A 57,671-nucleotide genomic window follows, 5' to 3' on the forward strand; every position below is an offset into this window, starting at 1 on the left:
CGGTGCCCACGCATCAGAGCTTGTCTTTCAAGCCCTTTGCGGCCGTGAACGACACCTTCTTTGAGGCCGCGATCGTGATCGCCTCTCCGGTCGCCGGATTGCGGCCCTCCCGCTCCGGGCGATCCTTGACGGCAAACTTGCCAAATCCTGGAATGGCGACCTCTTCACCTCTCGCCGCAGCATCCGCGATCTGGTCGAACACCGCAACGACTGCCTTCTTGGCGTCGGTCTCACTCGTGCCCGTCGTGGCAGCTACGCTCTTCGCCAACTCACCGATGTTCATTCATTCTTACTCCCTGGATGAGCCCTTTCCGTAGTCTCTCGCGAGCACCGGGCAACTCCGGAACGACGTTGATATCGCGTCAGGATGTGGTGGGTAGAGAAAGGGCGTTCACGGTCGATCAGGGGAGATGGCCCGGCCATCTGGATACGCGACGCCCCTATGTCGCGGTTGACCTTCTGGCGACCAGCTCCCGTGCAAAGGGGCTTGGATCGACCGTGGACATCCCTGCACAATCCGGCTCTCTCGTATCTGCCAGGCCCTTCCAGCATCGTCAGGCTTCCTGCGAGAGCGCAAGGAAGGGTAGGCCTTCGCAGAAGCCGTCCATCCAATTCGTTCGAGGCTGCAAATCAGGGTGGTCCGGGCGATCCCGAAGTTCCGGCATACAGCTGCCTTGCTTGCGCCGGCCGCACCGCCCGAAAGCGGCCGGACCGCTCACCACCAACTTCAGACCCCCCGGCAATTCGCATCTGGCGCCATAGCGGACGTTACCGGGCGTACTCGCCCAGCCCGCGCGCTACCAACTCCTCATTGGACAGGCGAGGGCCGCTCTCGAGGCGGCTGTTGCCCATCGTGCGGCGATCCAGCTTTGGCCCGGGGGGCAGGCAAGTTCGCCTTGCAGATGAAGCGCCCCGGGTTTCGCGAAGGCATGTTCGTTTGAGTCATGCTGCCATAGAGGACTGCTCCTGTGCGGCATAGTATGCGGCTTCGGCCTCGGTGGGGGTAACGTAGCCGATGGGACCGAAGAGGCGATGGTTGTTGAACCAGTCGACCCGGCGCAGCGTGGCGATCTCAACCGCGGCGAGGTTCGGCCAAGCCGCTGGCGCCAGATGACGTCGGCCTTGAACAGCCCGTTGATCGTCTCGGCAAGGGCATTGTCGTAGCTGTCTCCGACGCTGCCGACCGAAGGTACCAGTTGTGCCTCGGCGAGGCGCTGGGTGTAGCTCATCGCGAGATATTGCGAGCCCCTATCGCCGAACCAGATCTCAGACCTTGGATTAGACGCAGGATCATCAATCCTTGGATACAGAGCTGCAGCATCATCAGGCATTTGTAATGCCTCCGAAATAGCTGAAGCGCCCTAGAAGGACGACCAATCGTCTTGCACGGCCACCGCAGCAGAGCGCGCCGCCTTGCTGGCAATCGCACGGCCAGCCTGCGCGGCGCGTGCCTGCAAAGCGTGCACGACGATCGGTGCGGCACGCTTCGTCTCGGTCCCAAGATTGAAGCGCGCAACCTCCCGCGACATGTTCTCGGTTTCGTCGGCGAGGCTTCGTGCGGCGGCTGTGGCCTCTTCCACCATCGCTGCGTTCTGTTGCGTAACGCCGTCCATCTCCGATACTGCCGTGTTCACCTGCTGCAAGCCGATTGCCTGCTGGTCCGCTGCAGCAGCGATGTCGGCAACCAGCGTGCTGATCTCGCCAATCTTGCCGGTGATGCGCGTCAGCGCTGCTCCTGCCTCACTGACCAACTCGACGCCGTTTTCAACCTGCTGCGTCGAAGCAGTAATTTTGGTCTTTACGTCCTTGGCTGCATCGGCGGAGCGCTGGGCGAGGGCACGCACCTCGGAGGCGACCACCGCAAAGCCTTTGCCGGCGTCACCAGCACGCGCGGCCTCAACGCCTGCGTTCAACGCCAAAAGGTTAGTTTGAAAAGCGATACCGTCGATAACTGCGATGATATCGCTAATTTCGTTAGATGACCGCTCGATGCCGGTCATCGCCTCGACCGCACGCCTCACGACCTGCTCAGACCCCTCCGCATCTCGGCGCGCATCAATCACGACCTGGTTGGCACGTGTGGCGTTGGCCGCCGTTTCCTTCACGGTGGTGGTGATCTCGTGCATTGCCGCGGCAGTCTCTTCAAGGGATGCAGCCTGCTGTTCGGTACGCTGCGACAGATCGTCGGACGCCTGCCGGATATCGCTTGCACCGTTGGTGATGCCCGCCGCGCTCTGGTTCACCGCACTCAGCGTCGTAGCCACGGATGTCATGGCATTGTTGAAGTCGTCCTTGAGCTTGGCGAACGGTCCACCGAGATCGGCTTCGATTCGAGCCGTTAGATCGCCCTTTGCAAGTGCTGCGAGCCCACTGCCGACATTGTCGACGATGAGCGCCGTTTGTTCCTCCTTCGCGCGGGCTCCGGCAGCAAGCTGATCACGGAACCGGACCAGGGCGACAGCAAGCGCACCAACCTCATCACGCCGTGGGTCAACCGCCACCTCCGCCGACAAGTCACCTTCTGCAAGCTTGCCCATGGTGCCTGTCATCAAGCCCAGCGGCTTCGCAATTCCACGGATCAAGACGACAAGCAGAACGATGGCGAGACCGATGACCAGCATCGCGACGACGATTGAGACATTACGCGACAAGGCATAGGTCGCCTCGGCTTCTGCCATATCCTCATCCATCAGGGCAATTTGCACCTTCTTGAGGTTTGCGGCAGCCTTGTTGGCGCGGCCGAAGGCAGCGTCGCCTTGGCGGTAGTTGGCAAGCGCCTGATCGTTTAGATTCTGACGCGCGAGCGCTAGCGTTTCCTTCGACAAGCTGACGTACGTCGTCCAGTCACGACAAAGGTTCTTAAACTCCTCGCGTGCTCGTGGATTTTGCAACGCACCATCCAGATAGGCAATGTTCTTGTCGATATTTCCGGCATGATCACTCACTAACGCCTCTGCCGCTCTGATAGCTTCAGGATCAGTAGATAGGATGCTTGATGCCTCCGCATTACGATAATCAGAGGTCGCGGTATCAATTGCCGACACGGCGACCAACTTGTCCCGTCGATCTTTGCCAAGCAATTGCGCAGTAGCATTCAACCGCTGTTGGCTCACGATCGACACCACAGCCATGACCAGCAACGCACCTACAAGGATGCCGAATGCAACCGTAAGCTTACCGCTGATCTTAAGGTTCTTCATGTGCTTATCGCCTCTGCGATGAGTAATTCAAGGGACGCGTTCTGAGATGTGCAATCGTCTTGAATGTATCACAGCCACGAAGCATGGGCGTGGCGTAGCACGCTTGTAGGGCGCACATGTCCAAGCCAGGCCTTTGGCACACGACCAAACATCAGGCGCCATTGCTGACGCATGTCAATTATGATCTCAAATTGTTGATCTGTGGTAAATAAACAGGTCTGAGTATGGAAAAGGAGCGCACGCCTCCTACGGCTCTAGCAATGCCTCAAACACACGATGCCGACGAGCTCCGTCGTCCTGGCGAGCAAAACAGCTGATCGCGGCTGAATTTCCGTCGTTGCATCTCCATCCTCCGGTTCCATAAACACCTTATCTCGGTGTCCACGAAACCGGCAGCAGCTCAGTCAAAGGTCGACCTGCATCGTTTGGAAAGCGGTTCGCATTAGCGAGTTGCTCGATGATGAAAGCCAGCGCCTGATCCCTGCGAAGCAGAGCTGGTGAACCCCCGGTCATATGCAGGGAACATAATGGAATTCGCGACGAGATGATAGGTCAGCACGACAGGCTGATAGCGAACAAAGTATACTTCGTGGAGCTCTTGGGGTCTGTCCAAGCTTGAACGAGCGAACTTCGAAGGACACACGAGGCGATGGTGCGGACGGAGCTCGTACAGCGGTTGATGGAGGGCAATCCCACCTTGAGCCAGCGCGATGTGGAAAATCTCGTCTCTACCTTCTTCGAGACGATCGTCGCGCATTTGGTGGCCAACGGGCGGGTCGATCTACGCGGCTTCGGTGCTTTTTACACGGGCACGCGTGTAGCTCACGCCGGATACAATCCACGCACAGGCGATCCGACGGAGGTGCCAGCCAAACGTGAACCGCGCTTCAGAGCCAGCCGCGTGCTTCGCTTGCAACCCATCATCGGCGGATGAGGCGGAGAAGTCCTCCGCCCCGGTCGCCATTTCACCTCGGCATGGAGGCTCGGCGACGCCGATTGTACCCGGCGGATACCCGCACGGCGACGGCCGCTAGCCCCCATTAGCGGCGATCGGCATGCAACGGCATGATCTTGGGCCAAAGCTCGGTGGCTAGCCTCTGATCGCCGCCGCGTCGGCCCCCGACGTGACGATCGTAAATAGTTTGGTTCGGTTCTCGTCGGTAACTTCCAGACGGATACCTTCGCCGGCCCACAACAGGCCCGGCATGTCGCGGATGATCTCGGCGATGTGGCGAGCAGCTGCAACGCGCACTTCTTCAATCGTATCAGCTTCGAGCCCGAGGTTGTCCAAATCGGAGACGGCACCGGCAAGATCAAAAAAGCATCTCATTATCTTACCTCTCGTCTACGAAACGCAGGACCGGATGGTCGGCTCCGGTTGATCTGGATCACCGCTCCATGTGCGCGACGTGGGACCGTGTTCCACGCTTGCCGGCGCTTCAAGAAGATGGGGAACCGCTCGGCTGCTACGTTGCTTCGGTGGGCGCCAGATCTCTGGATGGCCAGTTTTCTCATATGGCGCCCGCTGCGCGAACTGGTTGGAAGGGGCTACTGAAGTACCGCCCCAAACAACGCATCTATTGGGACATCAAACCGTGGCGCCACCTGATCAAGGTGCAGGTAAAGCGGGTTGAAGTCGCCCTCGCGGCAAACGCCCTTCCAGTCGCGAATGGCGATCGTCCGACCGCTGTGCTCAATCAGCCCGTCAGCAGCGAGAGATTTGACCATTCGGTTGACATGTACTCCGGTCAACCGGTGGCATCGCCGAGTTGTTCCTGGGTCATCGGCAGCCGAAAGCTTGGTGAGTTGAGTATACCGGCGGCACGCATCCGGACGGCAATCTCGCACAGGATGTGAGCGATTCTCGCCCGTCCGTTGCGACGACCCACGTTCAGAACCCACTCGCGCGATATAGATGCATCGATCAGACCATCCACCCAAAGGGCGCGACCAACGGCCGGTCGAGTAAGCGCTATCTCCTGAAGCGCGTCGCGATCGATGTCGGCGACCACGAGTTCGGTGAGCGCTTGCACGCTGTGGTCTGCGACAGCGAGAAACAGGTGCTGCAAGTCGAGCAAGTCGCCAGTCAACTGAATCGACACAATCTGACGCCTCCCGTCGGCGGCGAGCTTATGGCGAAAAGCCAAACCAGAGAGCACAAGGCCACAGCACGGCCGCGGCATTTCACCCTCGCGAACATGATAGGCGTGCGGGTTGAGGACGCGGCGGACGTGGGGGAGCGCGATGATCGGGGCCTTATCCTCGTCCGTAAGCATGGCGCGCTGGGAAAGCCGCTTGGCAAAAATTTCGAGGCTGCTTTTAGACAAACGGATCTCCCTCGACGGGAGAGCAAGTATCTCTCAGTCGCTAATCCGCTTGGTAAGTAGGCCAGCGATGCCACTCCATAACATCCGGGCAGACATTTGTTTAGCAACGGCACGAAGCACAAATACCTGCTTGATAGGCATCAAGCTTCTCCGCCTCGCGAGCGGTTCGCGGATGAGGCTCGTTTCCGAAAGGCGGACAAGAAGCCCTCGACCTTGCGGCCGAAGACTTCATGCTTATTCCGCCGAAACGGGCTAAACCGCGTACGAGATCCGGGTGGTGACCTTCTGCCGCCGGCGCATCGCGAAGCCGATCAAGCCCATGCCGAGGATCATCATGGCCCACGTGGCTGGCTCAGGTACAGCGGCTGCTACTGGCGAGATGGTCAGCTGTCCGTTGCCGAAGAACGGGTTGATCACGGTAAAGCTGCCCGTGAGGAAAGTCGGCGAGGCAGGCGGTCCAGTGAACAGCGTGGGAGCGTTGAACTGTGTGAAGCCAAGATTGGCAGCATTGATGCTCAGGCTGGAAAATACGCCGTTACCAAAGCTTATGGTCGACGCTGTTCCAGCTACGCCACCGAAAGTGCCAGCGACGTTATCAAACGAGAACTGTTCCGATCCAATAAAGGTCTGTGAGAAGTCCGGTGTGGGATTTGAATCCAGCTGGAAGACCGCCGTGCCGGAAGGGCCGGAGAAGTCGAACAGCAGCGGTGCGGCGAATGCCGGTGAAGCAACCACGATCATCGCGATCGCCGTACCAAATGCGAGCTTTTTCATACTTTCTCCCTGCCTCTCCGGGCCGAACATGACGGCAGAGATAGCGGATGGAGGTACGTTGGCGGGGAGCATAAAGATTGCAGCCAGATTTAACGAAACCCTTAGGCAGTCGCCTTTTGTCCACGGCAAGGACCTGTCGGCATAGCTGAGTGCCCGAAGCTCTCCGTCTGCCTCCCCCTCCTATGCGACAGCCAGCGGACCGAGGCGGAGATACCCTCCGCCTTGGTGCCATTTTAGCTCCGCGTGGAGGCGCGGCGACGCCTATTGCACCCATCGGATACCCGCACGGCGACGGCCGCTATCGCCCACTTGCCGCCTAAACGCGTTGCACGACGCGGGCTGAGCAGATCAGCTTCGAGACGAGAGAGCCTGCTGCAGCTTCGAGGTAAGCGCTACTCCCCTACTTGACGCAGCGAACGAGATCGGTCGAACGATCGGACCCCAGCATTCGCCGTCCGTCTGCAGAAAGGCGCAGGAGCCCCTTGGAAGGCTCCTCGCCGTCCGTAGAGATGTACTTGCTCGTGTAAGCGAGGCTGCTGGGCCCAGTCATCCGAACCTGCTTCACCTCTTCATGGTCTTCGTAGTAGACAATGGTCTTGGCGGTGACGGTAAAGCCGGCGCTGTTTTCGCCTCCACGCAGGTTGCAGTCTAAGAGCGTTAGAGCCCACTCACCCCGGAACTTGGCTGGAATCACGGAGCCTGCTTGTTCCGCTGGACCGCTTGCAAGGGCGGCGGCTGTTACGAGGATAAGTGGCAGGCTGTGCATTGTTTTCCCCAAACCGGATCGTGGCGCTCGCTATACCCGCCTGTTCCGGCATAGCCAGACCTAACGAATGCTGCTCGTTGGCAACTGTGCGCCGATTGCGGCGAACCCGTAACCGTTCAATGGCGGCCATCGGCTCCGTCAAACCAAATGCACCGTCTGGTAATCGGGTGAGGGTGGGTTAGGGCGAGATCATGCCCCGCCCGCGCAAGCCAGCCAGCCCGTTTCGCTACTTCAACTCGTCGCCGGAGGTGATCCGGCTAGTGGTACTGATGTACGTGCGTTTTCCGCTGTCGCTGCGGAACGTGGAGGATTTGCTGTTCGAGCGCGGGATCGACATCTGTCACGAGACGGTCAGGCTATGGTGGAACAGGTTCGGCCCGCTGTTCGCCGGCGACATCCGCCGGCAGCGGGTAAGCCGGATGCGCGGCTTTCGTCACTGGCGCTGGCACCTGGACGAGATGTACGTGAAGCTGAACGGCGGGCACCGTCAAACCAAATGCACCTGCTGTTAATCGGGTGAGGGTGGGGTAGGGCGGGAGCATGCCCCGCCCTCGCAAGCCAGCCAGCCCGTTTCGCTACTTCAACTCGTCGCCTGAGGTGATCCGGCTGGTGGTGCTGATGTACGTTCGGTTTCCGCTGTCGCTGCGGAACGTGGAAGACCTGCTGTTCGAGCGCGGTATCGACATCTGCCACGAGACGGTGCGGTTGTGGTGGAACAGGTTCGGTCCGCTGTTTGCGGGCGACATCCGCCGGCAGCGGGTAAGCCGGATGCGCGGCTTTCGTCACTGGCGCTGGCACCTGGACGAGATGTACGTGAAGCTGAATGGCGAGATGGTCTACCTGTGGCGGGCGGTGGATCACGAGGGTGAGGTGCTGGAAAGCTACGCCACCAGAACCCGTGACAAGGCAGCCGCGCTTGCCTTCATGAAGAAGGCGCTGAAGCGGCATGGTTCACCCGAGGCGATCACCACCGATGGCCTGCGCAGCTACCGCGCAGCGATGAACGAGCTTGGCAACGCCGAGAAGCAGCAGACCGCTCGCTGGGCGAACAACCGGGTGGAAAACAGCCACCTGCCGTTCCGACGACGAGAGCGGGCAATGCAGCGGTTCCGGCAGATGAAGACGCTGCAGAAGTTCGCCTCTGTCCACGCCAACGTCCACAACCACTTCAGCCTGGAGCGCCACCTCATCGATCGACAGACCTACCGGGAACGCCGCTCCGCCGCACTGGCGGAGTGGCAGGCGCTTGTCAGCTGAGTGCAGCCGTCAAAGGTTGGCCTGCATCGTGTGGAGAGCGGTTCGCATTAGACTGACAGCACCTTCGGGAGCGATCGCGTTTGGGATCGTCGTGTGCGTCGTCGCGCTTATCGCGCTTGTTGCAGCCGTTTCGCGTGTGCTGGTCTGCGATCCTTATGTGAACACCGTCGTGCGGATGGAGGAACTGGCTCGTGGCGACTATACAAGCACGATCCGTTACACGCACATGAAGGATTGTGTCGGTCGCATGACCAAGGCGATGGAAGTGTTTCGCGACAACGGCCAGGCCATCGCGGCTTCAGCCGCCGCCCAGCGCATGGTGGTAGAAGCGCTTGGACAAGGGCTTGGGCTGCTCGCTGACAACGACCTTACGCACCGTATCGAGAAGCCGTTCGGCGCCGACTACGAAGCACTTCGGGAAAACTTCAACCGTGCGATGTTGGCCGTATCAGACGCGATCGGCGCAGTGGCCGCCGCAACGAACGGGATTAACAGTGGGGCGGCCGATATCCGGCAAGCCTCCGACGACCTGTCGCAACGCACCGAGCAGCAGGCGGCTTCGCTCGAGGAAACCGCTGCCGCGATGGACGAGATTACCGGCACCGTCCGCAGCACCGCAGCCGACGCACGCCGGGCCAACACTGCTGTCGGTGAGGCACGTGCCGAAGCCGAAAGCTCGGGCGAAGTCGTCAGCCGCGCGGTCGATGCCATGGGCGGGATCGAGCGTTCGTCGTCGGAAATCAGCGAGATCATCAGCGTTATCGACGGCATCGCCTTCCAGACCAACCTGCTCGCGCTCAACGCGGGCGTCGAGGCAGCACGCGCCGGCGAGGCTGGCAGGGGCTTCGCGGTCGTCGCCAGCGAAGTCCGCGCACTGGCGCAACGCTCGGCCGACGCCGCGAAGGACGTGAAGGAAAAAATCAACGCGTCCGCCAAGCAGGTCGACGCAGGTGTCGCGTTGGTCAGCGAAACCGGCAGGGCGCTACAGCGGATTATCGCGCGCATCGGCGAGATCAGCGCGCTCGTCTCGACGATCGCCACCTCTGCGGAGCATCAGGCGACCGGGCTGCAACAGGTCAACACCGCCGTCTCCGAGATGGACGGGGTGACGCAGCAGAACGCCGCGATGGTGGAAGAGGCAACCGCCGCCGCGCGCAGTCTCGCCGAAGAGGCGGATCGCCTATCCGCCGAGGTCAGCCGCTTTCGCCTTGACGTCCGGACACATGCCCCCGCTGCACCCTCTGCTTCGCCTGTACATGACCTGCAGGCGCGCGCCGCTCAGGCGGGCCGCGACGTCGCCCGCAATTCACGCCGTCCGGTCGTTGGCGCCCGCGGCAACGCTCTGGCTGTCTCGACGGACGAATGGTCCGACTTCTAAAAGCCTCAGAGCGGCATCATTTGGTGGGATAGGTTGGCGAGAGTAAGTGCAACGGGGTATTTCGCGGATCCCATGGCGCAACCTTGAAGGGCAACAATGTCTAATGAATCGATCTTCTTGGACCCTTTTGTCGTCGCGTTCGCAGTTGCCGTTGGTGACCGCACTGTTACCGATACCTCGCACACGCTCAATTGATCCAAGCTTCCGTCGGACACCTGACTTTCACCTCTCCTTAGGCGAAGCGCCGCGAGCATTGTCGCGCCCTGTTAACATGTGATAGCTTGGTTGAGATTCCGTTTTAGTGAAGTGTCAGCTTCCAGCATGATCGACAACGCAGAAGGCAGACTGGCCGCTTTGGTGCAACGGCAACGTGCGCGGCTGGCGCGATTCTTCGGCCAACACGCGCCCGACAAGTCGGAAGTGCCGGACCTTGTGCAGGACGTCTTCCTGAAGCTTACCAAAACCGAGATGCCCGAAGCCTTTGAAAACGAGGCAAGCTACGTTATAAGCGTTGCACGGTCGGTGCTGACCGACCATCATCGAAGGCGGCGGGTCCGGTATGCCGGGGAACATGGCGAGATGGTCGACGATATCGTCGACATGGGCCCTCCCATCGATCATGTGCTGGATAATCGGGCGATGGCGCAGCGAGTGCGCGCCGCGCTGCTCGACCTGCCGGAGCGTACCCGCGACGTGTTCGCGTTAAAAACCTTGCAGGGAATGAGAATGGCCGACGTCGCGGACGCGCTGAACGTGTCGCTCAGCACGGCCGAGAAGCATCATGCACGCGCACTGGCGCATTTGGCCGCGCGGCTGACTGATTACCGCCGATGAGCAACGATGATCTCACCGAAGCAGGCATTTGGTTCACGCGTCTCGATACGCCGGTTCGTGACGTCGGCGGAAAGGATCGCAGCGACTTCAGCTCATGGTATCGCTCCAACGCGGAACATCGCCGCGCCTTTGCCGCGGTGGCCGCCACCGGCGTGGTGATCGCTGATCTGGCGGACGACCCCGCACTGGTCGGGATTGCGCAATCCGCCTTGGCCCGCGTGCACGCGCGACGTCGCCGCACGCGGCTCGTTGTCACGGGCGTCGTCGGAGCGCTTGTCATGGTGCCGGTGGCGGCCCTGACCTTCCGCCACTGGCAGGCCCCCGCAACGAGCACGACCGCGCCCGTGCGGGTTGTCGAGACCGGTGTGGGCGAACGACGTGAGGTGGCCTTGGACGGGAGCGTGCGCATCGTGCTGGACACCAATACTCGCGTGACTATTTCCGATGGTGCGGTCACGATTGCCGGTCAGGCTTATGCGGCGGCGGGTACGCGACCAGCGCAAGTGCGCCTGCCCGACGGAATGACCATATCCACGCAGGGGGAAGTCAATATCCGGATCGACGACGAAGGGGCGACTGTGCTGGCGGAGGGAGCGCCGGCAACGGTGCACAGCGCCGCCTCGACGACCGTGCTAGCGCCCGATCACATCCTGAGGATAAAAGCTGGGCGCAGCAGCATCGCGCGCGCGGCAGATCCGGCGGCGATCACCGGCTGGCGTAGCGGCTGGCTTTTCTTCGACGACACGCCGTTGCGCGAGGCCGCGGCGGAGATCAATCGTTACCGGCGCACCCCGATCCGCTTGTTGCACGGGACCGGCGCGTTGCGAATCAGCGGATCGTTCCGGATCGACGATACCGGCGCGTTTTTGCGCGCGGTGGGGCAAACGCTTCCCGCAAAGGTCAACGTCAGTCCGGACGGGGCCACCATCGGGATCGCACGCGGTCACCAAAAAATAAAATAGTCGGAGTATTACGGGTTTTCGGCTGACGTGCGTCTCTACGCATACAGCCGGCTCGATCACAACCAGAGCCTGGCATGGAGCGGAGAGGGTGACACGCCGGATGGGGAGGGTGATCGGCATGACGGGTCTCGCGACCCTCGCGATGCCCGTGGCCGCCCGGCCGCAGGCGCCGCAGCGGGCCGCGATCAGCGTCGAGCGGATCGATCTCGCCCGGGCGCTCAGGCAATTTTCGAAACAGACCGGCCGGCAGGTGGCCGCGCCGGCCCATCTGCTGCGCGCTCGCAAGGCGACGGCGGTTGATGGTCGAACCTCGCCGGAAGCGGCGTTGTCGCGGCTGCTGGAGGGCACTGGCCTGTCTTTCCGTACGGTCGATGGCGGCTTCGTCATCGCCGCGCCGGTTCCGGTCGTTGCGCCGCGCGCAGAGACATTTGACCCGCATGTCGCTCCCGGGCCGATGCCCGACGTCGTCGTCGTCGGCACTCGACTGGACAGTGGCGAGGCCGTCGATATCCGGCGGCGCGCGCTGCAATCCGTCAACATCCTGACTGACGACGACATCCGGCGCTTTCCCGATACGTCGCTTGCCGATGTCGCGCGCCGTGTCCCCGGCGTGCAGTTGTCGGTGCGGTCCGGCGGCGGGATCGTCACCGTTCGTGGTCTCAGCCAGGTCGAGGAGCGGCTGAACGGGCGAAACCTGTCCAGCACGACATTTCGGGGTTTCGACATCGCAGCGCTCCCCGCCGATATCGTCAGCGGAGTGGACGTCTACAAAACGCCGTCGGCCAGCCAGATCGAAGGCGGCATCGGCGGCGTCATCGATTTCCACACGCGCCGCCCGTTTGACGGCCCCGCCCGTACGGGCATGCTGACCGTCAAGTCTGCGCACGGCAATCTCGATGATCGCATTCGCCCCTATGTCTCGGGCCATGTCGGTGCCCGCGCCGATGTCGGGGCGGGGGAAATCGGATTGCTGGTCGGCGGCAGCCATCAGGGTCATGATATCGGCGGCGACATTTTCCGCGTCGAGACCAACGCTGGGCAGGCGACGCCACAGGGTGATGTGGTCGACGCACCCGCCGAGGCTACGAAACGCTATCTGCGCGGCACCAAGACGTTGACCACCGGTTACGCCGCCGCGCAATGGCGGCCGTCCGACGCGGTTGAACTTACCGCCGACCTGCTGGTCAACCGCAGCGATCTGGACTTCGCCAACGTCTCGCTGACCGCCGGGCTGGCAGACGGCGCGATAACTAGGACGTTTGCCGGTGATCGCGACGGCGATCCGGTGCGTCGGGCGACTTGGGCCAACGTTCCGCTCACGTCGGCCACGAACCATGGCATCGGGCATTTCGACGCGCGCCAATACGGGCTTAACGCGCGGGTCATCCAGGGTGCGTTGACAATCCTTGTCGACGCCGCGCTGAGCCGCACCGGCTTTCACTACGGTACGGCCGAACTGTCGCTGCGCACGACCGCATCGCTATTGTCATACGATAAGACGGGCGGGATCCCGTACTTCACGGTGGCGGGCGTCGATCCGGAACGGCCGGCGTCGTGGCGACCGGCCAGCTATGACGACGTGCGCGTCGCCAACGACAATGAAGAGGCAGCGGGCAGGGTCGACGCGATCTACACCGGCACAGGCCCAATCCGGACGGTGAAGGTCGGGCTGCGGCTGACGCAGCGACGCGTGACACAAAGGCTGGCGGTCGCGAGCGCCTATGCAGCGGACGGCGCATCGTTTTCGGTTCCGGTCGGTCCCAGTGGGTCGCGATTGTTTTCCGACCGCTATCCGCAGCCGATATGGAACGCGCCGGCACCGGGTTCGCTGGTTCCGGGCCGCGTCGAACGTACGCGAGCGTCGTTCGACCTCGCTCCAATCGTCACAAGACTGGACTATGACGGTGCCGAGACGATCGCCAATGCCTATGCGGAGGCGGGCTTCGACCTGATGCTCGGTGCGATCCCCGTACAGGGAGACGTCGGCATCCGTTATGCCGAAACCCGCGTTGCGATGCAGCGGCAGGACGGCTCCGGCGCGACGCCGGTCCGTTACGGTCACTGGCTGCCCAGCCTGAACCTGCGCGCGGAACTGGCCTCGGCCACCTACCTCCGGCTCGGCTGGTCGCGCCAGATCACGCGTCCATCCTTCGCGCAACTCGCCCCCACGACCACGATCGATTTCGTCAATGCGGTCGGGGAGGCGGGCAACCCGGTGCTGCGCCCGCTGGCAGCGACGCAATATGACGTGGTGCTGGATTATTATTTCGGTCGCCGGGGCAATGCTTACCTCGCCGGTTTCTACAAGAGTGTCTCCGGCTTCATCCGGATGCAGGCGTTGCCCGAGGAGATCCAGGGCCGCACGCTGCTGATCAACCGGCCGATCAATGCCGACGACGGCTGGATCGGCGGGATCGAGGCTGGCTACGTCTACCGCCTGACGTTCCTGCCGGGTGCATGGGCCGGACTGGGCGTACAGGCAAGCTACACGCGGGTCGCCAGCTTCCGGGTGGACAATGGTGCCGGATATCGTGTGCCGCTGGAGCAACTGTCGCGCGACAACCACGCGCTGTCGGCCACTTACGACCGCGATGGCGTGACCGCCGATCTGACCTGGGTGTGGCGCAGCCGCATTGTGGAGCTGTCGCGTGGCGACGTGGCGGGGCGGCCATTGTATCGCGATCCCTACGGACAGCTCGATGCGAACCTTTCGGTCGCACTGACGCCGCGGTTCAATGCGGTGGCGGGCGTCGTCAACGCGCTGCGACGGCGCAGCGCGGAATATTTCGGGGACGTCCGCCGTCTGCATCAGGTCTTCGTCGAAAGCCGGCGATTTCTGGTCGGGGTGACCTATCGGACGGGGGGGCCATGAACAGCGGGCACGATCCCGCCGGCTGAGCCGCCGACGTTCCGGAAACCGATCACCACACATCAAAAAACGACCCGGCACAATCGCGTGTCCGGGAGGGGGGAAGTATTATGTCGAAAATGAACCGCAACGACTGGCTCTACAGCGGCTTGTTGCTGCCGATCATCGCGGCTTGCGCCAGCACCGGTGCCGCGGCGCAGACGTCGACGACGATCGACGCTGCAGCGAACCCGGCCACCGCCGCCGAAGCGACCAGCTCGACCGCCACCGCTCAGTCCGCTGTCACGCAGGATCCATCCATCGCTGACGTCGTCGTCACCGGCCAGCGTCTCGGCTTCAGCACGACCAGCCAGATCAAGCGTGATGCGCCCCAGTCGGTCAGCGTGCTGACGACCAGCGATCTGCGCAACATCCCGGACACCATCCTGATCGATATCGTCCGGCGCGTGCCGGGGCTTCAGGTGTCGCAGGGCGGCGGCGGCGGCATCGTGTCGATTCGCGGCCTCAGCCAGACCGAGAACCGGCTGAACGGTCGCAACTTCCCGAGCGGCATCGGGCGCAACTTCGACGTCGCCACGTTGCCTGGCGACCTTGTGTCGGGCCTGGCCGTCTACAAGACGCCGACCGCCGACCAGATCGAGGGCGGCATCGGCGGCATCATCGATTTCCGCACCCGTCGCCCGTTCGATTTTGACGGTTTCGCGGGCGCTTTCACGCTGAAGGGCGTTCACACGAACCTGGACGACAAGATCGATCCGATTGCCTCGGGCTATCTCTCCAATCGCTGGGAAACCGGCATCGGTGATGTCGGCATCCTGATCGGCGGCAGTTTCCAGCGTCAGCGCAACGCGCTTGACCTGCTCACCACCAACGGAAATGCATTGCAAACCAACGCCGGCGGGACGAACGTCGACGCGCCGACCTCGGTCTACAAGCGCTACTTCTTCAACGACAAGGAACTGTCGACCGGTTACGGATCGCTGCAGTTCCGCCCGAGCGACGAGCTCGAGATGGCCGTCGACGTACTCTACAACAGCACGAGCAATCTTGGCGGCTTGCACAACCTGAGCGTCAATCTGCAGAACGGCACGCCGACGGGTGCGTTTGCGGTCCATCCGAACAGCAATGCGTTCCGCTCTGGCAACTACCGCGACGTGCCTCTCGAATCAGGGCTGGATGTGTTCGGCGCCAAGCTCGATGCGTTGCAGGCGGCTTACAACGCCACCTACAAGAACGACAACGCAACGATCAGCTTTGACGCGGCCTACACCCGCTCCACCAACAATGCGCCGGGCGGCGGCATTGCAATGCGCACCACGGCACCCACGGTCGCCTACGATGCCGACGTGCTGTACCCATCGTTCAACGTCGGCGGCGTCGACCAGACCAATGCTGCCAATTTCGCGTTCAACAATTTCTACGAGTACATCAATCGCGACAAGAGTGATGACATCGCGCTGCGGCTCGATGCGACGTACAACTTCGGGGGAACGCTGCGCACGGTCCAGTTCGGACTGCGTTACGATCATCGCGACATCGAACATACCGGGGGCTTCCGCGGCCTCCCCGTGCCTGCGAACGTCAGCGGCGTGGTAGCCAGCGGCCTGAGCGTGCAGACCGACAACAACCTGTACGAAGGCACGCCGGTCACCCAACGTCAGTGGGCGACTTTCGACAAGCGGTCGTTGTCGACCTACATCGGTTCGACGCGTCAGGTGTTCGGCATTTCGGGCGGCGTGCCCGACAGTCCGGCATCGGCCTATGACGGGCTGGAAAAGGTGCTTTCGGCGTACGGTATGGCCAGCTTCGCGGTTCCCATCCTGGGCATTCCCGTAGACGGCAACGTCGGCGTCCGCGTCATGCAGACCGACTTCACTTTGAACGGCACCACCACGAGCACGACCACGGTCGGCGGGGTGACCACGAGTGCGCTAACCCCGCAGGTGACCGGCAGCAAGTATGTCGACGTCCTGCCAAGCGCCAACCTGCGCCTGACGCTGGCCGACGAGCTGTTCCTGCGCCTGAGCTATTCGAAGCAGCTCACCCGTCCGGGCTTCGGGCAGCTGGCACCGGTTACTGTACTCAACTTCCAGGACCGCATCGGATCCTCCGGCAACCCGGCGCTTAAACCCCTGCGCGCCGATCAGCTCGATGCCTCGCTGGAATATTATTTCGGCACGGACAACAGCGTCTACGTCGCGGCCTTCTACAAGGACGTTGCCGGCTTCATTCGCAATGAAACGACCGCGGCGGCGGTGTCGGGGTTCCAGATTACCCGGCCGACCAACGCCAGTAACGGTTACGTCGCGGGTGCCGAAATCGGTTACCGGCAGAACTTCGCCTTCCTGCCGGGCGCGCTGTCGGGTCTGGGCGTGCAGGGCAGCTACACCTATGTAGAGGGTAGTCGTTCGGCTAATGCAGCCGGTTATGTCGTACCGTACGAACAGATCACCCGTAACAACTACCAGCTGTCGGGCTTCTACCGGAAGTACGGGATCAGCGCGAACGTCAATTGGGTGTGGCGCAGCCGCTTGCTGGAAGCGACCAGCAACGATCCGCGCGGTCGCCCGGATTACCGCACGCCGTTCGGGCAGCTTGATGCCAACCTGATCTACGCCGTGTCGCCACGCGTGAACCTGATCGTCAGCGGGGTGAACCTCACCCAGTCGCTGATCCGGCGCGCTTTCCAGGATGACCGCTTCTTCGCGCAGAACGCGCTGGAGAACCGCCGCATCCTCGCCGGCTTCCAGATCAAGCTGGGTGGCGGGATCTGACGACCCTTGCCGCCCCGACCACACGGCCGGGGCGGCATCACTGAACCAACATCGGAGTTGAGGATGATCGACGACACGGCTTTTTCCCGCCGAACGCTCCTGATGGGTGCTGCGGCTACATCCCTGGCCGCTGTGCCGGCGGTGGGCGCGCAACGTGCCGCGGCGGCCAATCCCGCCGGATTGCGGCTGCTCACCTCCACCGATGGTATCAACACCCCGCCGCGCGGCGGCGGCGTAATGAAGTTTAGCTTCGCCAACCCCGAACCATCCATCGATTTCGCCGGCCTGGTGTTCGGGTTCGAGATCATCACGTTCGAGAACAACTACGGCATCGATCCCGCGATGGTCAGCGTGGAGCGCGGGGACGCCACGCTGCGGCTCACCGCCACCGGCCTGACCTGGGCCGGGGGACAGCAACGCCGGCCGGGTCGCCTGGTCGCGACGATGACTCGCGGCGGCGACGGCGCGGTCGAATGGACCGTGGCCGCACAGATGGACATCCCCGTCAAAGCGGTGAAGACCCTGGTGCGCGGGCTACCGCGCGGCCGGCTGTCGATGGCTGCCGAGCAGTGGGACGACACCGGCGAGAACGAGCGCGTCTACGAATATCCCATGCTGACGGGTGGCATGGCGACGCCGTTCATGGCGATCGAGGACAAGGCGGGGAAGGTCTGGGGCATCTCCGCCCTCCAGACGGAGGTTCGCCCGGCGCGCTTCGCCTTCCTGCCCGGCCCCGACGCGTTCAAGATCGAACTGCTCTCCGAACAGGCGGGGTGGGATCGCCGGAACGCCGTGGAGACATGCCGCTGGCGGATCGCGGCGGATGCCGACATCACCGCGGCGGCACGACGGCATTTCGCTACCGTCGAGAAGAGCTGGAACATCCCGGATTTCGCCGCGCGGCAGGATGCGCCGGCGTGGATGAAGCAGCTCGCCTGCGTCGTCGCCCTACATGGCGAACATTGGACCGGATACGTCTTCAACGATTTCGCCCGCCAGCTCGAGATCCTGCGCTGGATCGCGCGACAGATCGATCCGGCGACGGTCATGGTGTTCCTGCCCGGTTGGGACGCGCGCTATTACTGGGATTATCCGGCGTTCACGCCCGGTTCGCGTCCCGGTGGGGAAGCCGGGCTGAAGCGGCTGATCCGGGAGGCGCGCAAGCTTGGCTTCCGCATTGCGCTGATGTTCGGCTCCAACGTCGCCAATCCCGCGTCTCCTGCCTTCGCGCAGGTCGCCGACGCGCGCCTGCTCGACGTCTACGGGTCGCAATTCCCGGCTAATTACGTCGACTGGGACGGCGACCGGAAGGGCGACGGGCCGATGGTCTTCATGAACCTGGGGGTCGACAGCTGGCGTCGCCACCTGACCGGTCGCATCGCCGATATGCTCGACCGCACCGGCGCCGACGCCTATTTCCTCGATATCTGCGGCCTGTGGGAAAACAACACCCAGGGCGACATGTTGCTCGGCACGCGAACGCTGGTTTCCGAACTCGCGCAGCGACACCCCGGCGTGGGTGCCGTCGCGGAAATGCAATATGACGCGCAAATGGGGTTCATCCCGATGAACCATGTGGCACGCTACCCGCTTTACCCGCAGGCGAGCGATGGCAAGGTCGCGTCGTTCAACCATCTCAGCTGGCCAGCGCCGGGACCGGGATCGACCGGCGTCCACGAGTACGGGTTCAACACCTATCGCCCTGTCACGATTGACCAGCGGCAGATCCCGACCATCACGTTTGTCGACGATAGCTTCACCGACCAGCGTGCCGCCATCATGCGCGATCTCGCGACCGCGCGGGCGCGCTTCGCGAAGCGGAACGGGCGGACATGATCCATCCGGATGGCGAGCCGTCCGGCGCGCCCGCGCGCGCGCGGGCGCGCGGAAACGAGGCGGACCATCCCGTGGAGCCGGAGGCGCGCGGATCGGGGCGGCGGTTGCGCGGCGCGATTGCATATCGTCTGGGCACCGCAATCCTCTCCGGCGAACATGGGCCGGGCGATGTCCTGCCCAGCGAGACGGAGGGCTCGGACGCTCTGCGAGTATCGCGCACCGCGTATCGCGAGGCGATCCGCACGCTCGCCGCCAAGGGGCTGATCGAGAGCCGGCCGCGCCTCGGAACGACAGTGCTGCCACGGCATCGCTGGAACATGCTCGATCCCGACGTGCTGGTCTGGACCTTCTCCGGCGAGCCCGACATGACGATCGTGCGCAATTTGTTCGAATTGCGCGCGATGGTGGAGCCGCAGGCCGCCGCGATCGCAGCGGAACGTCGCAGTCGCGCCGATATCAAGGCGATCCGCGGTGCGCTGGCTGCGATGGCGCGCCACGGGCTGGACCACGCCGCAGGTCAGGCGGCCGACTGCGCCTTCCATGACGCGATCCTTCGCGCCACCGGTAACGATTACCTGACCGTGCTGTCGAGCAGCATCGGCACCGCCGTGACGATGACCACGCAGTTTAAGCAACGTTCGCGCGCGCTGCCGCGCGATCCCATTCCCGGCCATCGCCGCGTCTTCGACGCGATCGTCGCGCAGGATCCCGTCGCGGCGGCGGCGGCGATGCGCGTGCTGGTCGATCAGGCGCTCGAGGACACGAGGCAAGCGATGGAATGACGATCGGCTGCCCCGCATGGGGAATGCCGATCGCAAGGAACGATCACGATAATGAAAACGGGCCGGACATCCGGCGGGAGAGAATGACATGACCGATGCACGACACGAACCTTGCTGCGACCACGGCGTGACGCATGAGCGAGCGGCGAACTTCAGCGTCGATCGCCGCGGCATGTTGCTGGGCAGTGCGACGCTCGGCGCGGGATTTCTGCTGCCGGGTGGTGCGGTGGCGGAGGCGGGTACCGCGATCGATTTGGCGCCGGCCGCCGTCCCGACCGCATCGACCACCGGTGAGGATCTGCGCCTACTTAAACTGTTCGACACGGCTGCGCCCGCGGCGTCGACCGACACCGCGCGCGGTATGTGGAGCGGCTGGCCCCATCGTGACACGCAATGGATCGACCTCACCTGGACCGCGCCGGTCACGACCGGGCGGATCGAGGTCTATTGGGCGATCGACGGCAGTGAGGTGGCGCTGCCCAAGCGCGCGCAATTGTCGCGCTGGGACGGTGACCGCTACGTCCCCGTGCCGCTGCGCCGCCCGCCGACGTTGGGTAACGACGTGTACGACACCTTCGAGTTCGCACCGCTCAGCACGGATCGGCTGCGGCTGGAGGTGGAGCCGGTCGCCGGCAAGTCCGTCGGCGTGCTGCGCTGGCGGGTGCTGAGCGCGGGCGCGTTGCCGGCGCTGGCGCCCGCCATCGCCGCGGGAGTCGACCGTAGCGTGATCGTCGGCGGGCGTACCTATCTCGCCGCCGATGCGCGCTGGGTCAGGCGCGGCAGCGGCGACGCGCTGCGCTGGAGCAAGGTCAGCGGCCCGGGCGAGGTGAGCTTCGCCAACCCCGCCGCAGCGCAGACGGCGGCGCGCTTCTCGCAGGCGGGCGATTACGTGCTGAAGCTGGCGGGCAACGCCGGCGACCTGACGTCCGCCTCCACCGTGCACGTACGCGCGGTGGCGCCCCCGCCGGCCAAGCGACTGGACGTGGTCTATACGACGCCGTGGTCGGTCGACAATCCGATGTGGAGCGCCCGGATCAAATCGCTGATCGTCGGCTGGATTCCGCATTGTGTGAACTATTGCGAGCGGACTGACTTGGCGACCGGCCAAGGCGGGATCGACAATTTCGTCGAGGCGGCCAAGGCGCTGCGCGGCGAGCCGCACGCCGCACACAAGGGCTTCGTCTTCTCCAACGCCTGGATCCACCAGACCGTGGAATCGATGTGTCTGGCGCTGATGGTGGATGCTGGCGGCGATGCCGAGATGATCGCGGCGCAGACCGCGATGCGTGCCACGCTGGAGCGCTGGATCCCGATCATCCTCGCCGCGCAGGAGCCCGACGGCTATCTCCACACCGCCTACACGCTGGCCGATCGCGCAAAATGGCCGAAGCGCTGGTCGCCCGAACATCGCGGCGATCACGAGGGTTATGTCGCCGGCTATTTCATCGAATCCGCGATCAACCATCACACGTTGACCGGCGGCAAGGATCTGCGCCTGTACAATGCCGCGAAGAAGCTTGCGGATTGCTGGGTCGCGCATATCGGGCCGGGCAAGCAGGCATGGTTTGATGGCCATCAGGAAATGGAACAGGCGCTCGTCCGCTTCGGCCGGTTCGTCAACGACGTCGAAGGCGGCGGTCGCGGTGACGGCTATATCGCCCTCGCCCGCTTTCTGCTCGATTCCCGGGAGGGCGGCTCCGAATACGATCAGAGCCACGTACCGCCGATCCGCCAGTACGAAGCCGTCGGCCATGCCGTCCGCGCCGTTTATTTCTACTCGGGCATGGCGGACATCGCCGCCGAAACCGGCGACGTCGATTACCAGAGCGCGGTCGTGTCGCTGTGGGATAACATGGTCAACCGCAAATATTACGTTACCGGCGGCGTCGGCAGCGGCGACACTGCGGAGGGCTTCGGCGTCGATTATGCGTTGAAACATGACGCCTATTGCGAGTCATGCTCCAGCTGCGGGCTGATCTTCTTCCAGTACAAGATGAACTTGGCCTATCACGACGCTATGTTCGCTGATCTATACGAGGAGACGATGTACAACGCCCTGCTGGGATCGGTGGGCGATGACGGCAAGAGCTTCTGCTACACCAACCCGCTGGACGGCACCGAGCGTGCGAAGTGGCATTCGTGCCCGTGCTGCGTGGGCAACATCCCGCGCACGCTACTGATGGCACCGACCTGGGCCTACGCCAAGGCACCGGGGGCATTGTTCGTGAACCTGTTCATCGGCAGCCGCATCCAGGTCGGCGAAGTTGCGGGCACCTCTGTCGAAATGGTCCAGGAAACGGATTATCCGTGGAAGGACGGAGTCGCGATCACGGTCAATCCGGCCGAAACGCGCGCCTTTGCGGTGCACGTTCGCGTGCCGGATCGCGCGACCAGCGCTCTCTATACCGCGACCCCGGCGGTCGGCGGGCTGGAGCAATTGACGGTCAACGGTCAGCCGGTCGCCGCTTCGATCGAGAATGGCTATGCGGTGATCCGCCGAACGTGGAAGGCGGGCGACCGGGTCGCCTTCGCCGTGCCGCTGACGGTGCAACGCATTCGTGCGAGCGACAAGGTGGTCGCCACCCGCGGACAGCAGGCGTTTCGTTACGGGCCGCTCGTCTACGCGTTCGAGGCCGTCGATCAGGCGAACCTCGACCGCATTACCACGACGATGCCGAAGCCGAAGTGGCAGCCCGACCTGCTCGGTGGGACGATGACGCTGGAAGGTAGCTGGCAAGACGGCAGTCCGATGCGCGCGATCCCGTATTACCAGCGCGGCAACCGCAGCAGCGATCCGATCCGTGAGTTCCCAATTGCCGACGGATCGGTCAGCTACGCGCCCGGCGGCGCACAACTGGTCGCCACCGCCGTGGTTGCCGAAGCGCCGCCGCAAACGGTGCGCGTCTGGGTGGCCGACGAACAACGCGGCTGAACGCTCCGGTCGGCCGATGGCCGATTTCTTTATGATGGCGTCGCCCGAATCGGACGGCGTCATCGCGAGCGGAGCGACATGCGACATCGGGGGCGACGCCGCCATGCCCCTGTTGTTCCGTTCGTCATGACCTTCGCAGCAACGCTGGGTGTGACAGCTCGAAGTCAAGGTCACTACACAAGCTCGTCCTGCAAGCTCGAATGGCCGTCGGATGATACCGTAAACGCGGATATGATACCCGTTACTGGAATAAGCAACTGCCTTGCAGGGACGGTTACACGAGCAAGAGCAAATGCGCAGCGATTTAGGGGTCGGCGAATGTATGGATATCCAGGGCTGCCAATAGAGATCGAGGTTGGTGTCAGTTACGGCAATAGGAAGCCGTACCTCGCACACCCACCGATAATAGCACAGATACTGGCTGAATTTTATACAAAAATGAACATTCGCGGGCTCCGAATATTCAATGGGAATATCAGCAGATTCTTGGTGTTCTGCTTTTTGCTTCGTACCAGCTTGTCGTGCCCCTCAAAGGATAAGTCAATCTCGGTTCATTCAACTGCCCTATCGCTTGGGCGGCCATTTGAAACCACGCGGCGCCATGTCAATGCGTTTGTCGAGTCGGGCATTTGCGAGCGGACGTCGCTAGGCGTCACAATCGCGCCGAAGGTGCGGTCGCACCCGGGAATACGCAAACACCTTTGTTACGCCCATAACTGTTTCGTTGAGCTGGTTGCGAGCGGAGTCTCGAGTGGTATATTCACCATTCCGTCCTTCAGTTTGGTGCGCGGCTTCTCAGTGGAGGATGGGGCGAGCGGCGCGGCTGATATGATGCTCGCAATACTCGACACTAATCGATGGATGTTTCCGGAGGCACTCGACCTTGCAATCTTCTCCGCAGTCCTTCACGTAAACTTGCAGCGTCACAATGCGGACGGTCTGATCCGGGCCGGCTTACAACCAAGGCACGCGGTGCATGTGACGTATATCGCTCGCCTTTTGAAGGTGCCTGAATCTACGATACGTCGCCGGACTGCACCGCTGACTGGACCCGGCTTACCTTTCCTGCGCCTATCAACTGGATTGCTTGTATCTCCTGGAGATATGCCAGTTGCAAACGCCTGCTTGGAGAGAACGCCGCGCGCCGGTTCGATCAGGCTTATTATCCAGCGTGCAGTCGCGGCAGGCCTCGTGTCAGGTGTAGGCGTTTGATCCTACGATTTTGGCGGTGCGATCCTTTCGTCGGGCACCGTCAAACCAAATGCACCTGCTGGTAATCGGGTGAGGGTGGGCTAGGGGGGGGGGAGCATGCCTCGCCCGCGCAAGCCAGCCAGCCCGTTCCGCTACTTCAACTCGTCGCCTGAGGTGATCCGGCTGGTGGTGCTGATGTACGTGCGGTTTCCGCTTAGCCTGCGTAATGTCGAAGACCTGCTGTTCGAGCGCGGGATCGACATTTGCCACGAGACAGTGCGTCTGTGGTGGAACAGGTTCGGCCCGCTTTTCGCGGGCGACATCCGCCGCCAGCGGGTAAGCCGGATGCGCGGGTTCCGACACTGGCGCTGGCACCTGGACGAGATGTACGTGAAGCTGAACGGCGAGATGGTCTACTTGTGGCGAGCGGTGGATCACGAAGGCGAGGTGCTGGAAAGCTATGTCACCAGAACCCGCGACAAGGCGGCCGCACTCGCGTTCATGAAGAAGGCGCTGAAGCGGTCCTGTCAAACCAATGTACCGAAGCCCCTGAAGCCGAGTATGGCTGGCGTTTTCGAGCGACTAAGCTATAAAGACCCCGCTGTCAGTGTCGCGAGTTTCCTTGGTATTTTCCGAGATGGGCCGTCGTTTGCCTGCTGAGAAGCAGCCAAACGGGGTAGAAACTCACCCTCGTTCGGCGATGTGCAGTTGCTTTGACAGCATCGCGAGCGGCCTTGATCTTTCGGAAGGAACCGCGCTTTTAGAAGCGGATGACGTGGAATCGACTCTGGGCTCTGGCGACGATGCTTTTCCTCGCGTCACCTGCCGTCGCCAACCCGGCGCAGGACCGGGCTGCGATTTTAGCCGTGGTGGCGCATATGGAGCAAGCCTGGAACCGCGGAGATTTCCGCGGTTACATGGCGGGGTTCAGCAATCCCGACGTCGTCTTCGTCTCCGGCGGCAAGTTCCAAACCGGCTGGCAGGGAACGCTCGACCATTATGTGCGCGATTATGGCGCCTCGCCTCAGACGCGGGGCAGCCTGCACTTCTACGACATGAAAGTCGAGTTGCTCGCCGAAGATTCTGCCATGCTGGTGGGCCGCTATCATCTAGAACGCCCCGTGCGGGCAGCCGAGGGCGTGAATACGCGGCTGTTCCGAAAGATCGCGGGCCGTTGGGTCATCACGCTCAATCACGTTTCCGCCCACGACGTGCCCAGTCGGTCGGCTGCTCCGGTCAGGGCGCCGTCTGCGTCAGCGCCAGCAGGTCGCCAAGGTCAGCGTTCCGACTGAGGGTCAGGTGTGGATAACTTGTTCATGTTCGTCGGCGGTTTGGGCGAGCAGGCGAAAGCGGGCATTCTCCATCTGGCGAACTGCAGACCCGGGAGAGTCTGCAGTGCAGCGACTAGCAAGCGACCGACGCCTGCTCCAATTTGGTCAGTGAGGAGGCGTTTCGAACCGCCGCTTGGAGCCGACCCGCTTATCCAACGCTCGCCCTGACGTGCGCAGCCGTTCCCTTTACGAGGGCGTCGAACACGATCCGCATACGATGTGCTGACCGGAGGTCTTCGTGCATGAGGATCTAAACAGGCAGATGGGCGGTGAGCGTCGTGCGCAGCACCGGAACGAGCGCCGGATCACAGTGGGCGATCGGATCCTGCACCACGCCGATGCCGAAGCCTGGGCGAAGCGCAGTTATTTGCGCGAGCTGATCGTAAGTGCGCAACGTAAAGGCCGCGCCAAAATGGTGACCGCGGCGGAGGGGTTCTCCGCCCGGTCCGCCGACCGTCGCATCGTGATGGGAGGCTGAGAGTCTGCTATCGACTACGACGACCAAAGAGCCGCCGGGACCCCGTCAAACTATCGTACCGGCGCACTCCGGAGCCGTGTAGGCCCGGCAGTTTCGAGCACCTATGCTATACCGGCTCCGCTGCCAGTGCTGCGAACTTGCTTGATGTTTCCCAAATTCGGTTGCCGTTGGCCTGCTGAGCAGCAGACAAACGGGGCACAAACTCACCGTCAATCGGACGTGTGCAGTTGCTTTGGCAGCACCTCTTGCGCTGTTCCCGAGAGGGCGTGTGCATTAGAGATCATGGATCGCTGTCGAACACCGGGATCGCACAAGTTCAATGGTAACGATACCGTGATTACGGAAACTCGTTTAATTTCAAACTCATCATCACGCCGCCTTAGCGTGGCATTGCAACGGGGCTGCAGTTTGAAGCTCACCGTTGAATTGGTTCTACGGTGGTATGTTGCCGCTTTGCGACGATCAGCTCCCCTTTTGATTAACTGGAGGAAGAGAGACAATCTTCTTGCTATCGCCATCAGTATTATTAATATTGTTAGCGGTAGCATCGCCGAGATGGTGCACCAAGTTGCATGGCCGGTCTCGTCGTTTCGAGATGCGGCAGAGGGGAGAGGTTCATTGATCATCGTTAAAGCGGTACTCGGAAGGCGTCGCTGCGCGCGTGCCGGTATGTCGTTGATGGCGGGGCTCGCCACCAGCATCAGCGTCCAAGCATGGGCGCAGGCCGAAATGCAGAGCATCTCGCCAAACACGTCGCAGGCGTCGGCACCCGCAAACGAGCAGAGCCAGCCTGGGGCGGGCGCGACAGATGATATCGATATTGTAGTCACTGGTCGCCGCGCCGCACTGGAAGCAGCGACCGAGCGGAAGCGCCGCAGCGAGACGATCGTCGACTCCGTCGTCGCCGACGATGCCGGAAAGCTCCCTGACAATTCGATCACGGAGGTCCTGCAGCGCGTTTCGGGCGTTTCGATCGTTCGCTTCGCCGCGCTTGGAGATCCCGATCACTTTTCGGTGCAGGGGTCGGGCGTTCAGGTTCGCGGACTCACCGGTGTCGCGTCACGCCTGAACGGCCGCGAGATCTTCAGTGCAAATAATGGCCGCGCGATTCTCTGGAGCGACGTGACGCCCGAGTTGATGGCGGCCGTCGACGTCTACAAGGCGTCCACCGCGGACTTGATTGAGGGCGGCACCGGTGGCCAGATCGACCTGCGCACGAAGATGCCGTTTGATTTCAACGGCAAGTTCCACGTCGCGGGCACCGGAGAGCTGAGCCTGGGGGATATGGCGAACAAGGCGGATCCGATGGGGTCGGTCCTGGTAACGGACTCCTTCGACACGCCAATCGGCCGTATCGGTCTCCTGGCGGACGTCGCATACAGCCAGTTCAGCTCGTTGTCGCAGTTCATCCGGACCGAGCCCTACTTCAAGACCAACATCGGTGGAACCGATCGATACATCCCGGGCGGCTTCACTTATGGCGACGAAGCGTTCCGGTATCGCCGAAACGGCATCTACGGCGCGGCGCAATGGGCTCCTTCGGACTCGCTGACCTTCACGGCCAGCTTCTTCCAGTCCCGGTATAAGAGTCAGTCGAGCGATTATGGTGCGCAGGTATCGTCGCAGACGCTGGCGGTGGATCCCGCGACCAGCAGCTTCGACGACAACGGCTTGCTACTCAAGACCACGTCGCTGTTCAATCGCGATACCGGCACGTTCCAGCCCGGTGGTCAAGTGACGAGCAGCGGCAACAAGGGTTTCGTGGAGAGCGACACGCGCACACGCGATTACTCGCTATCGTTCGCCTGGGCGCCTGCGGACGGCCCGCTGTCGATCAAAGGCGCAATCCAGCGGGTCGACTCACGCCAGATCTACGATCGTATCGATATCTTTCGCGAGGTTAGCTTCGGCCCGGCCTTCGGTATGGATCTGACCGGTGATCTGCCGCAGATTAGCGTTAATCCCGCCACGCAAGCGTCCTTCGCCGACCCGGCCAATTACTTCTGGTCGGCGTCAATGCCACACAACGAGCGCAACCGCGGGCGCCTCGACACGGCGCAGCTCGACGCAGAATACAAATTCGACGCCAGCTTCTTCCGTTCGGTGAAGGTCGGAGGCCGCTATGCCAAGCGCACGGAACGCGATCTTCAGAACGGCTACAACTGGACGGCGCTGGGCCGTGGCTGGAACGGCGATCCGCAACTGACCTATGCCAATGCCGCGCCGGGCGATGTCGGCCAGCACGTATTCAAGGATTTCTTCCGGGGTGAGGCCACGTTGCCGGGCAATTTGATGTTCGCGAGCCAAAGCCTGGCCGACCGGTTTAATGAGGATCGAACCGGCCTAGTAGCACCGCCCCCCGCCGGCTTCTGCCCGGTTGGTACCGAGTCCAACTGCTCGGCGTCCGGGCCCTTGCCACGTAGCGGCTATGGCGGGCTCTCCGGTATTCGGCAGCCGGGCTTCATCCTCCCCGGCGATCAGGTCGACAATCGAACCGAGAACACCGCTGGCTACGCGCTGGTTCGTTTCGGTGCGGAGGGATCCGAGAAGGGGATATCGGGGAACGTCGGCGTACGCGTCGTGCACATCGCGAACGAGGGCAGCGGGTTCATTCAGCAGAATGGCAACACGTTCATCCTCGATGGTCAAACAGTGACGCTGGGATCGCAGTTCATCGGCCGTGGCGGCAAGGCCGACTTCACGCGCGTGCTGCCGTCGATCAATCTGGTATTCGCGCCATCCGATAGGATCAAGGTGCGGGCGGGTTACAATATCACGCTGGACCTGCCGAGCTTCAACGCACTGCGATCCTCTGGGTCGGTGGGTGTCGCCACCACGGCCAATCCGGTCGCGGGGCAGCCAGGCGTCTTCACGAACTTTACGGCGGAAACGGGCAATCCGTTGCTCCGGCCCACCATCTCTAACAATATTGACCTATCGCTTGAATATTACGGCGAGCGCGGTACGACGTTCCACATCGCGCCATTCTACAAGCGCCTTTCTGATCTCCCGATCTTTTCGCTGACGACCCGGCAGGTGCCGGTGGTGTTCGCGGATGGCCGGACTGACACCGTCAGCGCCGCGGCATCTGATTACATCAATTCTCCAAAGGCCGCGACGATCAAGGGCGTCGAGGTGGGCGGTCGCTTCTTCCTCGACATGTTTCAGGGGCCGATCAGCGGCCTCGGCGTGGAAGCCAATTACACCTTCATCGACAGCAAGAATCCCGGTGACGTGTACCGGGACATCAACGGCGTCATTCGCTCCGACGCGCCGCTGGTCGGCCTGTCGAAACACAATGCCAATGCCGCGCTGTTGTACGAACGCAATCCGTTCTCCCTGCGCATCGCCTATTCGTGGCGTTCGCGGTACCTGCAGTCGACCAACAGCAACGGCACCAACCCGACCTATAACTATTTTGCGGCAGCGGGGACCGCGACGCCGATCCAGATTGCATTGCCCATCTACAGCGCCTCCTATGGCACACTTGACGCGGGGATCCGCTTCAAGGTGACAGAGAATTTCTCGTTCGGCGTCCAGGGTACGAACCTGACCGGGGCGACCGCGCGAACGCTGATGGGGGGCTATCCGGGTGGCGAACTGGTCGGTCGAAGCTGGTTCCAGAGCGACCGGCGCATCAGTACGGGGATCAATCTGTCATTCTGACGAACAAAGGCTATCGCCGCTGCGATCGTGAGTTCGGTCGCGGCGGCAGCGTGCTCACGGGAGCTTGAGGGCGCGAATGAAGAAGCAGATCCTCATTGTGGGCGGTGGCACGGCGGGATGGCTGACCGCCGGCTATCTCGCCAAGCGATTGAGCGCCGACCTGCCCGGCGGGGTAGCGATCACACTGGTGGAATCGCACGACATCGGTGTTCTCGGGGTGGGAGAGGGGACTTTCCCGACGATCCGCCGGACGCTGGCCACGATCGGTATCGACGAAGCCGATCTTGTCCGTCGCTGCGGCGCGACCTTCAAGCAAGGCGCCAAGTTCGTGAACTGGCGTAACGTACCGGGTCAAGGCGTGACCGATCATTACTCGCATCCTTTCCAGGTCGCGGATGCCAGCGGCGGCTTCGAACTTTTGCCTTACTGGTTGCTGGGTGTCGGTGGTGCCGAGAATTGGGACGAAATATCCAATCCGCAGAAGAAAGCCGCCGACGCCTGGCGCGGACCCAAGCTGCCAAGTCACGACGATTACGTCGCTCCACTTAATTACGCCTTCCACTTCGACGCCATCGCGCTCGCCGGGCTGCTGCGCGAACAGGGCATCGCCAACGGCGTCGAACATCTGATCGATACCGTCACGGAGGTCCGCCTTGATGAGGCCGGGGCGATCGCCAGCGTCCTGACAGAGCGGACCGGCGCATTGCACGCGGACCTTTACATCGACTGTACAGGATTCAGGGCCGAACTGATCGGCAAGGCGATGAATATCCCATTTCGATCGTGCCGGGAGGTGCTGTTCTCCGACCGTGCGGTCGCCGCGCAGCTCCCCTATCCGGGAGAGCGGGACCCGATCGCATCTTATACCATTTCCACGGCGCAAAAAGCCGGCTGGACATGGGACATCGGTCTGGATCGCCGACGCGGCATCGGCCATGTTTATTCCTCAGACCACATGGGCGACGAGGAGGCCGAGCGCGTGTTGCGCGACCATCTCGGCCCAGCGGGTGCCGGCGCCGAAGTTCGTCGGTTCAGGTTCGACGCGGGGTACCGCGAAACCAACTGGCACAAGAACTGCGTCGCGGTCGGTTTGTCGAGCGGCTTCTTTGAACCGCTGGAGGCTACCGGCATCGCCTTCGCCGAAGTGTCGGCCGGAATGATCGCCAACCTCTTTCCGTGGGGTGGCGACTACGAGACCTCCGCGCGTCAGTTCAACAGCAATCTGCGCCGTCGCTACGAACGCGCGCTGGATTTCATCAAGCTGCATTATTGCATTTCGGAACGCCGCGACACGGATTTCTGGCGCGACAACGTCGCAGCGTCGTCGATCCCGGACACACTTCACGAAATGCTTGATCGCTGGCGTTATCGTTGGCCCAACGAACTCGACATCGATGCGCAGGTCGACATTTTCACGGAGCCAAGCTGGCAGTACGTGTTGTACGGCATGGGCTGGAAGACGGATCTCAGCGCCAAGGCAGGAGCGCTTCGCTACCACGAGGATGCGCGCCGTGCGTTCGCGGAGGTACGGCGCCAGGCGGATTATGCGATCGCGAACCTGCCATCGAACCGCGATCTGATCGAATATGCACGCACGCATCGGTTTGGACAGAAACGGGGCATGGCATGAGCGCGAGCTTACCTCCGCCGATCCGAGAGGTCGTCATTGTTGGTGGAGGGACCGCGGGGTGGATGGCTGCGGCCGCGCTGTCTCGCCTGATTGCGGCCGGGGTATCGATCACGCTGGTGGAGTCCGAGGACATCGGCACCGTCGGGGTCGGAGAGGCTACCATTCCGTCGCTGCATGACTTCAACCGACTGCTCGGCATCGATGAAGACGAATTCATGCGTGCAACGGGTGCGACGTTCAAGCTTGGCATCGAATTCGTTGACTGGGGGCGGATCGGTGATCGTTACATGCACCCGTTCGGCACGCATGGACGCGATGTCGACGGAGTGAAGTTCCATCAACTATGGCTCCGGCAATCGCGCATGGCCGGGACGACCGCCGGCGTCGGGCGACTGGCCGATTACAGCCTGTCCGCCGTGGCGGCGCATGCCGGCCGCTTTACCCGGCCGACGGGCAATCCGGCTGCAGTGCTCTCGTCGCTTGGCTACGCCTTTCATTTCGATGCCGGACTCTATGGACGATATCTTCGGCAGATCGCAGAAAGAGCGGGTGTCATCCGGATGGAGGGTCGGATCACCAATGTCGACCGCTCGTCCGAAACCGGTCACATCGCCGCGGTGCGATTGAACGACGGGCGTCGGGTCGGCGGCGAGTTGTTCGTAGATTGCAGCGGCTTCCGCTCGCTACTACTCGGAGACGCGTTGGGCGTCGGCTTCGAGAGTTGGCAACATTGGCTGCCGTGCGACCGCGCGCTGGCGATCCCGAGCGCCCATGAGGGTGCTATGATGCCGTACACGCGGGCGACGGCCGATAGTGCGGGCTGGCGGTGGCGCATTCCGCTTCAGCACCGCATCGGCAACGGGCACGTCTACGCGAGCGCGTTCTGCGACGAGGGACGCGCACACGACGAGCTGCTGCGAGGGCTGGACGGCGTGGCGCTTGCCGATGTGCGCGAACTCCGGTTCGTCGCTGGCGTCCGGCAGCGGCTGTGGGATGGCAATTGCGTCGCCCTTGGGCTGGCCGGCGGATTTTTGGAACCCCTGGAATCGACGAGCATCCATCTTGTGCAGTCCGGCATCGCCCGGCTGCTGAGCCTTTTTCCGGACACCAGCTTCGCGAACGCCGAACGCGACGAGTACAATCGGCTGCTGCGTCTCGAGTATGAGCAGATCCGCGACTTCATCATCCTGCATTACAAGGCTACGACGCGGGACGACTCCCCGTTCTGGAATCACTGCCGCGCGATGGTCGTTCCTGCCACTTTGTCCCGAAAGCTCGCGTTGTGGCGGAGCAAGGCTCGAGTAATCCGGGATCAGGGTGGTCTGTTCACCGAGGACAGCTGGATCGCGGTACTCGCCGGACAGGAGGCGCACCCCGTGTCCTACGATCCCCTGGTCGACACCCTGCCGCTCGACGAAAGCATGCGCTTCTTGCAGCATCTTCGCGACATGATTGCCAAGACGGCTGCCGCCATGCCGCGACATGAGGATTTCATAGCGCGGCATTGCCGCGCCGGACAGGCGGAAGCCGCGTGATCAGGCAGCTTGCGTTAGTGGTTGCGAGCGCGCTGGCCTTGATGTCGAGCGGTTCGACCGGAACGTCGAGCTCCAATCCCGCGGTTGCGCCTTATGTGTGGCGTAACGTGACGGTGGGGGGGGGAGGGTACGCTCCCAATATCGTTTTCAGCCAGGCCGAGCGCGGGCTAGCCTATCTCCGCACCGACATGGGCGGGGCGTATAGATGGGATGCGCGGAGCAGGCGGTGGATCCCGTTGCAGGACGATCAGGCGGTCTCCAGCTACATGGGGATCGAGAGTATCGCGCCGGACCCGGTTGATGCGAATATCGTCTATCTCGCGGCGGGAATGAACGCCGACCAGCCGGCGGCAATCCTGCGATCCGCGGATCGGGGGAATACGTGGCGTGTCACGCCGGTGCCGTTCGGCATGGGCGGCAACGAAGCCGGCCGCGGGCTCGGCGAGCGTCTGGCGATCGATCCCAACGACACACGCCGATTGTTCTTCGGCTCTCGCCACGACGGCTTGTGGCGGAGCGACGACGCCGGGGCGACCTGGAGCAAGGTGGCGCGTTTTCCGGTCATCGGGCTGGGTCGACCTGCGCCGCGGACCAGCCACGGCGGCGTGTCCTTCGTGGTGTTCGATCCCAACAGCGGGAAGCCCGGTGCCGGATCGCAGCGGATCTGGGCTGGTGTTGCCGATCCGGGCGCAGCACCGCTGTTTCGCTCTGACGACGGTGGCGCGACGTGGGTCAGGGCGCCAGCTCCGCGCCTGTTCGCAGCCAAGGGTGTGACCGACAGACGTGGCGTATTATGGGTCGGCTTTGCTAGCGGGATCGGGCCATCTGACGCGAACACCGGGGCAGTGTGGCGCTATGGTCCGGATGGCCGAGGCCGGGATGTGACGCCCGCAGCGTGGCGAGAAAGCGCCGAAGGCGGTTTCCTAGGTGTGGCGGCCGCCGCTTCCGCCCCGGGAACAGTCGCGGTGACGACGATCGATCGATACAAGGCGGGTGACACGCTCTGGCTTTCCCGTGACGACGGGACGAATTGGGAAGATGTCGGCACGCGCAGCCAGCGCGACGTATCGGCGACGCCGTTTCTGTTGCATGAGGGCAGGGGCGCCGACTTCGGGCACTGGATTTCCGGGCTCGCAATCGATCCCTTCGATGAGCGGCACCTTGCATACACTACCGGCGCGACGGTCTACGCTACAAACAACATGCGGCCGGCGGGCCGCGTCGATTGGACACCGTGGACGATCGGTATCGAGCAGACCGCCGTCATCACGCTGATCTCGCCAAGCGCTGGTGCGCCCATCGTGTCCGGCTTCGGCGACCTGTCCGGTTTCGTGCACCGCAATCTGGACCGCTCGCCGGCGCCCAGCTTTATCGACCCTTACCTCTCGAACACGAACACGCTCGATTATGCCGGCCGCGTACCGTCTGTCATCGTCCGCAGCGGTAGCCTCTATGCCGATCGCCCACGGACCGCGACATTGGGGCGATCAGACGATGGGGGCCGGACGTGGCGCCCGTTGCGCGTTCCGCCGCTGGGGAATCCTCCGACACGCGACGATCTGACCGGGGCAGCAGCGATCACCGTGTCCGCCGATGGATCCGCAATGATCGTGGCGACGCTTATCCCGCACGTCACGCGCGATGGCGGCCGAACTTGGTATCCGATCCGTGGCTTGCCAGGACGGACGCGAGCGGTGGGGGACAAGGTTGACCCCGCGCTTTTCTATGCGGTCGATATCGAGAGCAACAGGTTGCTGATGTCGCGCGACGCCGGCAGCAGCTTTGCGGCCATACCGGCTAGCGGATTGCCGGAGACGTTGAAGCCCGCCGGTCGGCAGGGGCGGGAAGCACAAAGCGCTCTGACGGCCGCGCCGGATCGTTCCGGCGAATTGTGGCTCCAGGCGGGCCAGCAGCTTTTCCACAGCATTGATGGGGGACTGCACTTCGTCTTGGCGAGTGGCTCGCTGGACGTCGAACTATATGGGTTAGGCAAGGACTCGGTGTTTGCGATCGGAACGCTCGGCGGGCTACGGGCAATTTGGCGATCGTCGGATATGGGCCGATCGTGGAAGCGCATCGACGATGATCAGCATCGCTGGGGAGGGCGATACCGGGTGATCTCCGGCGATCCACGCCGGCCGGGGCGCGTCTATGTCGGGACTGACGGGCGTGGGCTCTTCTATGGCGATCCCGTGCCCGCCACGCGGTGACCTCACCGCACCGCTAACTCGAGCAGCGGCACCGTCAAACCAAACGTACCTGCTGTTAATCGGGTGAGGGTGGGGTAGGGCGGGAGCATGCCCCGCCCTCGCAAGCCAGCCAGTCCGTTTCGCTACTTCAACTCGTCGCCTGAGGTGATCCGGCTGGTGGTGCTGATGTACGTTCGGTTTCCGCTTAGCCTGCGGAACGTGGAAGACCTGCTGTTCGAGCGCGGTATCGACATCTGCCACGAGACGGTCAGGCTGTGGTGGAACAGGTTTGGACCGCTGTTCGCCGGAGACATCCGCCGGCAGCGGGTAAGCCGGATGCGCGGCTTTCGTCATTGGCGCTGGCACCTGGACGAGATGTACGTGAAGCTGAATGGCGAGATGGTCTACCTCTGGCGAGCCGTCGATCACGAGGGCGAGGTGCTGGAAAGCTACGTCACCCGCACCCGCGACAAGGCTGCGGCGCTTGCCTTCATGAAGAAGGCGCTGAAGCGCCACGGCTCACCCGATGCGATCACCACCGATGGTCTGCGCAGCTATCGTGCTGCAATGAACGAACTGGGCAACGCCGAGAAGCAGGAGGTGGGGCGCTGGGCGAACAACAGGGTCGAGAACTCGCACCTACCTTTGCGACGAAGAGAACGAGCGATGCTGCGGTTCAGGCAGATGAAGACGCTGCAAAAGTTCGCCTCCGTGCACGCCAACGTCCACAATCACTTCAGCCTGGAACGCCACCTCATCGATCGACAGACCTATCGGGAACGACGCTCCGCCGCACTGGCGGAGTGGCAGGCGCTCGTCAGCTGAACGTCGCCGTCAAAGACCAAGGTGCATCGTGTGGAGACGGGTTCGCATTAGACTGACAGCACCCTGGTGAGCGTTCTTGCGGCCTTATGAGATCGACACGGAGAGCAGACGCTCAGGAGGTCGGTCGTTGGGCCAACAACCGTGTCGATAACAACGATCTATCGTTCCTACGACGGGAGCGTGCCATGCTGCGGTTCAGGCGGATGAAGACGTTACAGAAGTTCGCTTCCGTTGCTAGGCCTTCATGGCACGAATGAGTGCGGAAGGCGGTAATGCGACCATGCTGCACACGCCGGACGAGGGTCTGCGCGGCAACAGCCACAGATGATGCAGGATCGCAACAATCTGCAGATCGCAGACCTGATGATCAAGTGGCTCATAAGCAAAGCCCTTCGACCTGCTCCGCGTCGGAGGTGACCGCGATCCAAGACGCGCTGGCTCGGCACGCGACCGCAACGTAAGCGTCAGGCAGCCCCAACCGAGCCTCGAAAATACAGCAGCCAGTCGACGGCGCCGGAAACGGCGCGTCTGGGTCAGAGGTGCAATTGCAGCCGTGTGATCACCTGCCCGGTTCCTACTCCGCCGATCACGGTCAAGCGGCGGCGGCCCGGGTGTCGATGACGATATTGGCGACTTGGGAGAAATCAGCGATGACGTGGTCGGGTTCGACCGGACCAGCAGCCAGGCTCCAGCGCGGCTGGAACCCGCCCGGGAAGTAGATCGTCTCCAGTCCCGCGGCACTGGCCGGCTCGATGTCGCGGTTCATCTGATCGCCGACCATGAAGGTACGCCCATCGGCGTGGGTGAGCGCGAGCATCCGCCTGTAGAGGGCGGCACTCTTCCTCCCCTCCAGGACGCGCTCGAAGAAATGGAGGATGCCGTGCGACGTGGCGGTAGCCTCGACGCGTCCCCTGGATGCCTCGCTAATGATGAGCAGGCGAACGCCGTCCCGCCGCATCGCCTCGAGCCCATCCCTGACGCCTTGACGCAGGGTCGGCGTCACCTCCAGCGAGGCCCTGAAGCGGGAGGCGATGGCGTCGGCATCGTCCGGCGAGATCCGATACTCGTGCCGCCCCCGCATCGCGGCGCGCGCGGCGGCGTTCGGCGCGACGCCCGCGAGCGCCTTCTCCAATCCCCTCACCAGCAGGACCGGTGGATAGCGGAGCCCGTCCTGATGCTGTTCCGCGATCGCCTGGTCGACGGCCCGCACGAAAGCGAGTGGATCCCCGTCCTGATCAGGGGTGCCAAGCTGGCGCCGGACATCGGCCAGCATCCCGATCTGTGCCGCCGCGAACACGCCGTCGGTGTCCCACAGCGTGTTGTCGGCATCGATGAAGACTGTAACTGGGTCCGGCGCCGGCATGATTACTCCTGACTCCGAGCCTAGTGTCGATTCAGGGGCTTTGCCAGTCACTTGCCATTCTGCGCGCCAGCCGGGACGACGCTGATCCGAACAGGTCCGCCATTCTTGTCGAGCAACACGCTGACGGGCTTCGGCTCAGGCTTCGTCGGCGGGACCAGGAGGACCGTCGCGGTGTAAAGGAGCGCGAACAGGACCAGGAAGCGCAGCGCCCAGGACAGCATGCTCTGTGCCGGCTGCAGGTAGCGGAGCTTGTCGGCCGTCTTGGCGGCGACCAAATATGCCTCGCCCACGTAGTTCCGCAGATACTCGAGCTTGAGGTCGCGGAACGTGGCGGTGCCAGCCTTGTCATCGACGAAGCTCTCCGCCCAGGCGGTCGGGGAGACGCCCACGATCCCACCGTAGAAGAGGAACGATACCGCCGTGCCCTGCTGGTTCGGCCTAGGACTGATCGGATACTTGAAGCGCGTGCGGGTCGCATGGAACGTGGTCAGCGCGCCGCCCAGCGCCGAAAGCACGAAGAGGAGGAAGGCGAGGTATGTCGCGACGGCCCAGAGGTGATGATGGTCGGCGGCAACATCGAGCGTGTCCACCGGATACCCCGCACTGAAGGCCGTGAACATGAAGCCGGCGAGAGCGCTCACGAACGAGGTGACCGTCAGCAGGCGGGACGCCTTGCCATCCTGATACTCCGTCTGGGCCTTGACCTCCGCAAGCGATGCCTTGGCCAGTTCGAGCGCCTCATCGATCGAGCAATCCTTCGCGCCCTTAAGGCCGTCCCAGCGGACCATCGCCTTCGACAGGTCGGGCATGATCGTATCCGCGCTCGCCGCGTCAGCAGCCGCGCCGTCAAGCTTGGGGAAGAAGTCGAGGCCTATGTTGGAGACGGATCTCGCAAGCGCGCCGAAGATCCCCAGAGTCCGCTTGTTCATCGCCGCACTTTCCCGAAAGTCCGACGGCGACAAGACCACCGGACGGCGAGGATGTCGAGCCGCAGGCGACCGAACCGACCGCGGCGGGTAAGGCGCTCCTCGACGTGCGGCGGCGTAGGCTCGCGCCGACACGTGGTGGCGCCGCGTGAGGTCTTTCATTCCAGCACCGGCGAATCAGATCGGCTTCGCACTTATCGCACAACTCGTCGTAACCTCGGGGCAGATAACTGTGTCCTCCTTGAGCTCGCGTGAGGCCATGATCGTTCTGCCGGAATGATGCGAAAATGGGTAGACCTTACGCGGCTTTCCGTTGACCGGGTCCGATACGCGCTGTAGCTACGGGAACCGGGGCATGCAAAAGGTAGTTCAGGGATGGAAAAGGGCCGCGTCGCACACGGCGTGCACACACAGTTTCGCCGCGCGACAGTGGTCATCCGGCATGGATGACTCCGCCGTCCTCGCGCCGTGCGCAAGCCGCAAGTTCATCCAGCCGGCCCCCATCGCGACCGCAGTTGCGCTGCCCAAGGCGGCGCAGGCGGCAGTCGAAACTGCATGGACTAAGGTAGTCGCCAGCCTGCCGGCGTGCAGGCGAGCGTCCGAACTCTACGGCGGACGCGGGTTCGGTCTTGCGCGCGAGGCCGCGTCCCGGGCTTCGGCAGAACTCTACGTCATCTCGGCCGGCTTGGGGCTGGTCCACTCCGAGCGCGCGATCCCGTCATACGGCGTGACCGTCTCCGACCGTGGCGATCAGGCCATAGCGCGCAGGGTCGTCGGGCGGTTCGATCCGGCGTCCTGGTGGGCGGCGGTGTCGCGCGGCGCCCATTCGGAGAGCCTTGCGTCGGTCGCGCATCGGCATCGTGGCCTCCTCCTGATGGCGCTGACGACGCCATACGCCGCGATGATCGGTAGCGAACTCGCGGCACTGCCAGCGGAGGCGCAGTCGCGCATGCGGCTGTTCGGCCACGGGCTCGCGGCAGTCCTACCCGAGCCGCTCGCGGGAAGCGTGATGCCATACGACGCGCGCCTGGACGCCGCCGTGCCGGGCACCCGCACGGACTTCGCGCAGCGGGCCCTGCGGCACTTCTGCCAGCACGTGCCGCTCGACGGTTCGCTCGACGCGGAGGGTAGCGCGCAGGAGGTGGGAAAGTTGCTCGCCAGCTACCAGGCACCCACCGCGCCGGTCCGCCCGCGAAGGTCGGACGAGGAGATGGTCTCACTCATCGCCGGGCACCTGCACCACACCACGGGCATCGGCCGCATACTGCGACTGGTCCGCGATTCAGACGGCCTCGCCTGCGAGCAGGCCAGGTTCAGTCGCCTCTACGGGCTGGCGGCCGCGCAAAGGACACAGGCATGACCAAGAAACGCAGGCAGCCGGCCGATGAGACGATCGCCGTAAGGGCTGTCCGAACGCGGCAAGGTGGCGTCGACCTTTTCGCGTTCTTCGCGCCGGGCGCCGAACTCCTCAAGTTCGCGGAGATCAGTCGTGTCAGTCGGAACGAGAGCGCCGGCCTGTCGGGCTTCCAGCGCAAGGAGATCAAGGGGCACGTCCGCTCGATCGTGGAATTCCTCGACAGAGGGGACGTGCTGTTCCCCAACGCAATCATCCTGGCGATGTCGCCGGCCGCGCGCTTCACCGAAGCGCGGGGCACGAAGCCCGAGGGCGACCTCGGCGCGTCGCAGGGCGGCACCCTTCGGATCCCCCTGCCGACCGACGGCAGCAAGGCGGCATGGATCGTCGACGGTCAGCAGCGCTCGCTCGCGCTGGCAGGCGCGCGGGATCAGCGCTTGCCCGTGCCGGTCATCGCCTTCGTCTCCGACGACATCGCTGTCCACCGCGAGCAGTTCATCCTGGTCAACAAGGCGCGGCCACTGCCATCGCGGCTGATCGACGAACTCCTGCCGGAAGTCGGGAGCGTCCTCCCGCGGGACCTAGCGCCGCGCAAGATCCCAAGCGAGTTGGTGAACTCGCTGCACGTGATCCACGATTCCCCCTTCCACGGACTGATCAAGCGTCTGTCCGACGATCGGAACGGGGCGGTCGTCAACGACGCAGCCGTTCTAACGATGATCAAGAACAGCATCGGGAGTCCGCTCGGCGCACTCGCGCCCTACAAGGCCACCGCCTCGGGCGGAGCGGACACGGCGGCGATGTATGCCGTCCTCGTCGCCTTTTGGAGCGCGGTGAGGGAGGTGTTCCCGGACGCATGGGGGCGGCCTCCGACCGAGAGCCGCCTGATGCACTCGGCGGGCATCGTCGCGATGGGCTACCTCATGGACCGCATCATGTCGCGGTGCTCGCGTCATGACGCCCGCCAGTTCGCCGTCGACGCACTCACCCCGATCGCGCCTCACTGCCGGTGGACCTCGGGCCGCTGGAACGACATCGGCCGCGAATGGAACGACATCCAGTATGCCGGCCGGGACGTGCGGATGCTGTCGGACCAGCTTGCTCGGCTCGACCACCTCAACAGCTTCGGGAAGAAGGCGGCGTGAAGTTTCTCTTCGCCGACAGCCTCGACTTCGTCGACCCGAACTACGACTTCCTCGCCGACCGCCACGGCGCGAAGCGCGTCGCCCTGCACGGCGACGAGTTCCCCCACGAGTTCCTCGACGAGGTGCCCTACGACGGAATGCTCGTCTCCCGCGGCATCGTCGGGGATGGGCCGGTGGCGGGCAAATACACGGATGCGCAGATCATGCGCTTCCGCCGCGAGGGCGCGCGGTCCTTCCTGCGCTTCGAGGAGGCGCGGTTCCCCGACACCATGATGATGGGCGACTGCGGGGCGTTCACCTACCGCGCGATGGCGGTCCCACCCTACGGCGGGGAGGACACGGCCGAGTTCTACGCTGACGGGCGCTTCACCCACGGTTGCTCGCCCGACCACATCATCTTCGACTTCGACGCCCCGATCAGCGCCCGGACGATCGAGGAGGTCCCCGAGGACGTGCGCGACCGCTATGAAGTGACGTTGCAGAACGCCGCCGAGTTCAAGGCGGCGGCCAAGGCGATCGGCCCGGGCTTCACGCCGATGGGCGTCATCCAGGGCTGGTCGGCTGCCAGCATGGCGGACGCTGCGGCCGACCTTGTGAAGATGGGCTACGACTACCTCGCGCTGGGTGGCACGGTGCCGCTTAAGATCCATCAACTCCGCCAGGCGCTGGCGGCGATCCGGTCGTCCATCCCCAGCGACACCCGGCTTCACGTGCTCGGGTTCGGGAAGATCGAGTGCCTCGCCGACCTCGAGCACTTCGGCGTGACGAGCTTCGACACGACGTCGCCGCTTGTGCGGGCCTTCAAGGACGCCAAGAAGAACTACTGGATGCGGGATGCCGCGGGCGACCTCTCCTACTACACCGCCATCCGCATTCCCCAAGCCACCGAGAACAACAAGCTCAAGGCCAAGGCGCGGGAGGGGAGCGTCAACCAGGAGGAGATCCGGGTGCTCGAAAGCGCAGCCCTCGTCGCCGTCCGCGAAATGGCGGGCAGGACCGGCGGCATCGACGACGCGCTCGACGCCGTCATGGAATACTGGGCGATCCTCAACTGGGACGAGGAGGCGAGCCCCTCCCGCCGCGCGGCCGCGGCCACCCGCCAGCGGGCTGTATACGCCCGCACCCTCGGCGAACGCCCCTGGGAGGACTGCACCTGCCGGGTCTGCCGCGAGGGCGGCGTGGAGGCGCTGATCTTCAGGAACTCAAACCGAAACAAGAGGCGGGGAATGCACAACCTCCACGTGTTCCATCGCCATCTCCAGAAATTCAGGACAACCGAGGCATGACGGAAAAACTCGAGTTCGATGTAATCGTGCCCAGGCAGAACGCGGCGGTGCCAGTCTTCACGTTCGCGGCCAAGGCGTCCGACGTGCGGCGGATCGCGCGGATAGAACGCGCGGGCCGCGACGCGGGCGGCGTGCTGAGCGGCTTCCAGCGTCCCCAGATCGCCGCCCACATCCGGGAAATCCGCGATTATCTCGAGAAGCCCACGGCGATCCTGCCCAACCCGATCGTGGTCGCGTTCACCGGCCGCGCGTCCCTCAGGCCCGTCGGCGGCGCGGGAAGCGGGATCCAGCGGCTCACGATCGACCTCTCCGACGGCGCGCCCGGGCTGATCGTCGATGGCCAGCAGCGCTTCACGGCACTCAACGAGATCGCCGACCGCGACTTCGAGCTTCTGGTATCGGGCTTCATCTGCGACGGCGCCGAGGAACTGCAGCGGCAGTTCATCCTGATCAACAACACCCGGCCGCTCCCCAAGGCACTCGTCTACGAACTGCTGCCGCAGGTCTCCGACCTTCCGCTGCGGATGTCGAACCGAAGCCAGGCCGCACTCCTGACCGAGGCGCTGAACTACCGCGCGGACTCGTCGCTCCGCGGCCTCATCCGTCAGCAGACCAATCCGAAGGGCATCATCCGCGACACCGTCCTCCAGCGCCTCATCATGGCCTCGCTGACGGACGGTGCCCTACGCCTCCACGCCGGGGACGACCGGACGCTGATGGAGAACGGGAGCCGCCTGATCAGCGAGTATTTCCACGCGGTCCAGACCGTCTTCGAGAAGGAGTGGAAGGGGCGGACCCCGAAGGACTCCCGCCTGCTGCACGGCGCGGGGATCATCGCGATGGGATACGTCATGGAGGCGCTCCACGTCATGACGGGGGCCACCGAGCGCGAAGAGTTCGCGGACGGGCTGCGCCTGCTTCGCGGCAAGACCGCATGGACCGAGGGCGAGTGGACCTTCGGCGGCGAGCGCAGGCGATGGAACGGCCTGCAGAACGTCCCGTCGGACATCCGCCAGCTGTCGCTGCACCTCGTGCAGGTGCTCAAGCGCGGGCTCGCCGAACGCGAACAGGCGGCCTGACGATGGCCTATTCGGTCAAGGAGATCTTCTACACGCTGCAGGGCGAGGGCCGCAACGCGGGGAGGGCGGCCGTCTTCTGCCGCTTCGCTGGCTGCAACCTATGGTCGGGGCGCGAGGCGGACCGGCAGACCGCCGCATGCGCGTTCTGCGATACTGACTTCGTCGGTACGGATGGGGACGGCGGCGGCCGCTTCGCGAACGCAGCCGCGCTCGCCGCGGCGATCGGCGCGACATGGGAGGCGACGACGTGGCAGGGCCGCAGGCTCGTCGTTATGACGGGAGGTGAGCCGCTGCTCCAGGTCGATGCCGCCCTCGTCGAGGCGCTGCACGCCGACGGGTTCGAAGTGGCTGTCGAGACCAACGGCACCATCGCGCCGCCGGCGGGAGTGGACTGGCTGTGCGTCAGCCCAAAGGGCACGGCGAAGATGGCGGTAACCTCCGGCGACGAGTTGAAGCTCGTCTTCCCCCAGCGTGACGCGCGACCCGCCGACTTCGACCACCTGGACTTCCGGCACAGGCTTCTCCAGCCGATGGACGGACCGGACGTGGAGCAGAACACCGCCGCCACCGTCGCGTTCTGCATGGCCAACCCGGACTGGCGGCTGTCACTCCAGACCCACAAGCAGTTGGGGATCCGCTGATGTTCGAGCTCAGCAAGGACTTCAGGTTCGACGCGGCGCACACGCTGAAGCGCTCGATCGACGCCGATTCCAGCCGACGCATCCACGGCCACTCGTATCGTGCCCAGGTCGTCGTCCGCGGCATCCCGGACCCTGCGACGGGCATGATCATGGACCTGGGAGCGCTTGACGCCGCCATGGCCTCGGCACGGGACGGTCTCGACCACCGCTTCCTCGACGAGGTTGTTGACCTCGGCCCAGCCACGATGGAGAACCTCGCGCTGTGGGTTTGGCGCACGCTGGAGCCGCACTGCAAGGGTCTCGCTCGCGTGGTCATCTACCGGGACGCGAGCGGGGAATCCTGCGCCTATTTCGGAGAGCCGGCATGACCGAGACCGCGATGGTGCTGTTCTCCGGCGGACAGGATTCGGCGACCTGCCTCGCTTGGGCCCTCGACCGCTTCGACAGCGTGGAGACGATCGGCTTCGACTACGGCCAGAGGCACGCGGTCGAGCTGGAGGTGCGCAAGACCGCGCTGGCGGCGCTGCGCCGCGACTTCCCCACTTGGGCCATACGGCTCGGGGAGGACCACCTGATCGACCTTTCGGTCCTCGGACAGATCAGCGAGACGGCACTGACGCGCGGAGGCGAGATCGCCATGCAGGCCAACGGCCTGTCGAACACCTTCGTGCCGGGCCGCAACCTAATGTTCCTGACGTTCGCGGCGGCGCTCGCCTACCGTCGATCCGCCAAGCACCTCGTCACCGGCGTGTGCGAGACGGACTATTCGGGCTACCCCGACTGTCGCGACGACACGATCAAGGCTCTGCAGGTCGCGTTGAACCTCGGCATGGAAAGCCGTTTCGTCATCCACACGCCGCTGATGTGGATCGACAAGGCCGCCACCTGGGCGACGGCCAAGGATCTGGGCGGCGATGCGCTGGTCGACATCGTCAGGCGGGATACACACACGTGCTACATCGGCGACCGCAGCGTCCTTCACAGTTGGGGATACGGCTGCGGCAACTGTCTGGCGTGCAACCTGCGTCGCGAGGGCTATTGCCAGTTCGCCGACGCGGATGGCATCGATGTGTTCCCGTAGGAAGGATCGGCGGAAACGTGTGACTTCGCCCGCTTTTCCTTCACGGACGGTGGACGCCCGACGCGGCGCGATCTAGCATCCTGCGAAACGGGGAATTGGCAGGCAGCGGATGAAGACTACCCTGGTAGCGGAGGAAATCGCGCGAGGTCCCAACCTTGGGTTTGAGCCCGCGGCGCCGTTCGCGGCGAATTGCAGGACGTCCGTGCTGTGCCACGGCGTCCGCCCGGCATGATCGAGTTCATCGGGCCAAAAGACGCTTGGGTCGAATCGACATCCGGCGAGCGCCTGCTCTTCATGCTGCTCCGGCATCACCGGGAGTATGCGTTTCTCGTGAAGACGCTATCTGGCAGCGGTCTGCGCCTGGGCGGCCGCTTCTCCGACATGAGCAACTTCTTCGTCGGAGCTTCCGTGCTCCACCTCATGCAGCGGATGGTCAAGCTCGCCAAGGACGTGATTGCCGAACAGGATGGTCGGCTGGATCAGGTCCGGGTGCTCAGGGCGCGCATGTTCGACGTGCTCATCACACCGCTTGAGTATGGCGGCGACATGGGGGCTCTCGTGCAGGAAGTCTTGGCGAGCGCCGAGCAGTCCACCAAGGAGCTGAAGCCGGGTCTTCGCGACCGGGTGGCAAAGCATGGCCCTCCCGACTGCTACTCCTGCGGTCGTACGTTCGGTGTGACGCCACCCGGGGAGACCGACCCGCTGGCCCGCACCGCAGATCACGTCTGGCCCCGAGCGCTTGGCGGTGACTCAAGGTTCGATAACCTGCTGCCCGCTTGCAAGGATTGTAACAACGCCAAGGAGCATATCGCCGCGTGGCAGATGGCGTGGCTGCAGCCAGCGGTTTTTACAGAGTCCCATGGCAACGGGGGACTAAAGGGGCTCCGGCGGGAAAATCGGATGGCTCTCCACATGCGGGCCGCCATGGCGTATGCGAACCAGAATGGCTCGACGCTGCGAGATGCCTACCTGGCAATCGGGCCTCGTATCGATCCCGCTCGGCTTGACGACGACCAGGGCTACGACTTCTTCAACCTTCGCGTGCACGACGAGGCACGCACCAACGTTTTCTGGACACCTGCCTGATGGACTTCCCATACGATGCTTTCGTCTTCCATCAGCGCCCTGACGGCGGCGGTCCGCAACTCGCCGTGTTCATCGCTCCGGCCGGAGAAGTCTCCACTTGGTCGACGGTGGACCCCCTCGGTCCGGACAATCCGATGGCTCCTCAGCGCGAGCCCGCGCCAGCCAGGATCGCCAGCATCGCCCGGTTCTTCCAAGGCGACATGCGCAACACCATTCCGACCGCGATCGTCATCGGCCTAAGGGAGCACTTTCAGCTCGACTTGCAGGCCGGCGGAACCGCGCGCCTAACGATCTCCAACGGCGCGGCGGACGACCTCAAGCCCGCGCTCGTGATCGACGGGCAGCATCGCTTGCGCGGGATGGCGGCGGCGGACCAGGCAATGTCGGTGCCAATCGTGGCCGTGCTCGGCGCTGACGATCTGGAGATGGCGTTTCAGTTCCTGGTGATCAACAACAAGTCGGCGCGTGTGCCGCGAGATCACATCCGAGCCCTTGCCCTCAACTACGGCGAAGATGAATTGCGCGAGCGGCTGAAGTCCGCGCGCCTCACGCTCGACCCAAACCTAGCGTCGGTCGGTGTGCTCGACGAGGCAGCTGAGAGTCCGTTCGCGGGCATGATCGCCTGGCTGAACAATCCCGCCGAGGATCGCGTCATCGTCCCGGCTTCCATCGAAGCGATGGCGGCAGAGGCGAAGTCGATGGGCTTCTCCGAGTTCGAGGATCCAGATACGCTCAATGCCTACCTGATGGCTGTCTGGAGCGAAGTTAAGTCCCAATGGCCTCAGCTGTTCACCGCTGGGAACAAGCTACTGGGTAAAGTCGGGCTCACTTGCATGACGCATTACATCACCAGGACGATCAAGACCTGGGGCCGCAATCCACACCTGCGTGAGACCGTGAACGTGGGTGATCCCGACAAGGTTCGCGCGAACACCCGTGATATCCTCGCCTCGCTCACACCCTCATTCTTTCAAGCAGAGTGGAAGAGCACAAGTTACGACACCCGTGCAGGGCGCCAGTTCGTTCTCGACGATCTCGAGACGATGTCATCAAACATATTGAACGGCGAACCGTGGTTCGAGGACTTGAACGTCGTCGACCGCGCCGCCGCGACCGCCGCTGACGCGGGCTCCGTCGTCGCCGCCGCCATCGTCGGGTTCGAGGACCAGGCCGGGGAATAGAAGGACGTCCGCGCTGCCAAGTTAATCCCCGAGCCGGTCTTCCCGGCGCGGGAACAACAGCGATGCCCCGACAGATCAGGGTCGAGCAGGAGCGCCGAAGGGACAAATTGCTGAAATAACGAACATCTTGAGGCGTTACCGTCTTTCCGCACGTGGACGTGGCTGCTGACCCGTTATAGCATTGCAGCTCAACGGGGGGATGCAGTTCACTGATGTCATCAGTAGCACCGACGATCGAGTCGTTCCCGGACGTGGTGACGGCCGCGCTAGAGAGAACGGGGCCGAACGCGAGGCAGCGCGAGGCCATCGCGGCGACGCGCGACCAGCCGTTGTTCGTCGTCGCCGGCCCTGGAACCGGCAAGACCACGACGCTGGTCCTCCGCGCGCTCTCCTTCACCTTCGTCGACGGAATATCCCCGGAGGACATCCTCATCACGACCTTCACGAAGAAGGCCGGGAGGGAGATCCGTTCGCGGCTGATCGAGTGGGGCACCGACATACGGGAGCATCTGCTCGGCATCGCCCAGGCCGCCGGTGACACCGCCTATGCCGAATTCCTCTCCATCGTCGACGTGAACCGATACGTCGCGGGAACCCTAGACAGCATCTGCGAGGAGGCCGTGCGCGACATGCGCGGTCCGAACGAGGCACCACCGGTCGTCCTCGACGAATCGGCGGCCAGGGCGCTTCTCGCCAGGCGCGGCGAGATCAGCCGCGAACTCACCTCGGTCGGCGACGGACTGAGGGCCTATCTCGGCCGCTACGCGTTCAGCGGGGACCCGGTCCGGACGGTGGGCGAAGCCACCGCCGTCGCCAGAACCGTGGTGGACAGGCTCATCCAGGACCGCGTCGATCTGCAGGCCTTCGCCGGAGCGCACCCGGACCAAGCCTCGCGCGCGGCGATCCTGCGCGTCAAGGAACGCTACGAGCAGCACCTCGCCACGACCAACCAGCTCGACTTCGCGCTTCTCGAGCAGTCGTTCCTGCGCAAGCTGGAGGCGGGACTGCTACCCCGCAGCATGGTCGAGCTGAAGGCCCTGCTCGTCGACGAATACCAGGATACCAACCCGCTCCAGGAGGCCATCTACTTCGAACTGGTCCGGTGCACCGGGGCGACGCTCACCGTCGTCGGTGACGACGACCAGTCGCTCTACCGGTTCCGCGGCGCGACGATCGAGCTGTTCCGCGACTTCCAGACGCGGTGCGTCGAGGCCCTCGGCTGCGCGGCGCCGACCCTCGTCCTCCTCGAGGAGAACTACAGGTCCTCGGACCAGATCGTCTCGTTCTTCAACGACTTCGTCCAGAACGACGGCGACTTCGCCGGCGCACGGGTCGTGCTTCCCCCACCGCATGTCAGGCAGGTCGTCCCGACCACCGGGGCCGCCGCGATCGGCGTGCTGGGCATGTTCAGGGACGACGCCGACACGTTAGCGGCCGATCTCGCCGATTTCCTCAATCGGCTCTTCCGCCAAGGTGGCCGAATCCCACGCCCGAACGAGGACACGCTCGAGGAGCCCATCCTGCCAGCGACGGACGGCGGCGACCTCGGGGACGCGGTCTTCCTTTCGCACAGCGTGGCCGAGCGCACCCGCGGCTTCATGGGCAACCCGGGCCGCGATCGTCTGCCCCGGCTCCTGCGCAACGCACTGGAGCAGCGCTCGATCGGCGTCTTCAACCCGAGAGGCAGGGCACTGCGTGACATCGAGATCGTCCAGCAGTTCCTAGGTCTGGCGCTCGAGAGTCTGGACCCCGGTCCGATCGGCGGCGGCGGCCCGATCCAGGACGACATGGCGATCACGAACGACGCCAAGCGGTTCCTCAACCAGTGGCGGGCCTCGGTGCAGGACCTGATGAGCGCAAATCCGGTGAACTCGCGGGGCATCCACCTGATGGACCGCGTCTTGCGCTGGCAGAGCTTCGCGGCGGGCGCGCCGGAGCGGGAGAGCGAATGGCCGCTCCTCGACATCATCTACAGCTACCTGCCCTGGTTCCCTCCGTTCCAAGACGATCCTGAGGCACAGGTCTACCTCGAGGCGATCACCCGCGCCATCGCGAACGCCTCCACCTTCTCTGGCTACAAGGCCGCCATCCAGCGCGAGGACCCTCACCGGGTCCGGTCGATCCAATCCGCCTATCGCGACGTCTTCGGGCCGATCGCGGATGACCTCGTCGCGGTGGATGAGGAGATCATGCCTAGCGTGCCGCGCGACCGGCTCAACATCATGACGATCCATCAGGCGAAGGGGCTCGAGTTCCCGCTGGTAATCGTCGACATTTCCTCTGACTTCAAGACGAACAACGCGCAGCAGCGGTTCAAGCGGTTCCCCGAGGATCCGTCCTCGGTGGCGCTCATGGAGGACGACTTCGCCTCGGTCACCCCGGTGGGGCCCGCCCGCCTCGCGCGTGACGGGATGCAGCGTACCTTCGAGGACCTCATCCGCCTCTACTACGTTGCCTACAGCCGGCCACAGACCCTGCTGCTCCTAGTCGGTTGCCAACAGGGCCTGCAATACAAGACCAAGGTGCCGAACGTCGCGAAGTTTTGGCGGCGTGACCGGTCTTGGCCATGGATCAGCGACCCCAACCTACGGCGCGCACCCGTCGATGCCAACCAGCTCCCCTTCATCAGGATCTGACCAGACATGCTTCTCGCGAGAAAGCGCCCCGAGCGCCTGGTCCCGGAATACTCCTTGACCGGAGACCTGCTGTCCTTTCGGCGTTGCGCCAGGCAATACCGCTACCAGAACGGAAGCTCGCTGCCGCCCTCGCGACCGGTGCAACTCTGGTATGGCGAGTTCATCCACGGCGTGCTGGAGAACGCCTACCGGCTCTGGGAAAGCAGCGGCGGCGCGCTGACCTTCCCGCTGCCATATGAGCGCATCACCACGGCCGACTCGATCGCTGAGCCACCCGCCGGGCTGTCCCCGCACGACGTGCGCAACCTCGGATGGCCGGTGGAGCAGGCGCTCCTCCACCAGAACAAGCGCGCGCGCAGCCGGGCCGCGCGCAGCGCCGCATACCGCCGCGCCGAAGCCACACTCAACATGCTCGGACCCTACCTGTTCCCGCTCATCGCGCAGGCCGAGGAGCGCGTGCTGGGGACCAGATCCGTCCCCAATGCCGGCGCCGAGCAGTTCCGGGCCGAACGCTACGCACTCCACGGCGTGATCGACGTCCTGACCGAGATCGAACTGACGGAAGCCGCCACGGACAACCTGATCAGGCGCGCGGTCCAAGAGCAGTGCCCGGGGCTGACGGGCGAGTTCGAGGTGATCGTCGACTACAAGGGCAGCCGGCGTCCCCGCGTGGACAGCTCGGAATGGCAGGACGGCGCCTGGCAGGTGCAGACCTACGCATGGCTCCGCCACCAGCAGCGACGCAGCCGCCGGGTCGCCGCGGGCATCCTCATTTACATCAACGAGCTGGCACCGGGCGACGCGGACATCGGCCTGATCCGGACCGACATGAACCTGGGTCGGACCGACGTCGAACCGACGCGCGACAGCGATCGCCGGATGCTGGAAAACTGGCGCCCGGGAAGCCGCGCGGACCTCAGCGCCGACTTCCGCTTCGCCAGGGCGATCCGGGTCATCCCGGTCGACGAGGAGAGCATCGCGGAGGCGACCACCGCATTCGACGAAACCGTCGCGAACGTCGAGCGACGGGTGAAGCTCGAGGCCGAAGCTGTCAGCATCCTACAGACCTGGAACGACGACTGCGACGACCGCAAGACCTGCGCCGCGTGCGACTTCAGGTATTTCTGCGACGGCTATCTGCGGAACGGCAACCCGGCCGGCGCCGAGGACCTGATCGAGGACGAGATCTGAGCACCGGGAGCCATATCGAGAGCGCGGCAACATCGCTACGCGGACCGTCCCGGTGACCGGCGTCGCGGTGGCCAGCGCGCCCGCGCCGGTGACGCAGCGGTATGAGGCCGACCTCCTCGGCAACATCCAGCAGGCGCTCGCCGGCCTTCAGGGCTTCGACATCATGGCGCTGGAGCTCATCCAGAACGCGGACGACGCCGGCGCCGCGACCATGCGCTTCGACGTGCGCGAGGACGGCCTGCACGTCTGGAACAGCGAGCGCTTCTCGAGCTGCGGCCTGACGGAGACCGTCTGCCCGCATCTCGCCGACGAGGGGATCGCACGCCCCTGCAACTTCCACGCGATCTCGCGGATGGGCAGCCGCAGCAAGATCAACGTCGGATCGCAGATCGGACGGTTCGGCATCGGCTTCGTTTCGGCCTACCAGATCACCGATTCCCCCGTGATTAGGTCGCGCGACCTGCAGATGCGGCTCGATCCGCTGAACTCCGAAAGCCCCACACGCCGAATACCGGAGATCGAGGGCACCGAATTCGAGCTGGCCTGGGCGTCGGCGCAGTCAGCCACCCGGAACGCGCTCAACGCCTCGCCGACGCCGCACGACGTGCGGGAGAGGGTCGCGTCGGAGATCCGCGGCGTCATGGATCGCGGTCTCTTCTTCCTGCGGCGCCTCGAGCACGTCGAACTGCGGGTCGGCGGGAAGCTCGTCCACGCGGTCTCGATCGATCGCGAGGACAACGTCCTCACCCTAACGAAGCAGCCAGAGGACCAGCGTGAGCGGTGGCTCGTGCTGAGCGCGGACGCCGGCACGCGGGCCGAAGAACTGGAGCTACAAGCCCGCTTCCCGATGCTGGCCGACCTCGACCGGTCCACCGCGGTTTCCGTCGCGATACCGCTCGACGACAGGCCGTTCGAGGGCCTGCTCTACGCCTACCTCCCAACGGAGCAGCCGTCGCGTCTGCCGCTGCACGTCAACGCCGACTTCTTCCCGCACCCGAACCGGCGCGCGATCATCCTGACCGGCGAGCAGCACGACCGCTATTGGAACGAACTGCTGCTCGAGGCAGCGGCCGCGGCGATCTTCGACAGCTTCGTGATGCTCTCGGGGAAGGTCGGGGCGAGGCGGCTGTGGGAGATCGGCAGCTCGGCCCACGCACTCAGGTCGGAGGGCGCGTTCGCGGTCTTCTGGGACCGCTTCGCCGACGCGGCACGCGCCTACCATTGCTCGTGGTCGATCGAGGGCCGGTGGTGCCCGATCGTGACCAGCCACCTGCCGCCCGACGCCATGCCCACCGAGCAGCAGGCCTCGCTCGCGGACATAGGCCTCGACATCATCCATCCGGACCTGCGTCCGCACTGGACGGCGCTCTCCAGCCTCGGTGCCAAGACGCTTCGCCTGAGCGCGATGATCGACGCCCTAGCGAAGACTTACGAGAAGATCGAACCCGCCGCGCCGCCGCCATCAACGACGCTCCTGAGCGCGATAGACGGCATCATCGAGGCCGGGCTGAAGACGCCAGGCGCCGAGCCGGCGGTGGCGCGCCTGCGCATGGTCCCGTTCGCCCCAGGCAGCGACGGCGCGCTGCACAGCCTGGCCGACCTGCGCTGCCCGCCGGTCCACTCCTCGGCGGAACAGGTCCACGCCTTCGTGCCTGAGGTCGTCTTCGCGCATGCGGAACTTGCCGCGATGGGATCTCTCTCGCCCATGGTGCCGCGCTACTCCTTCGCCGAGTTGGCCGAACATCTCGCGGACCGGATAGAGACCGAGGCGGAGGCAATCGAGGTCATCGGGAGCGCCACACACCGCGTGCGGGCGTTCTACGACCTCCTCGTCGCCACTTCCGGCGACACGCCGGACGACGTCGACGGGAGCCTGGTCGCGGAGACGCCGATACTCCGGACGCGGGCCGGCTTCACATCGCCTTCGAGGGGCCTTCTCCCCGGCGGCTTCGACGATCCCGTCGGCCATCTGGCCGTCGTCGACGTCGCGACCATGCCGGCGGCCATGCTGGCGCTGGCGCAGTCGGCGCTGGGCGTCGGGACGCTCACGTTCAGCGACTACGTCCGCAAGCACCTCGCCGACATCCTCGCCAGTGGACCCACCCAGGCGCAATACAGGAGCCTCATGCGCGAGGTCGCCCAGCACTGGCGCGAACTCGCCGCGGGCGGCGCGCTCGCGGCACTCGGGCAGATGCGCTTCGTCCGCAACCGGGCCGGGACCTACTCGCGGCCCGCGGACGTCTACTTCTTCTCGGCCGCGCTCGAGGCCGCGCTCGGCTCCGACCAGAACCGCTGGGTGGACGAGAGCTGGCTGCCGGCCGACACCACGCAGGCCCGCCTGAGGGACCTGCTCGAATCCGAACTTGGACTTCCCCGACGGGCGACGGTCGAGCACCTCGTGGACCGCATCGAACTCATCGTGGAAGGCACGCCGGACGACGACACGGCGAAGCGACTGAACCTGATCACGCGCCACCTCGTGGAGCGCCTGCCTACCATGAGTGAGGACGAGCAGAGCGAACTGGGCCGCCTGCGCGACATCGACTGGCTGCCCGCCTCCCTCGACGGGTCGAGGGAGGAAGTGTGGTATGCCCCGCACGAGGTCTACCGACCGTTCCGCGCCACCGGCTTCTCCTCCCAGGCGTGCGTGGTCGACCTGCCGGTCTTCCGCTCGACGCAGGTCCGCGGCCTGACCGACTTCCTCGACTTCCTGGAGATGCCGGACGAGCCGCCCACGTCGACCGTTGTCGTGCACCTCGCCCACTGCATGGCCAACGACCAGCAGCCATCCGACATCGCCTACCAGATGTTGTCCGAAGGTGTCGAGGAACACGCGGCCGACCTCGAGCCGCTGCGCGGCAAGGCCTTCATCTACGTCGCGGCGGATAAGCGCTGGCTCTCAGCGGACGAGGTGTTCTGGGAAGCGCCTCCGTTCCGGGGGCGCTGGCACGCGGCGTCGCAAAACATGCATCTGCGCTCCCCGCTTTACCGCCATCTCGGCGTATCGGACCGGCCGGAGCCGCGGCACTATGCGCGGATGCTGGTGCAACTCGCTGACGCCGGCACCCTTGCTCCCGACGATCTCGCGGTCCACGACCGCTGCCTGGCCGTCGTCGCGGAAGCCATCGAGGCGGGCACGATGTCCGCCGACGATCTGCGAAGCGAATTCGGTCCGTCGCCGATTCTGGTCAACCTCCAGGGCGAATCGACCTTCTCCGAGGACGCCATCTGGTTGGACGCCGAGTGGCTGGCGGCGCCATTCGGCCAAGCGCTCGACCAGCTGCTCGTCCCAACGCCTGGATGCGCGCGCAACGCCGCCTCCCGACTGTTCAGGGCACTCGGGGTCCGGCGGCTCACCTCCGTCGCGCGTTTGCGACTGGCGGCTGAGCCCGACGGCCGCGAGTCCATCGACGTCACCCAGCGGCTCGCGGAGCGGGCTGATCTACTGCTGTGGCTCGCGCCAACCGCGGCTGGCCGCGACCGCCTCCTGAACGCGCTCTTGGACTTGGAGGTGCGCCTGACCGACGCGCTGTCCGTGCAGGCGGAACTGACGACCTCCGATCCGCCGACCCGATCCGCCGCCGCCTCGGTCGCGGCGTTCTACGACGCGGACGGAAACGTGCTCCACATGCGCGAGGCGCCCGGTACGCCGCTCGACTGGAGCGCGGCGTTCCGCGACCTCTTCGCCCAGCTCAACCTCGTGCCCCATGAGATCGACGTCCGCCCCGTCATCATGGCCGCGGTCTACGTGGTCGGGGCCGCATCGTCCGCAGAGGCGGAACAGGCCCTGCGCACGGCCGACTACCGTCCGCCCTCATCCCGCGAAGGCATGGACGGCGAGCGCGGCGAGGCCTTCGACGACCTGGAGGACGAAATCGGCATCGCGGACGAGGTCGACTTCGATGGCGACGGCGGCGACGCAGGTCCGGAGACGACAGAGGCCGAGGAAACGCCCGCCGATGACGTCGCCGACGACGACGCCCCGGATGCTGGAGGCGCAGGCGATTCGTCGAATGCGAACGGCGCGGGCGGCGGCTCCGGCGGCGGCCAGTCCTCCACCGGGTCCGGTTCGGGCACCCCCTCTGGCGCAGGGTCCGGCTCCGACAATCAGGGCGGCAATGGCTCGGGGGGGAGCGGAGGTGGACCGGGAACATCCGGCTCCGGTTCCCAGAAGGAAGGGCAGACGCGGAGGAGCCGGCTGCTCGCCTACGTCGTCTCTAGCAAGAACGCCTCCACCGATGGCGGAGGGAACAACAACGACCGCGCGCGGGCGGAGGCGGCGAAGATCGACATCGCCGCGATCGAGGCCGTCCTTAAGTATGAGCGGAACGCGCGCCGAGAGCCTGTGGAGCAGTCACACTCGAACCCCGGGTTCGACATCCGGTCGGCCCACGGGGACGGCGCGGGAACGCGGCTGATCGAGGTGAAGGGGCTCGCCTCGGATTGGAACGAGCGCGGCATCAAGCTGACGGGCGTCCAGTATGAGATGGCGAGGGAGCATCCGGAGCAGTTCTGGATCTACATCGTCGAGAACGCGTGCGACCTCGATAAGCAGAAGGTCCATGCGGTAGCCAATCCCTTCTCGAAGGTCGCCGAATACTGGTTCGACCACGGCTGGAGCGACATGGCCGAGGAGACCAGCGCAGCGAGGGAGTTGAACCTCGTCGCAGGTGTCCGCCTGAAGCACCGCGTCTGGGGCATCGGGACGGTGATCGCGGTCGAACGCAAGGGCGGTGGCGACTTCGTCCTAATCGAGTTCCCCATCGAGGGGCGTAAGAACATTCCGTTCAACTCGATGCTCACCTTCGTCGAGTGAGCGGGGAGACTGGCCCGGCGCGGCGCCCATGGAAGGCCGCTCATGACAAACGGCGAGGAGAGAGATCGTGGCATTCATCGACGACCTGCTGGAAAGCGGCGGGAACTTCATCCTCGAGCGGTCCGAGGGCATCGCGTCGCTTCGGCCCGCCAGCGACCGGGATCCCGACCTCGAGAGCTTCCAGGCGGTGGTGGACCGGGTGCGGGCGCATGAGGGCGACGGCTTCTCGGTACTGGAGGACCACGTCTCCTCCGACCGACCGGGCGACCTGGTCGATCTCCTGAGTCTGACCATCGAGGACTGAGCGGAGGACGCCACGATGACTCAAGCCGAACCGCTGCAGCAAGCGCCTCCAACTCCCGTGCCAGAGGAGCAGACGACCTTGCCTTGGGCCGGGCGCGCGGCCCGGGCGCGCAGCTTCTGGAACGGCGGAGTGACCTTCGCCCACGACGTCGGCGAATGGGCCAAGCTCGTGACATTGGTCCTCGCCATCGCCGGCCTGCTGGGGTTCCTGTTCCCAGGCGTCAAGCGCTATTGGGAGATCCATACGGGCCCGGAGTCCTGGTATTACATCGGCCGGGTCGAGAAGGGCACGTTCCACCAGTTCGCGTATCAGCATCCGCTCTGGAACGACGGGCCCGTAGTCGCGTCCGCACTCTCCGGGGTGCCGGGCAGCGTGATCGTCACGATGAACGAGGAACTGCATATCGGACGCGCGGTCGCCGGCGGTAGCGGGGCCGTGAGGTCGGTGTCCAAGGGCGGCGTGTGCCTCTACGTGCGACACATCGAGCAGCACCCGTCACCTGACGGAAAGCTCCTCTACGTATGGGCGGGCGCAGTGCGGGTCAGCTGTTGAGGCTCAAGTTCACGGCCGACGGCGCCCCATCGCCTTCACGATAGCGGCGAAGTATCTCAAGTGAAAATCTCGATGCGCCCGATGCTCATCGATCGCCCGAAGTATAACAGGCGTCCATCAGGGGCGTGGGTGGCCCGTTAAACTCCAGAACGGCTGCGATATTCCGGCGGATGGACCAACAGCCCATTGACAAGTCAGACCGGAAAAAGCCTTCTTGCGAGACGTTGCCAGTGGGGACCGGCTTCGACCGGGGAGCGTCAGCATGAAGAGACAACTCGTCGCCATCGCCGCAAGCGCATCTTTGATCGGCGGCTGCGCCGGACTGCCGGACGTCAAGGTCGGGCACTACCTCCCGCAGGGGGCACTGTCAGCCAGCGTCGTGCGCACGATCGGCTGCGCGACGAGACCGAACACGCAGACCGGCCAGTCTGAGAAGAAGCTGTTCGCAGCAGCGACGGCGACCATGAAGATGAGCTACGAGCGGGATCCCAACGGCTACAGATCGACCAGCATCAAGCAATTCGGCAGCGGCGGGAAAAGCGCGACGCTCGGCTTCACCTACTACGACGATGGCCGCCTCAAGGGCATGAACAGCACGTCCACGGGGTCCGGGCAGGAGATCACCGAGGCCGCCGTCAAGCTCACGGGCATCGTGCTGGGGATCGCCGGCGTCGGGCTCGCGGCGGCCGACTCCCCCGCTTGCCTGCTCGTCGCTGAGCAGTCGGCCAAGGACGCGCCGCTGACGCTGACCTACACATTCTCGGAGGCCTTCACCGACCCAGCCTGGGCGAGCGGGACAGCGCGCGAGCTCCAGTTCAAGCCGTCCCAATCGAACCCGAACTTCAGCTTGGACATCAATCCAGCCCTGCCGACGCTCTGCGCGGTCGTCGGCCCGGTCACCAAGCTGGAGGCGCTCGTGCAGCCCGTGGAGGGCAACGCCGACGCCGCCACGAGTATCTCGCTGCGCCAACCGGCAGCCGTGGCCGTCCGGATTGTGCAGGAGAACGGCGACGCCTTCCTGAAGCGGCGCCACAACATGGCCGACATCAGTCCCACACATCCCTGCGGCGACAATCCCGAGGTCCTGACCGCCGGCGTCGTGCTCGTGCCGCAACTCGGGAACGCCTACTACCTTCCCATTCCTAAGGGCGCACTCTTCGGTTCGACCGCTTTCGAGATGTCGCTGGCCGAATCCGGAGCCCTGACCAGAGTCAAATACGGAAACACCGGCGGGGGTGCTGCGGCGCTGTCGGCGGGGAGCGCGGTGGCAGGGATGTTCACGCCGGATGACGCCGCCACGCGCGCTGGCAAGAAGAAGTCCGACGCCGACCTCATCTACCAGCAGCAGAGGCTTGTGAGCTGCCAAATGGCTCCAGCCACCTGCCCCAAGGAGTGACCGAGGCTCCGACCAATGGCGGGTGCCCTGCTTTAAAGCCCGCGTGCGGCTACGATGGCTAGGACGAAGACCGACAAGGCTATTGGTCCACCGGATAC

At 64.2% G+C, this 57,671-nt stretch carries 38 protein-coding genes and 5 pseudogenes; 35 read left to right on the top strand and 8 right to left on the bottom strand.

All coding sequences use genetic code 11. The features are described 5' to 3' along the window. Nucleotides 1-13 precede the first annotated feature (13 nt). From SPHPHY_RS0103995 to SPHPHY_RS0104005, 3 genes and pseudogenes are all read right to left on the bottom strand, one after another. Complete coding sequence (locus tag SPHPHY_RS0103995) at nt 14-283, bottom strand: HU family DNA-binding protein (RefSeq protein ID WP_022685412.1); 270 nt, start codon at nt 281-283, stop codon at nt 14-16. A 659-nt stretch (nt 284-942) separates the two neighbouring features. Continuing rightward, nucleotides 943-1,265 (bottom strand): annotated as a pseudogene (locus SPHPHY_RS21230) (integrase core domain-containing protein); the annotation flags it as partial. 96 nt (nt 1,266-1,361) lie between these two features. Then, nucleotides 1,362-3,200 (bottom strand): methyl-accepting chemotaxis protein, encoded by a 1,839-nt coding sequence (locus tag SPHPHY_RS0104005; protein WP_022685413.1) that lies wholly within the window; start codon nt 3,198-3,200, stop codon nt 1,362-1,364. A gap of 649 nt (nt 3,201-3,849) precedes the next feature. Between SPHPHY_RS0104005 and SPHPHY_RS0104010 the strand changes: the two genes are divergently transcribed. Beyond that, nucleotides 3,850-4,134 (top strand): HU family DNA-binding protein, encoded by a 285-nt coding sequence (locus tag SPHPHY_RS0104010; protein WP_022685414.1) that lies wholly within the window; start codon nt 3,850-3,852, stop codon nt 4,132-4,134. A gap of 156 nt (nt 4,135-4,290) precedes the next feature. On the opposite strand, the gene SPHPHY_RS0104015 is transcribed toward SPHPHY_RS0104010, so the two are convergent. The 3 genes and pseudogenes from SPHPHY_RS0104015 to SPHPHY_RS22770 all read right to left on the bottom strand — a co-directional run. Beyond that, complete coding sequence (locus SPHPHY_RS0104015; RefSeq protein WP_022685415.1) at nt 4,291-4,530, bottom strand: DUF6894 family protein; 240 nt, start codon at nt 4,528-4,530, stop codon at nt 4,291-4,293. A gap of 418 nt (nt 4,531-4,948) precedes the next feature. Next, nucleotides 4,949-5,527, bottom strand: a complete 579-nt coding sequence (locus tag SPHPHY_RS19175; RefSeq protein WP_231370344.1) for a Crp/Fnr family transcriptional regulator — start codon at nt 5,525-5,527, stop codon at nt 4,949-4,951. Nucleotides 5,528-5,779: 252 nt separating this feature from the next. Beyond that, nucleotides 5,780-5,896: pseudogene (locus tag SPHPHY_RS22770) on the bottom strand (PEPxxWA-CTERM sorting domain-containing protein); the annotation flags it as partial. Between the two features lie 1,362 nt (nt 5,897-7,258). Here SPHPHY_RS22770 and SPHPHY_RS19185 point away from each other — a divergent pair. From SPHPHY_RS19185 to SPHPHY_RS22775, 19 genes and pseudogenes are all read left to right on the top strand, one after another. Then, a pseudogene (locus tag SPHPHY_RS19185) lies at nt 7,259-7,546 on the top strand (IS6 family transposase); the annotation flags it as partial. Nucleotides 7,547-7,607: 61 nt separating this feature from the next. Next, nucleotides 7,608-8,324, top strand: coding sequence for an IS6 family transposase (locus SPHPHY_RS0104040; protein ID WP_022685419.1), 717 nt, complete (start codon nt 7,608-7,610; stop codon nt 8,322-8,324). A gap of 157 nt (nt 8,325-8,481) precedes the next feature. Then, nucleotides 8,482-9,702 carry a methyl-accepting chemotaxis protein gene (locus SPHPHY_RS19190; protein WP_419554951.1) on the top strand — a complete coding sequence of 407 codons (1,221 nt, stop codon included), beginning with the start codon at nt 8,482-8,484 and terminating at the stop codon, nt 9,700-9,702. 321 nt (nt 9,703-10,023) lie between these two features. Then, entirely contained in the window at nt 10,024-10,536 is a 513-nt protein-coding gene (locus SPHPHY_RS19195; protein WP_022685421.1) for an RNA polymerase sigma factor, read from the top strand. Further along, nucleotides 10,533-11,498 carry a FecR family protein gene (locus tag SPHPHY_RS0104055; RefSeq protein WP_022685422.1) on the top strand — a complete coding sequence of 322 codons (966 nt, stop codon included), beginning with the start codon at nt 10,533-10,535 and terminating at the stop codon, nt 11,496-11,498. Before SPHPHY_RS19195 ends, SPHPHY_RS0104055 begins: the two co-directional genes overlap by 4 nt. A gap of 118 nt (nt 11,499-11,616) precedes the next feature. Next, nucleotides 11,617-14,370, top strand: coding sequence for a TonB-dependent receptor (locus SPHPHY_RS0104060; protein WP_196802109.1), 2,754 nt, complete (start codon nt 11,617-11,619; stop codon nt 14,368-14,370). A 107-nt stretch (nt 14,371-14,477) separates the two neighbouring features. Further along, nucleotides 14,478-17,141 carry a TonB-dependent receptor gene (locus SPHPHY_RS0104065; RefSeq protein ID WP_081645229.1) on the top strand — a complete coding sequence of 888 codons (2,664 nt, stop codon included), beginning with the start codon at nt 14,478-14,480 and terminating at the stop codon, nt 17,139-17,141. A 63-nt stretch (nt 17,142-17,204) separates the two neighbouring features. Further along, entirely contained in the window at nt 17,205-18,977 is a 1,773-nt protein-coding gene (locus tag SPHPHY_RS0104070) for a hypothetical protein (RefSeq protein ID WP_022685425.1), read from the top strand. Beyond that, nucleotides 18,974-19,759 carry a FadR/GntR family transcriptional regulator gene (locus SPHPHY_RS0104075; protein ID WP_022685426.1) on the top strand — a complete coding sequence of 262 codons (786 nt, stop codon included), beginning with the start codon at nt 18,974-18,976 and terminating at the stop codon, nt 19,757-19,759. The genes SPHPHY_RS0104070 and SPHPHY_RS0104075 overlap by 4 nt, the downstream gene beginning before the upstream one ends. An 88-nt stretch (nt 19,760-19,847) precedes the next feature. Beyond that, on the top strand, nt 19,848-22,691 hold the full coding sequence (locus tag SPHPHY_RS19200; protein ID WP_022685427.1) for a glycoside hydrolase family 127 protein: 2,844 nt from the start codon (nt 19,848-19,850) through the stop codon (nt 22,689-22,691). A gap of 1,308 nt (nt 22,692-23,999) precedes the next feature. Then, nucleotides 24,000-24,404, top strand: a pseudogene (locus SPHPHY_RS19205) (IS6 family transposase); the annotation flags it as partial. A gap of 248 nt (nt 24,405-24,652) precedes the next feature. Beyond that, nucleotides 24,653-25,174: a nuclear transport factor 2 family protein gene (locus tag SPHPHY_RS19210; protein WP_022685430.1), complete on the top strand. Its 522-nt coding sequence runs from the start codon at nt 24,653-24,655 to the stop codon at nt 25,172-25,174. Between the two features lie 277 nt (nt 25,175-25,451). Continuing rightward, the gene (locus SPHPHY_RS0104100; protein WP_156024997.1) at nt 25,452-25,691 is read left to right on the top strand and encodes a hypothetical protein; all 240 of its coding nucleotides are present in this window, start codon (nt 25,452-25,454) and stop codon (nt 25,689-25,691) included. A gap of 408 nt (nt 25,692-26,099) precedes the next feature. Then, nucleotides 26,100-29,357 carry a TonB-dependent receptor gene (locus SPHPHY_RS0104105; RefSeq protein WP_196802110.1) on the top strand — a complete coding sequence of 1,086 codons (3,258 nt, stop codon included), beginning with the start codon at nt 26,100-26,102 and terminating at the stop codon, nt 29,355-29,357. Nucleotides 29,358-29,433: 76 nt separating this feature from the next. Then, on the top strand, nt 29,434-30,987 hold the full coding sequence (locus SPHPHY_RS0104110) for a tryptophan halogenase family protein (RefSeq protein WP_022685433.1): 1,554 nt from the start codon (nt 29,434-29,436) through the stop codon (nt 30,985-30,987). After that, a complete protein-coding gene (locus tag SPHPHY_RS0104115) occupies nt 30,984-32,522 on the top strand; it encodes a tryptophan halogenase family protein (protein WP_022685434.1) in 1,539 nt (512 codons plus the stop codon). The genes SPHPHY_RS0104110 and SPHPHY_RS0104115 overlap by 4 nt, the downstream gene beginning before the upstream one ends. 236 nt (nt 32,523-32,758) lie before the next feature. After that, entirely contained in the window at nt 32,759-34,732 is a 1,974-nt protein-coding gene (locus SPHPHY_RS0104120) for a hypothetical protein (protein ID WP_231370348.1), read from the top strand. Nucleotides 34,733-34,819: 87 nt separating this feature from the next. Next, nucleotides 34,820-35,536, top strand: a complete 717-nt coding sequence (locus SPHPHY_RS0104125; protein ID WP_022685436.1) for an IS6 family transposase — start codon at nt 34,820-34,822, stop codon at nt 35,534-35,536. A gap of 113 nt (nt 35,537-35,649) precedes the next feature. Continuing rightward, a pseudogene (locus tag SPHPHY_RS22775) lies at nt 35,650-35,769 on the top strand (IS6 family transposase); the annotation flags it as partial. Nucleotides 35,770-36,128: 359 nt separating this feature from the next. Here the strand turns inward: SPHPHY_RS22775 and SPHPHY_RS0104130 are convergent. Together SPHPHY_RS0104130 and SPHPHY_RS0104135 are read right to left on the bottom strand one after the other, a co-directional pair. Continuing rightward, nucleotides 36,129-36,899, bottom strand: a complete 771-nt coding sequence (locus SPHPHY_RS0104130) for an HAD family hydrolase (RefSeq protein ID WP_022685437.1) — start codon at nt 36,897-36,899, stop codon at nt 36,129-36,131. Between the two features lie 47 nt (nt 36,900-36,946). After that, nucleotides 36,947-37,861, bottom strand: coding sequence for a hypothetical protein (locus SPHPHY_RS0104135; protein WP_156024999.1), 915 nt, complete (start codon nt 37,859-37,861; stop codon nt 36,947-36,949). Between the two features lie 406 nt (nt 37,862-38,267). On the opposite strand from SPHPHY_RS0104135, the gene SPHPHY_RS0104140 reads away from it, so the two are divergent. From SPHPHY_RS0104140 to SPHPHY_RS0104210, 15 genes are all read left to right on the top strand, one after another. Beyond that, entirely contained in the window at nt 38,268-39,185 is a 918-nt protein-coding gene (locus SPHPHY_RS0104140) for a hypothetical protein (RefSeq protein ID WP_022685439.1), read from the top strand. After that, a complete protein-coding gene (gene dbpB / locus SPHPHY_RS0104145) occupies nt 39,182-40,324 on the top strand; it encodes a DGQHR domain-containing protein DpdB (RefSeq protein ID WP_022685440.1) in 1,143 nt (380 codons plus the stop codon). Before SPHPHY_RS0104140 ends, dbpB (SPHPHY_RS0104145) begins: the two co-directional genes overlap by 4 nt. Next, nucleotides 40,321-41,610 carry a tRNA-guanine transglycosylase DpdA gene (dpdA, locus tag SPHPHY_RS0104150; protein WP_022685441.1) on the top strand — a complete coding sequence of 430 codons (1,290 nt, stop codon included), beginning with the start codon at nt 40,321-40,323 and terminating at the stop codon, nt 41,608-41,610. The genes dbpB (SPHPHY_RS0104145) and dpdA overlap by 4 nt, the downstream gene beginning before the upstream one ends. Then, nucleotides 41,607-42,689, top strand: coding sequence for a DGQHR domain-containing protein DpdB (gene dbpB, locus SPHPHY_RS0104155; RefSeq protein ID WP_022685442.1), 1,083 nt, complete (start codon nt 41,607-41,609; stop codon nt 42,687-42,689). The genes dpdA and dbpB (SPHPHY_RS0104155) overlap by 4 nt, the downstream gene beginning before the upstream one ends. 2 nt (nt 42,690-42,691) lie before the next feature. Continuing rightward, nucleotides 42,692-43,330 carry a 7-carboxy-7-deazaguanine synthase gene (gene queE / locus SPHPHY_RS0104160; protein WP_022685443.1) on the top strand — a complete coding sequence of 213 codons (639 nt, stop codon included), beginning with the start codon at nt 42,692-42,694 and terminating at the stop codon, nt 43,328-43,330. Continuing rightward, nucleotides 43,330-43,698 (top strand): 6-pyruvoyl trahydropterin synthase family protein, encoded by a 369-nt coding sequence (locus SPHPHY_RS0104165; protein ID WP_022685444.1) that lies wholly within the window; start codon nt 43,330-43,332, stop codon nt 43,696-43,698. The genes queE and SPHPHY_RS0104165 overlap by 1 nt, the downstream gene beginning before the upstream one ends. Beyond that, on the top strand, nt 43,695-44,411 hold the full coding sequence (gene queC / locus SPHPHY_RS0104170; protein ID WP_022685445.1) for a 7-cyano-7-deazaguanine synthase QueC: 717 nt from the start codon (nt 43,695-43,697) through the stop codon (nt 44,409-44,411). The genes SPHPHY_RS0104165 and queC overlap by 4 nt, the downstream gene beginning before the upstream one ends. Before the next feature lie 228 nt (nt 44,412-44,639). Next, a complete protein-coding gene (locus tag SPHPHY_RS19215) occupies nt 44,640-45,497 on the top strand; it encodes an HNH endonuclease (protein WP_022685446.1) in 858 nt (285 codons plus the stop codon). After that, nucleotides 45,497-46,678, top strand: a complete 1,182-nt coding sequence (locus SPHPHY_RS0104180) for a DGQHR domain-containing protein (protein WP_022685447.1) — start codon at nt 45,497-45,499, stop codon at nt 46,676-46,678. Before SPHPHY_RS19215 ends, SPHPHY_RS0104180 begins: the two co-directional genes overlap by 1 nt. Nucleotides 46,679-46,890: 212 nt before the next feature. Beyond that, on the top strand, nt 46,891-49,314 hold the full coding sequence (locus tag SPHPHY_RS0104185; protein ID WP_022685448.1) for a UvrD-helicase domain-containing protein: 2,424 nt from the start codon (nt 46,891-46,893) through the stop codon (nt 49,312-49,314). Between the two features lie 6 nt (nt 49,315-49,320). Next, entirely contained in the window at nt 49,321-50,505 is a 1,185-nt protein-coding gene (locus SPHPHY_RS19220; protein ID WP_022685449.1) for a PD-(D/E)XK nuclease family protein, read from the top strand. 52 nt (nt 50,506-50,557) lie between these two features. Then, the gene (locus SPHPHY_RS20850) at nt 50,558-55,321 is read left to right on the top strand and encodes a DUF3883 domain-containing protein (protein WP_022685450.1); all 4,764 of its coding nucleotides are present in this window, start codon (nt 50,558-50,560) and stop codon (nt 55,319-55,321) included. 67 nt (nt 55,322-55,388) lie between these two features. Next, nucleotides 55,389-55,625 carry a hypothetical protein gene (locus tag SPHPHY_RS0104200; RefSeq protein ID WP_022685451.1) on the top strand — a complete coding sequence of 79 codons (237 nt, stop codon included), beginning with the start codon at nt 55,389-55,391 and terminating at the stop codon, nt 55,623-55,625. Nucleotides 55,626-55,640: 15 nt separating this feature from the next. Further along, nucleotides 55,641-56,177: a hypothetical protein gene (locus SPHPHY_RS0104205; RefSeq protein ID WP_022685452.1), complete on the top strand. Its 537-nt coding sequence runs from the start codon at nt 55,641-55,643 to the stop codon at nt 56,175-56,177. A gap of 262 nt (nt 56,178-56,439) precedes the next feature. Continuing rightward, nucleotides 56,440-57,573 (top strand): hypothetical protein, encoded by a 1,134-nt coding sequence (locus SPHPHY_RS0104210; protein ID WP_022685453.1) that lies wholly within the window; start codon nt 56,440-56,442, stop codon nt 57,571-57,573. Nucleotides 57,574-57,671 lie beyond the last annotated feature (98 nt).

The sequence above is a fragment of the Sphingomonas phyllosphaerae 5.2 genome, from assembly GCF_000419605.1.
In the GTDB taxonomy this organism is placed as follows: domain Bacteria; phylum Pseudomonadota; class Alphaproteobacteria; order Sphingomonadales; family Sphingomonadaceae; genus Sphingomonas; species Sphingomonas phyllosphaerae_B.

What these genes read in the sequence shown, in the direction of transcription:
- SPHPHY_RS0103995 (WP_022685412.1), bottom strand. Translation starts at nt 283, where the DNA reads ATGAACATCGGTGAGTTGGCGAAGAGCGTAGCTGCCACGACGGGCACG.
- SPHPHY_RS0104005 (WP_022685413.1), bottom strand. Translation starts at nt 3,200, where the DNA reads ATGAAGAACCTTAAGATCAGCGGTAAGCTTACGGTTGCATTCGGCATC.
- SPHPHY_RS0104010 (WP_022685414.1), top strand. Translation starts at nt 3,850, where the DNA reads ATGGTGCGGACGGAGCTCGTACAGCGGTTGATGGAGGGCAATCCCACC.
- SPHPHY_RS0104015 (WP_022685415.1), bottom strand. Translation starts at nt 4,530, where the DNA reads ATGAGATGCTTTTTTGATCTTGCCGGTGCCGTCTCCGATTTGGACAAC.
- SPHPHY_RS0104040 (WP_022685419.1), top strand. Translation starts at nt 7,608, where the DNA reads ATGCCCCGCCCTCGCAAGCCAGCCAGCCCGTTTCGCTACTTCAACTCG.
- SPHPHY_RS19195 (WP_022685421.1), top strand. Translation starts at nt 10,024, where the DNA reads ATGATCGACAACGCAGAAGGCAGACTGGCCGCTTTGGTGCAACGGCAA.
- SPHPHY_RS0104055 (WP_022685422.1), top strand. Translation starts at nt 10,533, where the DNA reads ATGAGCAACGATGATCTCACCGAAGCAGGCATTTGGTTCACGCGTCTC.
- SPHPHY_RS0104060 (WP_196802109.1), top strand. Translation starts at nt 11,617, where the DNA reads ATGACGGGTCTCGCGACCCTCGCGATGCCCGTGGCCGCCCGGCCGCAG.
- SPHPHY_RS0104065 (WP_081645229.1), top strand. Translation starts at nt 14,478, where the DNA reads ATGTCGAAAATGAACCGCAACGACTGGCTCTACAGCGGCTTGTTGCTG.
- SPHPHY_RS0104070 (WP_022685425.1), top strand. Translation starts at nt 17,205, where the DNA reads ATGATCGACGACACGGCTTTTTCCCGCCGAACGCTCCTGATGGGTGCT.
- SPHPHY_RS0104075 (WP_022685426.1), top strand. Translation starts at nt 18,974, where the DNA reads ATGATCCATCCGGATGGCGAGCCGTCCGGCGCGCCCGCGCGCGCGCGG.
- SPHPHY_RS19200 (WP_022685427.1), top strand. Translation starts at nt 19,848, where the DNA reads ATGACCGATGCACGACACGAACCTTGCTGCGACCACGGCGTGACGCAT.
- SPHPHY_RS19210 (WP_022685430.1), top strand. Translation starts at nt 24,653, where the DNA reads ATGACGTGGAATCGACTCTGGGCTCTGGCGACGATGCTTTTCCTCGCG.
- SPHPHY_RS0104110 (WP_022685433.1), top strand. Translation starts at nt 29,434, where the DNA reads ATGAAGAAGCAGATCCTCATTGTGGGCGGTGGCACGGCGGGATGGCTG.
- SPHPHY_RS0104115 (WP_022685434.1), top strand. Translation starts at nt 30,984, where the DNA reads ATGAGCGCGAGCTTACCTCCGCCGATCCGAGAGGTCGTCATTGTTGGT.
- SPHPHY_RS0104125 (WP_022685436.1), top strand. Translation starts at nt 34,820, where the DNA reads ATGCCCCGCCCTCGCAAGCCAGCCAGTCCGTTTCGCTACTTCAACTCG.
- SPHPHY_RS0104130 (WP_022685437.1), bottom strand. Translation starts at nt 36,899, where the DNA reads ATGCCGGCGCCGGACCCAGTTACAGTCTTCATCGATGCCGACAACACG.
- SPHPHY_RS0104140 (WP_022685439.1), top strand. Translation starts at nt 38,268, where the DNA reads ATGGATGACTCCGCCGTCCTCGCGCCGTGCGCAAGCCGCAAGTTCATC.
- dbpB (WP_022685440.1), top strand. Translation starts at nt 39,182, where the DNA reads ATGACCAAGAAACGCAGGCAGCCGGCCGATGAGACGATCGCCGTAAGG.
- dbpB (WP_022685442.1), top strand. Translation starts at nt 41,607, where the DNA reads ATGACGGAAAAACTCGAGTTCGATGTAATCGTGCCCAGGCAGAACGCG.
- queE (WP_022685443.1), top strand. Translation starts at nt 42,692, where the DNA reads ATGGCCTATTCGGTCAAGGAGATCTTCTACACGCTGCAGGGCGAGGGC.
- SPHPHY_RS0104165 (WP_022685444.1), top strand. Translation starts at nt 43,330, where the DNA reads ATGTTCGAGCTCAGCAAGGACTTCAGGTTCGACGCGGCGCACACGCTG.
- queC (WP_022685445.1), top strand. Translation starts at nt 43,695, where the DNA reads ATGACCGAGACCGCGATGGTGCTGTTCTCCGGCGGACAGGATTCGGCG.
- SPHPHY_RS19215 (WP_022685446.1), top strand. Translation starts at nt 44,640, where the DNA reads ATGATCGAGTTCATCGGGCCAAAAGACGCTTGGGTCGAATCGACATCC.
- SPHPHY_RS0104180 (WP_022685447.1), top strand. Translation starts at nt 45,497, where the DNA reads ATGGACTTCCCATACGATGCTTTCGTCTTCCATCAGCGCCCTGACGGC.
- SPHPHY_RS0104185 (WP_022685448.1), top strand. Translation starts at nt 46,891, where the DNA reads ATGTCATCAGTAGCACCGACGATCGAGTCGTTCCCGGACGTGGTGACG.
- SPHPHY_RS19220 (WP_022685449.1), top strand. Translation starts at nt 49,321, where the DNA reads ATGCTTCTCGCGAGAAAGCGCCCCGAGCGCCTGGTCCCGGAATACTCC.
- SPHPHY_RS0104205 (WP_022685452.1), top strand. Translation starts at nt 55,641, where the DNA reads ATGACTCAAGCCGAACCGCTGCAGCAAGCGCCTCCAACTCCCGTGCCA.
- SPHPHY_RS0104210 (WP_022685453.1), top strand. Translation starts at nt 56,440, where the DNA reads ATGAAGAGACAACTCGTCGCCATCGCCGCAAGCGCATCTTTGATCGGC.